The organism is Amycolatopsis japonica (assembly GCF_000732925.1).
Classification (GTDB): Bacteria; Actinomycetota; Actinomycetes; order Mycobacteriales; family Pseudonocardiaceae; genus Amycolatopsis; species Amycolatopsis japonica.
This window is the reverse complement of sequence record NZ_CP008953.1, coordinates 2,373,423-2,428,071: the sequence shown is the minus strand read 5'-3', so window position 1 is coordinate 2,428,071 and position 54,649 is coordinate 2,373,423. Positions and strand designations below refer to the sequence as shown.

Annotated in this window: 62 protein-coding genes and 1 pseudogene (2 of these 63 only partly in view); 29 read left to right on the top strand and 34 right to left on the bottom strand. The window is 68.9% G+C overall.

Annotated features, from left to right (window positions below):
• The 4 genes from AJAP_RS11875 to AJAP_RS11860 form a co-directional block, all read right to left on the bottom strand.
• Positions 1 to 306: the beginning of a LuxR C-terminal-related transcriptional regulator gene (locus tag AJAP_RS11875; RefSeq protein ID WP_051972411.1), read on the bottom strand. Its footprint begins 2,445 nt before the window's first position; the window shows 306 of its 2,751 coding nt (coding positions 1–306); its start codon is at positions 304 to 306; its stop codon lies off the left edge, out of view.
• Positions 307 to 323: 17 nt separating this feature from the next.
• Positions 324 to 746 (bottom strand): hypothetical protein, encoded by a 423-nt coding sequence (locus AJAP_RS11870; RefSeq protein WP_038510688.1) that lies wholly within the window; start codon positions 744 to 746, stop codon positions 324 to 326.
• Between the two features lie 123 nt (positions 747 to 869).
• A complete protein-coding gene (locus AJAP_RS11865; RefSeq protein WP_038510685.1) occupies positions 870 to 1,868 on the bottom strand; it encodes a ferritin-like domain-containing protein in 999 nt (332 codons plus the stop codon).
• A gap of 319 nt (positions 1,869 to 2,187) precedes the next feature.
• Positions 2,188 to 2,862 carry a fasciclin domain-containing protein gene (locus tag AJAP_RS11860; protein ID WP_038510682.1) on the bottom strand — a complete coding sequence of 225 codons (675 nt, stop codon included), beginning with the start codon at positions 2,860 to 2,862 and terminating at the stop codon, positions 2,188 to 2,190.
• 431 nt (positions 2,863 to 3,293) lie between these two features.
• Between AJAP_RS11860 and AJAP_RS11855 the strand changes: the two genes are divergently transcribed.
• Positions 3,294 to 3,731, top strand: a complete 438-nt coding sequence (locus AJAP_RS11855; RefSeq protein ID WP_038510679.1) for a hypothetical protein — start codon at positions 3,294 to 3,296, stop codon at positions 3,729 to 3,731.
• A 72-nt stretch (positions 3,732 to 3,803) separates the two neighbouring features.
• Here the strand turns inward: AJAP_RS11855 and AJAP_RS11850 are convergent, their stop codons facing one another.
• From AJAP_RS11850 to AJAP_RS11835, 5 genes are all read right to left on the bottom strand, one after another.
• Positions 3,804 to 4,973, bottom strand: a complete 1,170-nt coding sequence (locus tag AJAP_RS11850; RefSeq protein WP_038510676.1) for an NADH:flavin oxidoreductase — start codon at positions 4,971 to 4,973, stop codon at positions 3,804 to 3,806.
• Positions 4,970 to 5,542, bottom strand: a complete 573-nt coding sequence (locus AJAP_RS11845; protein ID WP_038522869.1) for a TetR/AcrR family transcriptional regulator — start codon at positions 5,540 to 5,542, stop codon at positions 4,970 to 4,972. Before AJAP_RS11845 ends, AJAP_RS11850 begins: the two co-directional genes overlap by 4 nt.
• Before the next feature lie 787 nt (positions 5,543 to 6,329).
• A complete protein-coding gene (locus tag AJAP_RS44760) occupies positions 6,330 to 6,479 on the bottom strand; it encodes a hypothetical protein (RefSeq protein ID WP_158509795.1) in 150 nt (49 codons plus the stop codon).
• A 38-nt stretch (positions 6,480 to 6,517) separates the two neighbouring features.
• Complete coding sequence (locus AJAP_RS11840) at positions 6,518 to 7,606, bottom strand: winged helix DNA-binding domain-containing protein (RefSeq protein ID WP_038510674.1); 1,089 nt, start codon at positions 7,604 to 7,606, stop codon at positions 6,518 to 6,520.
• A gap of 1 nt (position 7,607) precedes the next feature.
• Positions 7,608 to 8,786: an epoxide hydrolase family protein gene (locus tag AJAP_RS11835; protein WP_038510671.1), complete on the bottom strand. Its 1,179-nt coding sequence runs from the start codon at positions 8,784 to 8,786 to the stop codon at positions 7,608 to 7,610.
• Positions 8,787 to 8,849: 63 nt separating this feature from the next.
• Between AJAP_RS11835 and AJAP_RS11830 the strand changes: the two genes are divergently transcribed.
• Positions 8,850 to 9,809, top strand: a complete 960-nt coding sequence (locus AJAP_RS11830) for a helix-turn-helix transcriptional regulator (protein WP_038522866.1) — start codon at positions 8,850 to 8,852, stop codon at positions 9,807 to 9,809.
• 201 nt (positions 9,810 to 10,010) lie between these two features.
• On the opposite strand, the pseudogene AJAP_RS42935 reads toward AJAP_RS11830, so the two are convergent.
• The 3 genes and pseudogenes from AJAP_RS42935 to AJAP_RS42930 form a co-directional block, all read right to left on the bottom strand.
• A pseudogene (locus AJAP_RS42935) lies at positions 10,011 to 10,213 on the bottom strand (cold-shock protein).
• A gap of 198 nt (positions 10,214 to 10,411) precedes the next feature.
• A complete protein-coding gene (locus tag AJAP_RS11825; protein ID WP_038510670.1) occupies positions 10,412 to 10,879 on the bottom strand; it encodes a hypothetical protein in 468 nt (155 codons plus the stop codon).
• A 487-nt stretch (positions 10,880 to 11,366) separates the two neighbouring features.
• The gene (locus AJAP_RS42930; RefSeq protein WP_158509794.1) at positions 11,367 to 12,254 is read right to left on the bottom strand and encodes a DUF1963 domain-containing protein; all 888 of its coding nucleotides are present in this window, start codon (positions 12,252 to 12,254) and stop codon (positions 11,367 to 11,369) included.
• Positions 12,255 to 12,811: 557 nt separating this feature from the next.
• On the opposite strand from AJAP_RS42930, the gene AJAP_RS11815 reads away from it, so the two are divergent.
• Positions 12,812 to 13,822: a hypothetical protein gene (locus AJAP_RS11815; protein WP_038510664.1), complete on the top strand. Its 1,011-nt coding sequence runs from the start codon at positions 12,812 to 12,814 to the stop codon at positions 13,820 to 13,822.
• A gap of 82 nt (positions 13,823 to 13,904) precedes the next feature.
• Here the strand turns inward: AJAP_RS11815 and AJAP_RS11810 are convergent, their stop codons facing one another.
• The gene (locus AJAP_RS11810; protein ID WP_228694913.1) at positions 13,905 to 14,192 is read right to left on the bottom strand and encodes a GNAT family N-acetyltransferase; all 288 of its coding nucleotides are present in this window, start codon (positions 14,190 to 14,192) and stop codon (positions 13,905 to 13,907) included.
• A gap of 220 nt (positions 14,193 to 14,412) precedes the next feature.
• Entirely contained in the window at positions 14,413 to 15,627 is a 1,215-nt protein-coding gene (locus AJAP_RS11805) for a PP2C family protein-serine/threonine phosphatase (protein WP_038510659.1), read from the bottom strand.
• A 142-nt stretch (positions 15,628 to 15,769) separates the two neighbouring features.
• Between AJAP_RS11805 and AJAP_RS11800 the strand changes: the two genes are divergently transcribed.
• The 9 genes from AJAP_RS11800 to AJAP_RS11760 all read left to right on the top strand — a co-directional run bounded on the left by AJAP_RS11800 (position 15,770) and on the right by AJAP_RS11760 (position 23,668).
• Entirely contained in the window at positions 15,770 to 16,219 is a 450-nt protein-coding gene (locus tag AJAP_RS11800) for a MarR family transcriptional regulator (protein WP_228694912.1), read from the top strand.
• 103 nt (positions 16,220 to 16,322) lie between these two features.
• The gene (locus AJAP_RS11795) at positions 16,323 to 17,186 is read left to right on the top strand and encodes an STAS domain-containing protein (protein WP_038510657.1); all 864 of its coding nucleotides are present in this window, start codon (positions 16,323 to 16,325) and stop codon (positions 17,184 to 17,186) included.
• Positions 17,183 to 17,581, top strand: a complete 399-nt coding sequence (locus AJAP_RS11790) for an STAS domain-containing protein (RefSeq protein WP_038510654.1) — start codon at positions 17,183 to 17,185, stop codon at positions 17,579 to 17,581. The genes AJAP_RS11795 and AJAP_RS11790 overlap by 4 nt, the downstream gene beginning before the upstream one ends.
• Positions 17,571 to 18,002, top strand: coding sequence for an anti-sigma regulatory factor (locus AJAP_RS11785; RefSeq protein ID WP_038510651.1), 432 nt, complete (start codon positions 17,571 to 17,573; stop codon positions 18,000 to 18,002). The genes AJAP_RS11790 and AJAP_RS11785 overlap by 11 nt, the downstream gene beginning before the upstream one ends.
• On the top strand, positions 17,999 to 18,997 hold the full coding sequence (locus AJAP_RS11780; RefSeq protein ID WP_038510648.1) for an ATP-binding protein: 999 nt from the start codon (positions 17,999 to 18,001) through the stop codon (positions 18,995 to 18,997). Before AJAP_RS11785 ends, AJAP_RS11780 begins: the two co-directional genes overlap by 4 nt.
• Positions 18,994 to 20,178, top strand: a complete 1,185-nt coding sequence (locus AJAP_RS11775) for a PP2C family protein-serine/threonine phosphatase (RefSeq protein WP_038510647.1) — start codon at positions 18,994 to 18,996, stop codon at positions 20,176 to 20,178. Before AJAP_RS11780 ends, AJAP_RS11775 begins: the two co-directional genes overlap by 4 nt.
• 127 nt (positions 20,179 to 20,305) lie before the next feature.
• Positions 20,306 to 20,773 carry an ATP-binding protein gene (locus tag AJAP_RS43595; RefSeq protein WP_051972410.1) on the top strand — a complete coding sequence of 156 codons (468 nt, stop codon included), beginning with the start codon at positions 20,306 to 20,308 and terminating at the stop codon, positions 20,771 to 20,773.
• A 77-nt stretch (positions 20,774 to 20,850) separates the two neighbouring features.
• Complete coding sequence (locus AJAP_RS42925; protein WP_158509793.1) at positions 20,851 to 21,234, top strand: STAS domain-containing protein; 384 nt, start codon at positions 20,851 to 20,853, stop codon at positions 21,232 to 21,234.
• 442 nt (positions 21,235 to 21,676) lie between these two features.
• Positions 21,677 to 23,668 (top strand): discoidin domain-containing protein, encoded by a 1,992-nt coding sequence (locus AJAP_RS11760; protein WP_038510644.1) that lies wholly within the window; start codon positions 21,677 to 21,679, stop codon positions 23,666 to 23,668.
• A 42-nt stretch (positions 23,669 to 23,710) separates the two neighbouring features.
• Here the strand turns inward: AJAP_RS11760 and AJAP_RS11755 are convergent, their stop codons facing one another.
• Genes AJAP_RS11755 through AJAP_RS11735 form a run of 5 tightly spaced genes read right to left on the bottom strand, consistent with a single transcriptional unit; the run spans position 23,711 to position 29,557 of the window.
• Positions 23,711 to 24,631 (bottom strand): methylenetetrahydrofolate reductase, encoded by a 921-nt coding sequence (locus tag AJAP_RS11755; protein ID WP_038510641.1) that lies wholly within the window; start codon positions 24,629 to 24,631, stop codon positions 23,711 to 23,713.
• 31 nt (positions 24,632 to 24,662) lie between these two features.
• Complete coding sequence (locus AJAP_RS11750; protein ID WP_038510638.1) at positions 24,663 to 25,880, bottom strand: alkaline phosphatase; 1,218 nt, start codon at positions 25,878 to 25,880, stop codon at positions 24,663 to 24,665.
• A 50-nt stretch (positions 25,881 to 25,930) separates the two neighbouring features.
• Entirely contained in the window at positions 25,931 to 26,584 is a 654-nt protein-coding gene (locus AJAP_RS11745; protein WP_038510635.1) for a response regulator, read from the bottom strand.
• A complete protein-coding gene (locus AJAP_RS11740) occupies positions 26,581 to 28,095 on the bottom strand; it encodes a sensor histidine kinase (protein WP_051972408.1) in 1,515 nt (504 codons plus the stop codon). The genes AJAP_RS11745 and AJAP_RS11740 overlap by 4 nt, the downstream gene beginning before the upstream one ends.
• Positions 28,096 to 28,111: 16 nt before the next feature.
• Positions 28,112 to 29,557: an alpha/beta hydrolase gene (locus AJAP_RS11735; RefSeq protein ID WP_038510632.1), complete on the bottom strand. Its 1,446-nt coding sequence runs from the start codon at positions 29,555 to 29,557 to the stop codon at positions 28,112 to 28,114.
• 245 nt (positions 29,558 to 29,802) lie between these two features.
• Between AJAP_RS11735 and AJAP_RS11730 the strand changes: the two genes are divergently transcribed.
• The 6 genes from AJAP_RS11730 to AJAP_RS11705 are packed head-to-tail and all read left to right on the top strand — an operon-like array spanning position 29,803 to position 32,975.
• Positions 29,803 to 30,267, top strand: coding sequence for an Asp23/Gls24 family envelope stress response protein (locus AJAP_RS11730; protein ID WP_038510629.1), 465 nt, complete (start codon positions 29,803 to 29,805; stop codon positions 30,265 to 30,267).
• Between the two features lie 41 nt (positions 30,268 to 30,308).
• Entirely contained in the window at positions 30,309 to 30,485 is a 177-nt protein-coding gene (locus AJAP_RS44350) for a hypothetical protein (protein ID WP_016335849.1), read from the top strand.
• A 5-nt stretch (positions 30,486 to 30,490) separates the two neighbouring features.
• A complete protein-coding gene (locus tag AJAP_RS11720; RefSeq protein ID WP_038510626.1) occupies positions 30,491 to 30,877 on the top strand; it encodes an Asp23/Gls24 family envelope stress response protein in 387 nt (128 codons plus the stop codon).
• Positions 30,874 to 31,401: a DUF6286 domain-containing protein gene (locus tag AJAP_RS11715; RefSeq protein ID WP_038510624.1), complete on the top strand. Its 528-nt coding sequence runs from the start codon at positions 30,874 to 30,876 to the stop codon at positions 31,399 to 31,401. The genes AJAP_RS11720 and AJAP_RS11715 overlap by 4 nt, the downstream gene beginning before the upstream one ends.
• Entirely contained in the window at positions 31,398 to 31,964 is a 567-nt protein-coding gene (locus AJAP_RS11710) for a hypothetical protein (RefSeq protein ID WP_038510621.1), read from the top strand. Before AJAP_RS11715 ends, AJAP_RS11710 begins: the two co-directional genes overlap by 4 nt.
• Before the next feature lie 60 nt (positions 31,965 to 32,024).
• The gene (locus AJAP_RS11705; protein WP_038510618.1) at positions 32,025 to 32,975 is read left to right on the top strand and encodes an SDR family NAD(P)-dependent oxidoreductase; all 951 of its coding nucleotides are present in this window, start codon (positions 32,025 to 32,027) and stop codon (positions 32,973 to 32,975) included.
• Here the strand turns inward: AJAP_RS11705 and AJAP_RS11700 are convergent.
• From AJAP_RS11700 to AJAP_RS11690, 3 genes are all read right to left on the bottom strand, one after another.
• The gene (locus tag AJAP_RS11700; protein ID WP_038510616.1) at positions 32,956 to 33,663 is read right to left on the bottom strand and encodes an anti-sigma factor; all 708 of its coding nucleotides are present in this window, start codon (positions 33,661 to 33,663) and stop codon (positions 32,956 to 32,958) included. The two genes, AJAP_RS11705 and AJAP_RS11700, sit on opposite strands and share 20 nt — an antisense overlap.
• The gene (gene sigK, locus AJAP_RS11695; protein ID WP_038510613.1) at positions 33,660 to 34,256 is read right to left on the bottom strand and encodes an ECF RNA polymerase sigma factor SigK; all 597 of its coding nucleotides are present in this window, start codon (positions 34,254 to 34,256) and stop codon (positions 33,660 to 33,662) included. The genes AJAP_RS11700 and sigK overlap by 4 nt, the downstream gene beginning before the upstream one ends.
• A gap of 96 nt (positions 34,257 to 34,352) precedes the next feature.
• Positions 34,353 to 34,820 carry a MarR family winged helix-turn-helix transcriptional regulator gene (locus AJAP_RS11690; protein WP_038510610.1) on the bottom strand — a complete coding sequence of 156 codons (468 nt, stop codon included), beginning with the start codon at positions 34,818 to 34,820 and terminating at the stop codon, positions 34,353 to 34,355.
• An 86-nt stretch (positions 34,821 to 34,906) separates the two neighbouring features.
• Between AJAP_RS11690 and AJAP_RS11685 the strand changes: the two genes are divergently transcribed.
• On the top strand, positions 34,907 to 36,013 hold the full coding sequence (locus tag AJAP_RS11685) for a cytochrome P450 family protein (protein ID WP_038510607.1): 1,107 nt from the start codon (positions 34,907 to 34,909) through the stop codon (positions 36,011 to 36,013).
• Between the two features lie 44 nt (positions 36,014 to 36,057).
• Here the strand turns inward: AJAP_RS11685 and AJAP_RS11680 are convergent, their stop codons facing one another.
• The 3 genes from AJAP_RS11680 to AJAP_RS11670 all read right to left on the bottom strand — a co-directional run bounded on the left by AJAP_RS11680 (position 36,058) and on the right by AJAP_RS11670 (position 37,733).
• The gene (locus AJAP_RS11680) at positions 36,058 to 36,264 is read right to left on the bottom strand and encodes a CsbD family protein (RefSeq protein ID WP_016335858.1); all 207 of its coding nucleotides are present in this window, start codon (positions 36,262 to 36,264) and stop codon (positions 36,058 to 36,060) included.
• Positions 36,265 to 36,348: 84 nt separating this feature from the next.
• Complete coding sequence (locus AJAP_RS11675) at positions 36,349 to 37,233, bottom strand: alpha/beta fold hydrolase (protein ID WP_038510603.1); 885 nt, start codon at positions 37,231 to 37,233, stop codon at positions 36,349 to 36,351.
• The gene (locus AJAP_RS11670) at positions 37,233 to 37,733 is read right to left on the bottom strand and encodes a hypothetical protein (protein WP_037344996.1); all 501 of its coding nucleotides are present in this window, start codon (positions 37,731 to 37,733) and stop codon (positions 37,233 to 37,235) included. Before AJAP_RS11670 ends, AJAP_RS11675 begins: the two co-directional genes overlap by 1 nt.
• Positions 37,734 to 37,872: 139 nt before the next feature.
• Here AJAP_RS11670 and AJAP_RS11665 point away from each other — a divergent pair, with 139 nt between their 5' ends.
• Positions 37,873 to 38,484, top strand: coding sequence for a LysE family translocator (locus AJAP_RS11665; protein ID WP_038522853.1), 612 nt, complete (start codon positions 37,873 to 37,875; stop codon positions 38,482 to 38,484).
• Positions 38,485 to 38,495: 11 nt separating this feature from the next.
• Positions 38,496 to 39,143: a B3/B4 domain-containing protein gene (locus AJAP_RS11660; RefSeq protein WP_038510600.1), complete on the top strand. Its 648-nt coding sequence runs from the start codon at positions 38,496 to 38,498 to the stop codon at positions 39,141 to 39,143.
• Here AJAP_RS11660 and ku read toward each other — a convergent pair.
• Both ku and AJAP_RS11650 read right to left on the bottom strand, forming a co-directional pair.
• Entirely contained in the window at positions 39,130 to 40,059 is a 930-nt protein-coding gene (gene ku, locus AJAP_RS11655) for a non-homologous end joining protein Ku (RefSeq protein WP_038510597.1), read from the bottom strand. The two genes, AJAP_RS11660 and ku, sit on opposite strands and share 14 nt — an antisense overlap.
• Before the next feature lie 58 nt (positions 40,060 to 40,117).
• Positions 40,118 to 40,396, bottom strand: coding sequence for a YggT family protein (locus AJAP_RS11650; RefSeq protein WP_038510595.1), 279 nt, complete (start codon positions 40,394 to 40,396; stop codon positions 40,118 to 40,120).
• A gap of 430 nt (positions 40,397 to 40,826) precedes the next feature.
• Between AJAP_RS11650 and AJAP_RS11645 the strand changes: the two genes are divergently transcribed.
• The 3 genes from AJAP_RS11645 to AJAP_RS11640 all read left to right on the top strand — a co-directional run bounded on the left by AJAP_RS11645 (position 40,827) and on the right by AJAP_RS11640 (position 45,071).
• Complete coding sequence (locus AJAP_RS11645; protein WP_038510592.1) at positions 40,827 to 43,739, top strand: AfsR/SARP family transcriptional regulator; 2,913 nt, start codon at positions 40,827 to 40,829, stop codon at positions 43,737 to 43,739.
• Between the two features lie 81 nt (positions 43,740 to 43,820).
• Entirely contained in the window at positions 43,821 to 43,943 is a 123-nt protein-coding gene (locus tag AJAP_RS45055; protein ID WP_255432121.1) for a hypothetical protein, read from the top strand.
• Positions 43,944 to 44,207: 264 nt separating this feature from the next.
• Complete coding sequence (locus AJAP_RS11640; protein WP_228694911.1) at positions 44,208 to 45,071, top strand: SagB/ThcOx family dehydrogenase; 864 nt, start codon at positions 44,208 to 44,210, stop codon at positions 45,069 to 45,071.
• 199 nt (positions 45,072 to 45,270) lie between these two features.
• Here AJAP_RS11640 and AJAP_RS11635 read toward each other — a convergent pair whose 3' ends face one another.
• Positions 45,271 to 46,485, bottom strand: coding sequence for an HNH endonuclease signature motif containing protein (locus AJAP_RS11635; protein ID WP_038522850.1), 1,215 nt, complete (start codon positions 46,483 to 46,485; stop codon positions 45,271 to 45,273).
• 81 nt (positions 46,486 to 46,566) lie between these two features.
• Positions 46,567 to 47,262 carry a methyltransferase domain-containing protein gene (locus tag AJAP_RS11630; protein ID WP_051972407.1) on the bottom strand — a complete coding sequence of 232 codons (696 nt, stop codon included), beginning with the start codon at positions 47,260 to 47,262 and terminating at the stop codon, positions 46,567 to 46,569.
• A gap of 28 nt (positions 47,263 to 47,290) precedes the next feature.
• Here AJAP_RS11630 and AJAP_RS11625 point away from each other — a divergent pair, with 28 nt between their 5' ends.
• Positions 47,291 to 47,671, top strand: a complete 381-nt coding sequence (locus AJAP_RS11625) for a helix-turn-helix domain-containing protein (RefSeq protein ID WP_038510583.1) — start codon at positions 47,291 to 47,293, stop codon at positions 47,669 to 47,671.
• A 24-nt stretch (positions 47,672 to 47,695) separates the two neighbouring features.
• On the opposite strand, the gene AJAP_RS11620 is transcribed toward AJAP_RS11625, so the two are convergent.
• From AJAP_RS11620 to AJAP_RS11610, 3 genes are read right to left on the bottom strand one after another with little or no spacing between them, the layout of a single operon-like run.
• Positions 47,696 to 48,283 (bottom strand): DUF305 domain-containing protein, encoded by a 588-nt coding sequence (locus AJAP_RS11620; RefSeq protein WP_038510580.1) that lies wholly within the window; start codon positions 48,281 to 48,283, stop codon positions 47,696 to 47,698.
• A gap of 48 nt (positions 48,284 to 48,331) precedes the next feature.
• On the bottom strand, positions 48,332 to 48,703 hold the full coding sequence (locus AJAP_RS11615) for a DUF6153 family protein (RefSeq protein ID WP_038510577.1): 372 nt from the start codon (positions 48,701 to 48,703) through the stop codon (positions 48,332 to 48,334).
• Positions 48,704 to 48,722: 19 nt separating this feature from the next.
• Positions 48,723 to 49,094 carry an ArsR/SmtB family transcription factor gene (locus tag AJAP_RS11610; protein WP_037344985.1) on the bottom strand — a complete coding sequence of 124 codons (372 nt, stop codon included), beginning with the start codon at positions 49,092 to 49,094 and terminating at the stop codon, positions 48,723 to 48,725.
• A gap of 75 nt (positions 49,095 to 49,169) precedes the next feature.
• Between AJAP_RS11610 and AJAP_RS11605 the strand changes: the two genes are divergently transcribed.
• Together AJAP_RS11605 and AJAP_RS11600 are read left to right on the top strand one after the other, a co-directional pair.
• Positions 49,170 to 50,156 (top strand): cation diffusion facilitator family transporter, encoded by a 987-nt coding sequence (locus AJAP_RS11605; RefSeq protein WP_038510574.1) that lies wholly within the window; start codon positions 49,170 to 49,172, stop codon positions 50,154 to 50,156.
• Complete coding sequence (locus AJAP_RS11600) at positions 50,153 to 51,199, top strand: winged helix DNA-binding domain-containing protein (RefSeq protein WP_038510571.1); 1,047 nt, start codon at positions 50,153 to 50,155, stop codon at positions 51,197 to 51,199. The genes AJAP_RS11605 and AJAP_RS11600 overlap by 4 nt, the downstream gene beginning before the upstream one ends.
• On the opposite strand, the gene AJAP_RS11595 is transcribed toward AJAP_RS11600, so the two are convergent.
• A complete protein-coding gene (locus AJAP_RS11595; RefSeq protein WP_038510568.1) occupies positions 51,192 to 52,349 on the bottom strand; it encodes an epoxide hydrolase family protein in 1,158 nt (385 codons plus the stop codon). The two genes, AJAP_RS11600 and AJAP_RS11595, sit on opposite strands and share 8 nt — an antisense overlap.
• Before the next feature lie 60 nt (positions 52,350 to 52,409).
• Between AJAP_RS11595 and AJAP_RS11590 the strand changes: the two genes are divergently transcribed.
• Positions 52,410 to 52,820 carry an NUDIX hydrolase gene (locus AJAP_RS11590; RefSeq protein WP_038510566.1) on the top strand — a complete coding sequence of 137 codons (411 nt, stop codon included), beginning with the start codon at positions 52,410 to 52,412 and terminating at the stop codon, positions 52,818 to 52,820.
• Here AJAP_RS11590 and AJAP_RS11585 read toward each other — a convergent pair.
• Positions 52,798 to 54,003, bottom strand: a complete 1,206-nt coding sequence (locus AJAP_RS11585; RefSeq protein ID WP_038510563.1) for an MFS transporter — start codon at positions 54,001 to 54,003, stop codon at positions 52,798 to 52,800. The two genes, AJAP_RS11590 and AJAP_RS11585, sit on opposite strands and share 23 nt — an antisense overlap.
• An 81-nt stretch (positions 54,004 to 54,084) precedes the next feature.
• On the opposite strand from AJAP_RS11585, the gene pdxR reads away from it, so the two are divergent.
• Positions 54,085 to 54,649, top strand: the start of a protein-coding gene (pdxR, locus tag AJAP_RS11580) for a MocR-like pyridoxine biosynthesis transcription factor PdxR (protein ID WP_038510561.1). Its footprint extends 857 nt past the window's final position; the window shows 565 of its 1,422 coding nt (coding positions 1–565); its start codon is at positions 54,085 to 54,087; its stop codon lies beyond the right edge, outside the window.

Genomic DNA, 54,649 nt, shown 5'->3' with positions numbered 1-54,649 from the left:
GGACCCGAGTGGATCCGGCAGTACGGGTCTCAGCTCCGGAAGCAGTGGGTGAAGAACCCCGGCGAGGGGCGACAGACGGTCGGCCATCCCCGTCCATTCGCCCGCTGCGGTTCCCAGCGCGTCGAGCACCGGCGCCAGCGGCACGGGATCGCGCTCTCGCGCGCAGCGGGCCTCGAGCACCGTCCGGTTCCGGCCTTCGGATCGTGCGACCCGATCGAGGAGGCTCGTCCGCCCGGAGCCAGGCTCACCTTCGACCACGATGAACGCCGACGGCTTGGCGATCTCCTGCTCCAGCGCTTTCTCCACCGCGGGTGCCCCTTACGTCAGTGTGACCGGCCCAGCTCGACGAGCGAGTCGAACAACGACTCGACCGCGCGGCACACCGCGTGCGGAGGCGTGTCGTGCGGGCCGATGACCTCGGCGAGCCGCTCCCAGGCGAACGTGCCCAGCACACGGGCCAGCACCGCCCTGACCGCCGCCGGCTCTCCGGGCACGGGGTGCAGGGCATCCGCTCCCCCGCTGAGATCCGCACCGGGATCCAGCGCGTCGACGCATCGCGACACCACCTCCCGGGTCAGCCGGACCACCACCGCGAGCGCCGGCCCTCGCAGGTAAGGCGCGATGTCGGCGGCCGCGCTCATCCGGACCAGAATGGCGGCCACGATGCTGTCGCGAACCACGGATGCGGACGAGACGACGGCCGTCACATTCTTCCCTTCGACGCCGTACCTGAGCCTCCCCAGCATCTCCGTGGACGGTGGCCGTGACCAGCCCGCACGCGATAAGTGAGGGTACGTAGAGAATGCGCCGCGCCGTTCAGGCGGAGGGCCGGCGCGCGGTCGCACCGGCCCTCCGGGGAAGTCGGCGGATCAGCCGTTGGCGGCGCTGGTGTTGACGTCTCCGTTGACGCCCTTCGGGAAGAAGCCGCCGGAGGTGGTCGCCTTCGGTGTCAGGTAGACGATGTTGAGCACCTGGCCGGGCGACCGGCTGAACGCGATGCCGTTGCCGTCGGTGGGCACGATGTTCGCGCGGCCGTTCTTGTCGACGACACCCTGGTCGAGGTCGGTCGTGCCGTCGAGGCTGTCGCGTGCGTTGGAAAGTTTGACGCTGGCTTCGCGGAGGTCGCGGCCGAGCAGCCCGAGTCCGAGAATGCCGCCGGAGTGCTGGTAGAGCGCCGTGCGGACGTTGGCCGCGTGGTAGGCCTCGACGGCGAGGATCCCGGCGGCGGCTTCGAGGTAGGTCTTGTTGGTGATCAACGGCGCGGCACCCTTGTAAGCCGTGACGCCGACGTCTTCGAACAAATAGGCCGCGAGAAGAAAGTTCTCCTCGCATGCGAACGCGTCGAAGCTCTGGCCTTTCCTGACCAGGCCGGCGGCCTGGGCGGCGGCGGTGAAGCTGGACCGCAGATCGATGGCCGGGCGGCTGACCGCCGCGGAACCGAGCGCGGCCCGAAGGAACTCCACATGGGCCTTCTCGTCGGAGGCGATCTCCTGGGCGTACTGCTTGGCCGCTTTGGTCTTGAATTTCACCGCCCGTCCACCCGTGACGCCGCCGCGGGTGCCGGTCCCGGTGGTCGAAGAATCGGCGAGCCCTTTACCCGTGACGGCGTGCAGGTAGAACTCTGCTTCGAGGTATTCGAGGTTCAGCGCGAAGTTCAGGACCGCGGCGTCACTGACCTCGCCCTGCGCGGCGGCCGCGGCCGGCTTGGCCGCGGCGGCGGATGCCGTCGCACCGGACAATCCTCCTATCGCGCCGGTACCGACCACGCCGAGTCCCGCCACCCCCGCCGCACGCAGGAAACGACGGCGATCTTGTTCGTTCTCCGCACTGCGGTTGATCATCGATGCGGCATAACGCTTGCCAAACACGAGCGATCTCCTTCCCGCCCGTGTCCTGCCACGCACGACATCGGGCGTACCCCGCCGGTCGGGCGAGGTTGTTTTCGCGGACGCAGTGCTTTCGTGCCCGGGACCCGGCCAGCTTGGCCCGTCATACGATGGAATGACACCGGTTTCCGGCGCCCCCGGCGACGGAGGCCCGATTTCCGCCGCGAAGGTGAGCCACGAGCGCCAGAACAGGCGCTGTGGGCAGAAGTGTGGCCGCCGTGACCGGAGGGGTCGTTTCAGCCACGGCGGCCACGGCGACCGGGCCACCCGCAAGGAAGCACAACGTGGCCCGGACGAATCCCTAGTTCCTGTCGGTGCCCGGGGTCAGAACCTTGTCGATGACGAAGACGGTGGCGTTCTTGGTGGGGATGTTGCCGCACAGGATCTTCGCGCCGTTGACGGTCATGTTCTCGCCGGTACCCTCGATCTTCACGGGCCCGCCCGCGGTGTTGAGGGTTTCGACCGAACCGGCGGTGGCGAGCCCCTTGGCGTCGTAACGCTTGCCGACGACGTGGTACTGCAGGATCGGAGCCAGCTGGTCCGGCTTGCCGGCCAGCTCGGTGAACTTGGCCTCGCCCAAGGCTTCGAAGGCCGGGTCCGCCGGGGCGAACACGGTGATGGCCTGCTGGCTGTTGAGCGTGTCCACCAGGTTGGTGGCCTTCACCGCGGCGACCAGCTTGGTCAGCAGCGGGTTGGTCGAGGCGGCGCTGGCGACCGGCTGCGGGCCCATCGAGTCCAGCGAACCCGGCGCACTGCCCTGCGGCAGCTGCGAACAGGCCGGGCCGAACACATCGGCGTTCGTGGTCACCCCGTCCGGCGAACCTGTCGAACCGGAACTCGACATCGGAGCCGAACCGGACGGGGCCATCGAGCTGGTGCTGCCGCCGGAGGAGGCGGTGTCGTCCCCGCCGCAGGCGGACAAGGCCAGGGCGGCGACCGCCGTCAAACCGACACCTGCGACACGAAGCTTGCTCACGAAGTCACTCCAGCTGCTCTGTGGACAAACCGGTCCTCGGCACGGGCCGGCTTCTTGCGGGGTATTCGGCACCGGCCGCCGAAGGGATAGGTGCCCACCGCAACACGTTCGGGTGATCGGCCTGCGCTGACCACCGGCGTCCGCCACCCGCTGAAGTCACCGGCCAGGACGAACAGGGCGGCCGGACAACCCAGGTCATCTCAATGAAAGCTCTGAATGAGCTACTGATTGTTCGCTTCCGAGTGAAACGTGATCTCCCCATCCATTCCGCGCCGATCGGGTTATAGATAACCGCTTCTCCGGAAATTCCATCGATCGGCAGACTGGTCAGTGTCTTCCCCATCGCCAAGACTGGGGCACATGAACAAGGAAAATCGTAATGTCTCCCGCGCATATGTCGTGCACAGCCGCTCCGGAGGCCATCGGAGGCGATGATCCCGGCGTCCTTTGATCCCATCTTCACCCTGGTCGTCGAGCCGGCGACGATCACGGCGCACGCCATCGATCTGGCGGATCGTCTCCGCACCCTGATCGAGCCGTATCCATATGACGAGCCTTACGAGGAACCCGACGAGATACCAGTCAGGGCGCTGTGGGAATTCCTTGAATCTTCGGCTTTGTCGTCACTATCGCGGCAGCTCTACTCGGCCGCGCGGCTGGCCGTCCTCGCCGCTCCGAATTCCTTCGCGGGAGACCCTCTGGTCGTCGCCTGGCAGCGAGGGAGCGGAGTATGCGTCGTCAATCTCAGCGCGCGGTTCGTCACCGTGCGATCCGCGTGGGGCGCGGTGCGCGAGTTCTCTGTTCCGGCGGTGGCGTCCGGAGAAGCGACTCTTCTCCAGCCCTACAGCACCGTCTGGCTGACGCGCTGACACTCTTCGCCTGGGCTACTCGCGGTCAGTCGCCGGTCCGGGCGTCGTTCACGTCGGCGACGATCACCCGCTTCATCCGGATTCCGGGCCTGCCTCCAGCACACAACGCGTGCCGCGGTAGATCGTCGGCATGCATTTGTTGCAGTGGACGCACAAGGATCTGGCGCCGTCCCGGAGCCGCAGCGGCAGATCCGGTTCTCGCAGCAGCGCCCGCGCCATCGCGACGAACGCGAAACCGTCCGCCATCGCCCGCTCCATCGTCTCCAGCCGCGTGATCCCACCGAGCAGGATCAGCGGCAGGTCCACCGCCGCGCGGAACTGGCGCGCCCGATCGAGCAGATAGGCCTCCTGAAACGGATAGCGACGCAGGAAAGCGCCGCCGGCGGCTCGGACGCCCCACCGCATCGGCCTCGGGAACCGTGCGGCGAACTCCCGGATCGGCGCGTCCCCGGTGAACAGGTACATCGGGTTCAGCAGCGAACTACCCGCCGTCAGTTCCAGCGCGTCGAGTGATCCGTCCTCCTCGAGCCACCGCGCGACCTGCAGGCTCTCGTCGAGCCAGAACCCGCCCGGCACCCCGTCGTCCATATTGAGCTTCGCCGTCACCCCGATCCGGTCGCCGACCGCGTCGCGGACGGCCCGCGCGATCTCCAGCGCGAGCCGGGCACGATTCTCCAACGGCCCGCCGTAGGAGTCCCGCCTGCGATTCAACCGCGGACTGAGGAACGAGCTGACCAGGTAGTTGTGTCCGAAGTGGATCTCGACGGCGTCGAAGCCCGCCTCGATCGCCAACCGCGCGGCCGTGGCGTGCGCGTCCACGATCCGATCAAGATCTTCCGAGGTGGCCGCCCGGGTCATCCGCATGCCCTGTGGGTTCGGGAACCGCCCCGGCGCCAGCGCGGGCGAGCGGTTCGACGCCGCGTTCGCGACCGGGCCCGCATGCCCGATCTGCGCACTGACCGCCGCGCCCTCGGCGTGCACCGCCTCGGTGAGCCGTCGCAACCCGGGCAACGCCTCCTCCCGCATCCAGATCTGGTGCCGGTCCGTCCGGCCCTCCGGGGAGACCGCGCAGTAGGCGACGGTCGTCATTCCCACGCCACCGCGGGCCACCGTGCGATGGAACTCGATCAGCCGGTCGGTGACCACGGCGTCCGGCGTGACCCCTTCGAAGGTCGCGGCCTTGATGATCCGATTGCGCAGCCGTACCGGCCCCAGCCGCGCGGGCGCGAACACATCGGTCATGACTCCGCCAATCCCGCCGTGACGAAGGCGCGCAGGGTCCCGACCGGCACTTCAGCCGGCATCCCGTCGCCGAAGAACTGCAACACCAGCCCGAAAGCGAGCAGCCAACGCTGCGCCGCCTCCGTCTTCGACAGCTCCGGCCGTGCTTCCCGAAGCAGCTCGATCCAGGGCCTCAGCCCGAACCATCGCGAGGTCCACACCGGCTCCTTCCGCTCCAGCACGACCATGGCCAGCAACCGCAACCGCAGCCGCCCGACCGGATCCGCCGCCAGCTCGACGAAGGGGTTCACGACGAGATCGACCAGCTCGGGCACCGTGGGCACCCAGCCTGCCCGCCCGCGTTCGGCGAGCTCGTCCAGCCGCCGCTGCCACACCGGTGCGAGCCGCGTCTCCAGCAGAGCGGCGATCAGCGCGTCCTTCGATCCGAAGTGGTAATGCACCGCGGCCGGGTTCATCCCCGCCGCGCTGTTGATCGCACGGGCCGACACGGCGTCGTAGCCGGATTCCAGGAGCAGCCGCTCGGCAACGGTCAGCAACCGCTCGCGGGTGGTGTCGTCGATACGAGGCACCTTCGCAGCACACCACAGTTCCATCACTGTTTCAATCGCTGATTGACGACACTCTCCTCTATGGACTTCCCTTCACCACCATCGTGCGGTCCTGGCACTCGGACCTGACCGCCGCGCGAGCGCGCGCCGAGGATCGCGGGCGTCTCCCACGACAGCTCGCTTCGAGGTGACGCGGCTCACCGTGCAGCTGAACGGTCTCGGTGGCGTCGTGACGATCGGGGTTAATACCGCCGGCAGATCAAGTGACCGCGATAGCGGAAGCTGGAGAAAGGATCACAGACGCCATTTCTGCTCCCGAAATAGCGAAAAGCGCCGATCGAAATGATCGACGCTTTAGCCGTACGTACCCCCGACGAGGTACGAGCAGCTTCCACCCAAGCTGACAGACCTCCTGAACTGCGACTTTCCGCCACCGTCGAGGTCCCACGAGTCGGCCGTCGCCCTCGGCGCCGCCTACGCCTCCTACATCCACGGACGCCAATTCGCGCTCCGATTCGGCGCGGGGCGAACCGGTCAGGAACCGCGTTCGGGATGCTGGCTTCGTGTCCATGGCAGCGACCGAGGCGAAGCCCAGCACCAGGTCGACACTTCGGCCTGCACGGCGGCACCGCGCGGCTCGCCGTTCACGGCGACGACACGGCAGGCTAAGCAGGGCTTTACGACTCCCTGTCGCCGTGGCTGAACATCGGGAGCGGCGTTATTCCCGGGGTCGGGCCGGCAGCCATCAAGGACAGCTGCCCTTGGTGGTTGCGGACTCGCTCGGCGAAAACGGGACATCCGGCATCGATCAGCGGGCCGGCCAGATCGGCGCGCCCGCCGGCCCGGCCCGGCCGTCGACGAGGACGAAGAACTCGTCGGGCGTGTACACCTCGTAGGGCAGGGAATCGGGGTCCTGCCCGGTCAGGGAGAAACCGTTGTCGCACTGTGGCGTCACCATGATCAGTCTCAAACTCTTGGCATTTCCTCGTCTGTGGGCTATTCGCTGAACCGGACGTCGTGAACGGCGTCGGGAGCGGCGAACTCCAGTAGCCGTAGAGCTTCGGCTTCGATGGCTTCTCGGTCGGTAGAGGAGATCGAGCGCAGCGGTACGACGGTGAGCGCACCTGTGCGGTCCTTCGTCCAGGTCGCGGCCACCGTGCCGTCGACGAGCACGGTGGCCGCGACCGCCGCGCCCTGGCAGACCTGACGCCGGATCGGCTCGGTCATCACCCGCGTGCGGTCGGCGTGGGCGAGCAGGGTCGCGTCGAACTCCGCGAGGAGCCGAACGGGCGCGGGCACGTCCGGCGATGGGATCTCGTGGTCCGGCAGGTCGAACAGCTCGCGCCCCGCTTCGTCGGTGTATGTCCGCAGTTCCGGCCGCAGCTGCTCGAAGACCTCACGCAGTCCACTCACCCCGGACCAGGTCCGGGCGTCGGCGACGGTGGCCGGCCCGAACGCGGCGAGGTAGCGCCGGATCAGCTCGCGCACGTCGTCGGCGGTGGCGGTTTCGGGTACACCGGGAAAGACGGCGAACGGGGTTGCGCCGCGTTTGCCCCACGTTCCGCTCGGGGCGGGGTGCACCAGCGCGAGCAGGTACTGCACGGTCCAGCCGAGTGCCTGCGCGTCGGCGCCCGGCCGGGTTCGCGCGAGCGCCCGCCCCAGCTCGGGCCGGGTGAGGACGCCGCCGTCGAGCAGCTCGGCCGCGTCGGCGACCAGCTCGACGAGGTCGACGCCGGTAGTGCGGCCGCCGAAGGCGTTGCGCTGCACCCGCCGCAGCAGCGGCGCCAGCACCGGCCGGACAAGCCGGAAATCGGCCGCCGACATCAGGTGCTGGGTGGCCCGCATCATCGTGGACCGCACAAGGACACCGCGCTCGATGGCGCCGGTGAGATCCTGGATCGCGAATCGTTCGAGCCGGTTCCAGAGCGCGAAATACGCGAGGTCCGGGTCCTGCGCGTTCAGCCCGAAGAGATGCTCGGTCGCCTCGGACACCCCGAGATCGACACGGCCGAGGAGAAGTTGCCTGCTGAGAAGGGCGCGGTTGAGCGCCCGCGGGCTCAGCACCACGGTCCCGCGGGCGCCCATGTCAGCGCACCTTCCGGAAGAACACCCGGACGTCGTCGACCAGCGCGACGGGAGCCTCCATGGCGAGGAAGTGCCCGCCGTGGCCGAGTTCGGTCCAGTGCACGACGTGGTGATCGCGCTCGGCCCAGCGACGGACGGTCACGTCGTGCTCGGACACGAGCACACCGGTGGGCACCGTCGGCGCCGCAGCGCCGCTCCAGTCACCGGATCCCCAGTCACCGGATTCACCGCCGCTCCAGTCGTTCGCCGAGATCTCCTCGTAGTAGATCTGAGCGGCCGAACCGGCGGTGCCGGTGAACCAGTACAGCGAGACCGTGGCGAGCACGCGATCGCGATCCACGCATTCCTCGGGCAGCGCGTCTTCGGGCATCGTCAGCTCCTTGAACTTCTCCACGATCCACGCGAGCTGACCGGCGGGCGAATCGTGCAGGCCGTAGGCCACCGTCTGCGGACGCTTGGAGTTGCACTGCAGGTAGCCGTCATTGAAGTCCTGCATCGACTCCCAGCGGCGCTGGTCGGCCTCGGGGAGATCGTCCAGTTCGCCCTCGACGCCGATCGGGAACGTGATCATCGCGTTGAGGTGCACGCCGAGCACGTGCCCCGGATCCTGCTTGCCGATCTCCGGCGCGACCCACGAACCCGTGTCGTAGCCGTGCACGCCGTACCGCTCGTAGCCGAGTGCGGCCATCAGCCGGGCGAACAGGCCCGCCATCTTCGCGGCGCTCATCCCCGGCCCGGCCAGCGGCGTGGAGAACCCGAACCCCGGCAAGGACGGGATCACCAGGTGGAAGGCATCAGCCGGGTCTCCCCCATGCGCCCGCGGGTCCGAAAGCGGCCCGATCACGTCGAGGAAGTCGGTCACCCCGCCCGGCCACCCGTGCAGCAGGACCAGCGGCGTGGCGTCCCGCTCCGGCGAGCGCACGTGGAGGAAGTGCAGGCGCTGACCGTCGATGGTGGTGACGTACTGCGGATGCGCGTTGAGCGCGGCCTCCTGCGCCCGCCAGTCGAAACCGGTGCGCCAGTACTCGGCGAGTCCGGCGAGATAACCGACGGGCACACCCCGGCTCCAGCCGACGTCCGGCAGTTCGCTCGGCCAACGGGTGGCGGCCAGACGCGTGGCGAGATCGTCGAGGTCCGCCTGCGGGATGTCGATCGAGAAAGGGTGGATGTCCTGTGTCATGAGGACCACGCTAGAACCCGGTTAGGACAACTTCGGTCCTAACCGAACGGCAGAATGAAAACCATGCTGGAAACCTCCGCACGACTGCTGAAGCTCCTGTCGCTGCTGCAGACCCACCGCGACTGGCCGGGTACCGACCTGGCCGAACGCCTCGGCGTCACCACGCGGACCGTGCGACGGGACGTCGAACGCCTGCGGGAACTCGGCTACCCGGTGCACGCGCTCCAAGGCACACCCGGCTATCGGCTCGGCGCGGGCGCGTCCCTGCCACCGCTGCTGCTCGACGACGACGAAGCCGTCGCGGTGGCCGTCGGACTGCGCACCGCCACGAGCAGCTCGGTCACCGGTATCGAGGAGACGGCGTTGCGCGCGCTCACCAAACTGGAGCAGGTACTGCCGTCACGGCTTCGGCATCGGGTGAACACACTCCAGACCGCGACCGTGCGCGCCGGGGTGGCGCCCGGCCCGCAGATCTCTGCGGACACGCTGATGACCATCGCGAACGCGTGCCGCCGCCACGAACGCCTGCGCTTCGACTACCTCAGCCCGCGCGGCGGCGCCTCCCGGCGGCATGCCGAGCCCTACCGCCTGGTCCACTTCGGCAGGCACTGGTACCTCGTCGCCTTCGACGTCGACCGCGACGACTGGCGCACCTTCCGCGTCGATCGCCTCACCCCGCGGCCGCCCGCCGGCGCCCGGTTCACACCCCGCGAGCCGCCGTTCGACGACGTCGCGGCCTACCTGGCGCAGCAGCTCTCCGCGCGCGCCTGGCCGTGCCAGGCGACGGTCGAACTGCACGAATCGGCCGACGCTGTGGCCGACCGGGTGTGGCCGGGGATGGGCGCCGTCGAGGCCGTCGACGAGCACCGCTGTCTCCTGCACCTCGGCGCTCCGACGACGTCCGACCTGGTGTGGATGATCACCTCGGTGCAGACCGACTTCACCTTGGTCAGCGGACCGCTGGAACTCGAAGGCGCGCTCCGACAGCAGGCGCAACGGTGTCTGCGCGCGATCGAGGCTTGACCTGGCAGCAGGTAAAGAGTTTCCCGCCGAGGGCGCGCACCAGCGGTGACGACGAGCGGTTCCAGACCCACCCTGACACCGCCCGTGCCGACGGCTCCAATCAGCGCGAAATCTTCGCAGCAGCCGAGAAATAGACTCGGCGCTCCGTCTGCGGCGCCCCGCCGGCCCTCGCCGGAGTCTGGCCAGGACCGTCGGGGAGAGTCAGATCGCGGTGACGCGCCGGGCCTGCAGGCCCTTCTGGCCCTGACCGATCTCGAACTCCACGCGCTGCCCCTCGCCCAGAGACTTGAAGCCGCTTCCCTGGTCTCCGAGTAGTGAACGAACACATCCGGGCCGCCGCCGTCCTGCTCGATGAAGCCAAAGTCCTTCTCGCTGTTGAACGACGTCACGCTGCCCTGAGCCATACTTTTCCACCCGCTCTTCACCGTTCCTCACAGCTTTGACGATGCCCGGATCTCGACAGCCATCTCGAGCACCGGCCCACTCGTGCACCTGTCCGAGCCGTCGGCGCGATCGCCGCCACGTGAGTCATTGCCCGGTGGTCCTGGTCCACCGCTAGGCGGAGTGCAGGGCGGCGATGAGTGCCTCGCAACGACAAGGCCTTATCGGGGCGGGTTGAGTTCCTCGGGGCCGTCACCCTCGGCGATGTCCGACGCTAGGTCTCTCAGCTTCCGGTTTCTCCGGCGTGCGTGCATCAGAACACCCGCCTTCGCGTTCTGAGTGCGTACGGGAATCGCCGTGACCGCGGTGACACCGGCCTCGCCGGCATACCGGTCGAACCGTGGCCACCGCGGATATCCGGAGCCGCATCTGACCGGCCCGAGCGATTCCCGGCTGTGCATGCTGTCCCAGCACGGCCCCTCGGCCATCGTCAGCTGCGTCTCCAGCAGAACACGGCACAACTCGGTCGACGCGAGCGTACGGCCTGCCCGTCCCCGCTCGTCCATCTGGGCGATAGCGACGGCCTGGACGGTCCGCAGATCGCGAACATGAACGGCGAGACCACCGAGTAGATCCTTCTCGACGAACGCGCGAGCCAGCTCGCTCAGCGCGTCAAGATCAGGATCCATCCAACGAGACCTAAGCGCACCCACAAGGATTCCCTCCGAGTTCCGACGTAGTGGTCCCCCAACGCTAAGAGACCGTCCGCGCCGGACACAGGACCGAGCCGCGCGAAACACATGACCACATCGCTCAAGGAGCATTCCCCAGCCGAGAGCCCCGCCGGAGAAATCCGGGATTCTCCGAACATGCCGCCGGCTTCATCCACCCATCGGCAATCGCGGATGTTCACGTGACTACGACCGGACCAAATATCCAAGGCCAGGCGCGCACTGCGGATTGCCAAGCACTGGATCCACACCAAGTTCCGGTGGGGCCTGAGCGTGCAGTCGAGGGAAAAGGACGTGCTACGCACGATGCTCGGCCGGTGACCGGACTGAGCGACGCCTCAAGGTTGAGCCTGGCAGGCCCGCGGTCAGATTCGCGGGGCCTGCCACGGTGCGTGCCGCGCCACCTGGCCGGAGATCGCCGTTCGTTGTGGCCTCGGCGGTGCGCTCACGTGGCGTCCCAGTAGTAGCGCACCGCCGACAGCTCGCCTCGGGCTACGGCAGCGGGGTCGCCGAACAGATGCGCGATGCCGTGGTCGCCCCATCCAGTGTCGTACACATCCTCGTCGATCGTGATCAAGACCTGACCAGCAGGCTCACCGCTCGAGGGATAAGCGCGCCGTCCGCGTGGGTCTTCCTGTGTGAAGCCGGCACTGCCTCCCAGCGAACTACCGTGGACGAAGTCGTCACCGAACGAGCCGTGACCGCCGAGGACATGGAAGTTCCATCCGTTATGCAAAAGATCCACTGCGTGGTCACTGCGTTCCCCGCCCAGCACGGCCAGTTCGCGGACCAGCCTCGCGAGATCCCCTTCCTCGGCAAGGTCGAACTCGGCCAGCTGCGGAAGCGCCCAGCCGACTGTGAATTTCACGCCACGCGCCTCGACAGGCCTAAAGGGGGCGTGCACGCCGGGATCCTGGCTCACCATGTGCCATGGTGTCGGCGACGACGGCGACGCCACCGAGCGCGCAGCAGTGTCTGGATACCAACGAACCTCGAACCCTTGCGTCCCTTTCATCTCCCCGTGCGTGAGACCGAAACTCGGGCTGTCGGCACCGACGAACCATTGGAACAACCCTGTCGACGGGAAGCCAGGCAACGGACCGACATCGGCGAAGTTGATCTGAACGACACAGAACATCGGTACGTCATTGTATTGCGGCCACGGCGCGCCTTCGGGCAGATAAGGATGACCAGCCAGATAGGACGCCACAGCCGACACAGGCCGGCCTCCATCCAGCCGCAGATCAGCGGCAGGAAGGGAAACCCGGTGGAGAAGCGGCCGTAACTCGTCGATCACTTGCCGACGTCGTGTCTCGTCGACGAACCCTTTCACACAGCCGACGATACAACGACGGCACCAGCGATCACGGCCACCGGCACCACGGAATCATCCTCAATACCCGAGGCAAGCGCTGGGGGCACTGACAACCTCACCGTGACGCTAAACTGGACGCGATGATTCCAGCCCGCGAATGAACGCCGAGTGAACACCGTCCAGTCGCGAGGCTTATGTCGTCTCTTCAACCTCGGTTGTTGCCACACCCATCCACAAGTCGGCGCCATACCGTGGGTGTCACCGGTAACACCTCGGCAGATCTCATGATCCACTATCTCGCGAGCACGCCTGGAGCCCGACACCTCAAGCAGCTCATCGCGTTCGTGTTCGCTCCCAACCAGCGAGGGGCAACCCCGCATGAGTCACCAAGAACTCATCGCCATCGGCGGCACGCACCTCCGCTGCCACCCGGAACCGCCCGTTCAGCCACCAGCTCTGCAGACTGGTCACGGCCGTCCCGGCAGCCACAGGACGCCGATCGCCGGGCACAGCCTTGGGAGAACGGATGACAAGCCAGGTCGACCTACTGCGACAACTGATGGAAGCATGTGTGAATGCTTGACGAGATCGACTGGGGATCGCTCAGACACGCCTACGGCCCCGCCACAGACACTCCTACGCACCTGGCAGCGCTCACTTCCACGAACCCCGACGCACGGAATGCCGCGCTCGACCACCTGGACACTGCCGTGCTCCACCAAGGATTCCCCGAGTCTGCTACAGCGCCAGCCACTCGCTTCATCGTTCATCTTCTCGCACGAGAAGAAGTCGCACCAGAAGTCCGTGACGCGCTCCTTGAGTTCCTCGGCTGGGTTGCCGAAGCAGCCGCGGAAGCTACAAAGGCCGAGCATTTCGCTGAGTTCGCCGCGCCGCTACAGCAGGTAGTCAAGGACGCCTACCCTGTGGTGGTCAGCTTCCTGGACAACGCCGACCAATCCCAGCGGAAGAGGGTCGCGCAAGCGGCGGTTTCGCACGTCAAGACGTCTGCATTGGCCGATCAGCGGACCGTACTCGCCGCACGCCTTCGCACCTGGGCCGCTGATCCATCCGAGCAGCGTGCCTACTGGGTGCGGCAGCTGGGCGATCTCGGCGACCACATCGAGCAGTATCTCGCAGACCCTGACACCGATGTGCGCGTCTGCGCTGCACTGGCTCCAAACCTCGCAGAAAGCGCCACGGCCACGAACATCATCACCGCCGCACTGGCCGACGCGGCCGACCGCGGAATCGCCGAGCCTGACCTCTACACGCTCAGCGAACTCATCGACGCCGTCGTCGCCCGAGTCGATGACTTCGAACGCATCGCGGCACCAGCCCAGGCGATCATCCGGCAAGCCGACTGGACCGGATTCGACACCACATGGGGTCCATTGCTCCTGGCCGCCTTCAACACTCCATACGACGAACAAACCAAGCTGTCGTCAGCACAACGCGACACCCTTACGGCAATGGTCGCCAACCCCAAGATCTGGAACTACCAGATCGGCAACTCGTTGCTGGTATTCCGCCGAGCAGGGCTTCCGTTCGACCGAGAAGCCTGCGACCGGATCACCGAGCAGCTCTAGAAACCAGCCACCCGCCAACTCAGACGCCGAACACGACGCCCGGTGCTGACCACGCGCTAGGCCAGCCCGGCACCGCGCCAGGTCACCACCACTTCGTCCACCGCGACTCCGCGGGCACCACTTTCGCCTCGCCCTGATGCGTACACGGATGCGGGCTCGCCGGGCCGACCGCTCCGACCCGGGCCCAGAACGCGACAACGACCGGATCGCGCCCAATGGGCAACATCGACCAGCCGAACTCGGCGCCCCGCTTCACGGCGGCGTTCACCAGCACACGCCCCGCACCACGACGTCGATGCTTCTCCTCGACCTCGACATGGACGAGGATCGCGCGCCGGTCGACAGGACACAGCGGATAGCCGCACCTCACCAAAGACCGTGCTGCCCAAGCGAAGCTGGATGCCGGACGCACCAGGAACATCGAGCGCGGAGCTCGATCTCGCCTTCGCAAGACGCGCTGACGTCCGGCCTCGCGCTCGGATTCCGCGCGCTCGTCGGTGCCTGCCGGCTCATGATCTTTTGCACAAGTTCGTGAGACCGGCGATGCCACCAAGACTGCTTGCACAGGCGGCGAGGCCCAGCCACAAGAATCAAACCGATGTTTCACCGGTGGCCGCGGAGGCGATGTCGGATTCCCCGTCGGCGCTGGGGTTCGAGCCGAACCAGTCGAGGCAGACGACCATGGCGTCGTCGGCGGCCAGCCCGCCGTGACGCCGGTCGTGCAGTTCGGCGAGAACGGCGCTCGGAACATGCGCCGCGGGCAGGTCCGCGGTCGTGAGGATGGCCTGGCTCAGTTCGCGATCCCCGTAGAGTTCTCCGTGGGGTCCGGCCGCGTTGTACACGCCGTCGCTGACGAAGACGAACCGGTCGCCCGGCAGGGCCTGCAGGATTTCGGCGGTGTAAAGGGTGTCTTCGAAGGTGCCGAGAGGAAGCTGTTCGTCGAAGTGGACACGTTCCGCTTTGCCATCGCGTAGCCGCCAGAGGCGCGGCGAGCCCGCGTCGACCGCGGTGATCTCACCGGTCGCGAGGTCGAATTCCAGCAGGAGCGTGGCGACGTGTTCTTGGCCGCGATGCTGTGCGTAGATGGCCTGGTCGGCGAGTTCCGCCTGAGCGTCGAGGGGAATCCCTGCGCGGCGGGCGTTGCGCAGCGCGTTGACGGCGAGGTTGGTCAGCAAGGCGGCGCTGCTGCCTTCACCCATGCCGTTGACCAGTGTGACCGCCAAGGTGCGGGCGGAGGCCGACCAGTCGAAGCAGTCGCCGTAGATGGCGTAGGCGGGTTCCAGCTGACCGCCGAGTGCGAATTCGGGCCGGCTGCACGCGCGGCCCGGGAGCAGCTGCCACTGCATCTCCGCGGCGAGTGTCAGCCGGGACGAGCGGCGGGCCTGCACGTACAGATCGGTGTCACGGTCGGCGACGAAGACCTCGTGCCCGAGCGCCTCGGCGAACCGGCCGAGTTCGGCCCATACCGGCGGTTCCGGCTCTTCGGGCAGTGTGACGGCCAGGACGCCGAGCCGGTCGCCGCGGACGGTGACCGGGAGGTTGGCGCGGATACCGTCTTCGCCGGGTTCGAATGTCGCCGACTGGCTGGTGAAGGCCTCGCCCGCCGCGGTGCCGGCGACCGGCATCGGCTCGGTCGTGTACGGCAGGACGGTCACTCGGCGCAGTTCGGTGAGGCTGTAATCGGCCATCAGCAGTTCGACGTCGCCTGCGCCGAAGTGTTCGCTCAACGCCGCGCGCAGCCCGTCGAGCAGCGCATGAGGCTGGACGCCCCGCAGGACACGCTCGACTGCCAAGGATCTGTCCACCGGGTTGCCTTCCGCTCGCCCGAAACCCGGCCCTCGGATCGAGCACGCGGGAATGAGTCCGCACCGCTCCGTCGGACCGGTCGCAGGACGTGCCGCGGTGAGCTGAGCTGACAGTTCAGCATAAGGATGCGAGAGTGGGTCTGTGAATCGGTCCTCCGAGCCGCCCGGCACCGAGACGGTGGCGGCGGCCGTGACCGAGACGGCCGAGCTGCTCGAGATCATGTTCGAGCGGGCTCGCGAGGCGTCACCGCGTCCGCTGTCGACGTCCCAGGTACGCGCGGTCGTGGCGCTCGATCACCACGACGGCCTGAACCTGCGCGCCCTCGCCGACGTCCTCGGCTCCACCCCGCCGCTGGTGAGTCGCCTGTGCGACCGGCTCGAGGCCGTCGGGTTCCTCGAACGGCTCCCCAGTTCGGCCAGCCGCCGCGAAATCACGCTGCGGCTCAGCGACCGTGGCCGCGCGTATCTGCAGGACCTGCGGGCCCGGCGACGGGAAAGCCTGCAGGCCGTACTGGCGAAACTCACCCCCGAAACCAGAGCGGCGCTCGCCACCGGCCTCCGGGAATTCCGTGAGGCCGCGGCAGGCGACTAGATCCGGGTATGGCGCAACCGGTTCTCTCCAGTAGGCTAACTATTGTCATATGACAACGGTTGCTGGATATCGGACGGCGACCCGGAGCCCCTGGGAGGCCTCAGTGCTGAGGACGGACGACTCCGCCGTCCGAGACCTGCTGTCACGGATCTTCGGTGAAGACCAAGACGAGCTGGTCGACGAGTGGGTCCGATGGCAGCTGGCCGACTCGTCGGCCCGGCTCGACGAGACCGCGCTGCGGCGCGAGGCGACCGAACTACTGGGAGCACTCCGTGAAGCACTCGCCATCGGGACGCCGCTGAGCCAGATCATCGAGCGCGACCAGGCGGTCCGCTCCGCCCTGCGCGGGCTTTCCGAACGGCGCGCTCGTGCGGGTACCGCGCCGGCCCTCACGGCCACGGCGATCCTCGCGCTGAAGCACACGACCATGGCCGCGGTCGAACGCCGGAGCGGGGACCCGGCGCTGCGCTATGAGGTGTCACTGCTGGTCAACCAGCTCTTGGACGCCGCGAGCCTGCTCACCTTCTCGGTGTACGTCGAAGGGCGCGAGGAGATCATCCGCCGCCAGCATCAGCAGATGCTGGAGCTGTCCACCCCGGTGGTGCGCCTGTGGCGGCAAGTGCTGGCCGTCCCCCTGATCGGCACCCTCGACAGCGCCCGCACCCAGGTCGTGATGAACAGCCTGCTGGAGGCGATCCAAACCCACGAAGCCCGCGTGGCGATCATCGACATCACCGGCGTGTCCACAGTGGACACCGCAGTGGCGCAGCATCTGCTTCAGACGGTCAGTGCGGTACGGCTCATGGGCGCCGAATGCCTGATCAGCGGTGTCCGTCCGTCTATCGCGCAGACCGTCACCCAGCTCGGCATCGATCTCTCCCACATCGTGACCCGCGGCTCGCTGGCCGACGCCCTCGCCGCCGCGCTGGAGCTGCTCGGCGACCGCACCGCCGCGGTGACGGGATGACGGCCGACGCGGGCCTGCCGATCCTGCGGCTCGGCGACATCCTGATCAGCGGGCTGCTGTCCGACCTGGACGACACCACCGCGTTGCGGTTCACCGACGAACTCACCACCCGGATCTCCGACGAAAGCATCCGCGGGGTCATCCTCGACATCTCCCGGCTGGAGATCATCGATTCCTTCGTCGCCCGAGTGCTGATGCAGCTGGCCGCCACCGGACGGCTGCTCGGGGCCCGGATGATCGTCGCCGGCATGCGCCCCGCGGTCGCGATCACCCTGTCCGAACTCGGCCTGCGCCTCACCGGCGTCCAGACCGCGCTCAACGCCGAACAGGCCATGGAACTGCTGGGGTGGCGCCGCCCCGCCGAGGCCGCCGAAGAGGCGCCTCATGCTTCCTGACGAGCTCACCGGTTCCGGGCACGACATCCCCGCGCGCGAACACGCGGTCCGCGCCGAGGAGGACCTTCTCACCGCCCGCCACGCCGTGCGGGCCTGCGCGGTCGCGGTGGGCTTCTCCATCGTCGACCAGACGAAAATCGTCACCGCGGCCAGTGAGCTGGTCCGCAACGCCTACATCCATGGTGGCGGGGGCTCGATGACGATCACCGTCGTACGAAATGGCCGGGTCGGCCTGAAGCTGACCGTGCGCGACGAAGGCCCCGGAATCGCCGACGTCGAGCAGGCCATGGCCGACGGGTTCAGCACCGGCGCCGGTCTCGGGCACGGCCTCGGCGGAACCAGGCGCCTCGTCGACGAGTTCACCATCGACGCCGCTCCCGGACGCGGTACCACGGTCACGATCGTGCGCTGGAAGCCATGACCATCACCGTCGCGGACCTCACCCGCCAGATCCGCATCGACCACATCAGCGCGGTCTACACGGCAGCGCGCGTCGCCCGGGAGGTCGCCGCGGAAACGGGACTGCCCGAGGTACTGACCGAGCGCGCGGCCGTCATCGCCTCCGAACTGGCGGGCAACATCGACAAGCACGCCACCGACGGCACGGTCTTCATCCACCGCTCCCTCGCCGGGGACGGCGTGGACATCTACGCCGCGGACTCCGGACCGGGCATGGCCGATCTGGACCACTGGCGCATCGACGGCCACAGCACGACCGCGACGCTCGGCACGGGCCTCGGCGCCGTCGGCAGGCTGGCCGCCGAGTTCCGGATCCGGTCGGCGGCAGGCTCTGGCACCACCGCGGCGGCACGAACGCTGATCACCGGCACGAACGCCACGGCTGTCGCTCATGTCCGCCTGGCGCGCGAAGGCGAAGACCGGTGCGGCGACGGCCTGGCGCTAGCCGATCTGCCCGGCGCCCGGACCATCGCCGTCGTGGACGGCCTCGGCCACGGCCCCGCCGCCGGCGACGCGGCGGTGGCCGCGATCGACGTCTTCCGCCGCAACCCGGGCCGCCCGCTCCGCGACCACCTCACCGCCATGCACCGGTCGCTGCGGCAGACCCGCGGCGCGGCCGTCGCGCTCGCCCGGATCTCCGGCGGCCTGCTCGAATTCTGCGGCGTCGGGAACATCGGCGGCATGGTGCTGACGCCGGGACAGAGCCGGCCGCTGCTCAGCATGCCCGGCATCGTCGGTTTCACCCTGCCGGACGCCCACGTCGGGACCGTGGACCTCCCCGAACACCACGTCCTCGTCCTGCACACCGACGGAATCGGCACCGGCTGGCGCGGCGCCGCACCCCTCGGCCCGCTCCCGGTCCCGGCACTCCTCGCCGCCGACCTCGCCCACCGGCACCGCGACCCCCACGACGACGCCACCCTGATCGCGGTCGGCTCCGGAACGGGCACGCCATGACGCGCTCCCCCATCGCCCGGCTACGCCATCGCCTTCGCGAAGCCTGCGCCGCCGCGGGGGTCACCACCGACGACCGCGCCAAGCTGGTCCTCGCGGTGACCCTGCTCGCCGAGCGAGCGGAGCACCCGCCCGAGCTGTCGACCCACGCGGGCAACGGCAGGCTGGCCGTCACCCTCCGGTTGCCCGGTCTGGTCGGCCAGGACCACCGCAACGCCCTGCCTCTGCTGCCCGACGCCGGCGACAGCGCGGTCCTCACCTGGCACCTCCCCGCCGTCCACGACGCGGCGACGGTTCCCGTCGACGACGAACTGGCCACCCGCGAGGAAATGCTCGCGCTCATCGCCCGAGCCGACACCCTCACCCAGGAGCAGCGCGAACTCAAACACGAACTCGCCGAAACCAACAGCGGCGTGCTCGCCATGTACGTCGAACTCGAGGAACGGGACGAACGACTCCGGCAGGCCCACGCGGTGATCTTCCGCGAACTCGAAGACGCGCTGCGCCCGCCGCCACCACACGTGGACGCTTTCGACCTGGCCGTGCACTACGCGCCCAGCGAACCGGATTCCCCGACCGGCGGCGATCTCTACGACTGGTTCGTGCTGCCCGACGGGACCGTGCACATCACCCTCGTCGACGCCGTCGGCCACGGCGTCACCTCGACCCGGCACGCACTGACCGTCACCCACGCCATCCGCACGCTGGCGCTGGAAGGCCATCCCCTCCACGACCTGATCGCCCGCGCCGCCGGCACTTTGGCGACCATCGAGCCCGGCCTGATGGCGACCGTGCTGCTCGCCCGGCTCGACCCGGTGACCGGCGACGTCACCGTCGCCAACGGCAGCCATCCGCGCCCGGTCCTCGTCACCGCCGCGGGCGACACCGAGCTCCTGGTGCCTTCCATCGTCGGGAGAGGTATCGGATTTCCCGACCCTGGCAACGGAAGCCTGGTCGGCCGCACCCTCGCCGCGGGCGACCTGCTCCTCCTGTACACCGACGGCTTGACCGAAAGCCGCAAGAACCATCAGGAAGGCGAAGGCCGGCTGCTGGCCGCGGCACGCCGCCACGCCGGAGAATCCACGGCGACCATCCCCGGTGCTCTCGCCACCGAGATGCACGACATCGTCCTGCACGCAGACGACACCGTCGTCATCGCGATCAGACGCAAGCCGGCACCGTAACTCCTGAGCCGAGCCCGCGGATGAAGGTGACGCGCCGCCCCTTGGAGTTTGCCTTTGCTCGCCTCGGGGTACTGGATTCAGTGCGCGATGTTTCCGATCAGAAGTCTAGAACGAGGCGGTGGGACGGATGTCGACGCAGCCGGGGACAACTGAGCGCAACGAGCCGAATCCGGGCGACGTGACCTTCGATCTGGACACGACCGCGACCAGGGACGTCCGCCATGGCGTCCGGCAGATGCTGTGCCGCTACCGGGGACTCGCCGTGGACGATGCGGTTCTGGTGGCGGACGAACTGATCAGCAACGCCCACCGGCACGGTGACGCGCCCCGCGTCTGCCGTCTCGGACTCACGCATCAGGGCCGGTACGTGCGGATCGAGGTCGACGACGCCTCGCCGCGTCAGCCGCAGAGGCGGACCCCGGACGGTTCCGGCGGGCGTGGCTTGCTGCTGATCGACCGGCTCTCCTCCACCTGGGGCGTGCAGAACTTCGCCGACCACAAAACCGTGTGGGTCGAACTCGCGTTGCAGCGCGGGGGAAACAGCGGTCACGCGCCGCACTTGTCGACGGCACGCACCTGGCACGGCGAGGACTAGCCGTGCGCCGCGGAACGGGCGAAATCCGGACCGGCGTCGCATCTCGTGGCATCGCCGGTCCGGTACCGTCGATCCTCGTGAGTCACCCGTCCCAGGCCGAACCGCCACCACCCGACTTGGACATCGTCCGCCGCGTCGTGAGCGGGGGCGTCGTGGTCGCGGTGACCGGTGAGGTCGACACCGAGGCCGCGCCGGCACTGCGCACGGCGGTCATGTCCGCGATCGACGACACCGCCGGTACCTGTGTTCTGGATCTGGCCACAGTGGACTTCCTCGACTCCGCCGGCCTTGCCACGCTGATCACCACCGACGCGTACGCGAAAGAACAAGGAAAATCACTTCGCATCGCCGTGGACTCCAACAGCCCCGTGATCCGGCCCATCGAAATCACCGGACTCGACATCGTGCTGAGGCTCTACCACACCGTCGACGAAGCCCTCCAAGCCTCGAACCGACGCTGACCGTCCACTTCGGACCTTCAGATCAGGTGGCCCGGGCTCGGAGTCAACGCGATCAGCATCATCTCGGGTGAGCGGGACGGGAAGGCGGACGAACTCTGGGGTTTCCGGAGTGGGCTTGGGGGCTCGTTGCCGGGAAATGGCGACGGGGCTCGCGTGGCCGACTTCGCGACGTGACCGCTTTGGACGGCTGCCGGAAACGGCGAGACGCCACGACACCTCACCAGTTCCGCACCCCAGGCGCATACCCCGCAGGCTTGTCCCCGACCTTCACCCCAGGCGACACCACCCCAATTCCGGTACTCGGCCTGCTCGCCCCGACGATCGCGGCCGCGACACCCGGCTGGGTCGCGGCGCGAGAAAACATGAACTTGACTCACATTGTGTCTGCCGTCACCATCATCCCGATGGACTCCCACCGTGGGGCGCGCACAGGAGGTTCTCGATGAGACGGCTTCGCAGGGTCCTGTCACTCGCGATGGCCGCGCTGGCCGCCATCGCGCTCGTCGTCGGCGTCACGCCGACGTCGTCGGCAGCGTCGAACTGGTGGGAGCCGCCGAACCGGCCCAGTCCGGACAGCGAGATCGGCGCGACCGGCGCCCCGTTCACCGGCGCTCAAGGCGGGGAGGTCCGCGGCTTCGTCGACGGCCACAACCACATACTCGCCAACGAGGGCTTCGGCGGCAGGCTGATCTGCGGCAAACCGTTCTCGCCCGCGGGCGTCGCCGACGCGCTGAAGGACTGCCCCGAGCACTACCCCGACGGCAGGGGCGCCACCTTCGAGAATCTCACGGCCGATCCGGACGGGCACCACGACCCGGTCGGCTGGCCGTCCTTCAAGGAATGGCCGACCCACAAGTCGCTGACGCATCAGCAGAACTACTACGCCTGGATCGAGCGGGCGTGGCGCGGCGGGCTGCGCATCATGGTCAACGACCTGGTCTCCAACGGCGTCCTGTGCGCCTTGCCGATCATGCCCAAGGACCGCGGCTGCGACGAGATGGACGCCATCCGGCTCCAAGCACGCAAGTCCTGGGAGATGCAGGACTACATCGACGGCATCTACGGCGGCCCCGGCAAGGGCTTCTTCCGGATCGTCACCAGCCCGGAGCAGGCCCGCCAGGTGGTGATGGACGGCAAGCTGGCGATCATCCTCGGGGTGGAGACCTCGGAACCCTTCGGCTGCAAGATGATCATGGACGTCGCGCAGTGCTCCGCCGCGCAGATCGACGCCGGGATCAACGAGCTGTACTCGCTCGGCGTGCGCAGCATGTTCCTGTGCCACAAGTTCGACAACGGCCTGTGCGGCGTGCGCTTCGACTCGGGAACCACCGGCCAGATCCTCCAGGCCGGTCAGTTCTCCTGCTGCGCCACCACGTGGACGACCGAGGTGTGCCCGGGTCCGCAGCAGGACAACCCGATCGCGGGCGGCGACCCGGCCAAGCGCTGCAACACCCGAGGGCTCACCCGCCTCGGCGAACACGCCCTGCGCCGCATGATGGAACGGAACATGATGGTCGAGCTCGACCATATGAGCGTCAAGGCGGCCGCGCGCACCCTGGACATCCTCGAAGCGGAGAACTACCCGGGCGTGCTGTCCACACACAGCTGGATGGACGCGGGCTGGTCCGAGCGGGTGTACAAACTGGGCGGATTCATCACCGGCTACGACAACGGCTCGGAGAGCTTCGTCAACGAGTGGCGGCGCAACAAGGCCCTGCGCGACCAGTACAAGGTCGGCTACGGCTTCGGTGCCGACATGAACGGTGTCGGCGGCTGGCCCGCGCCGCGCACCGGCGCGAGCAACCCGGTGGTCTACCCGTATCGCACCTTCGACGGCGCCACGACGATGGACCGGCAGAAGACCGGCGAACGGGTCTGGGACGTCAACGTCGACGGCGCCGCGCACTACGGCCTGATCCCGGACTGGATCGAGGACGTCCGCATGGTCGGCGGGCAGGCTGTCATCGACGACCTCGCGAAAGGAGCGGAGTCGTACCTGAAGACCTGGGAAGCCACCACCGCGCATCGTCTCGGCACCGACCTCGCCCACGCGAAGCCGGCCACGGCCAGTTCGACGGAGTGGAATCCGTTCGTGAACCTGTCACCATCGCGCGCCGTCGACGGCGACCGTTCCACCCGGTGGTCCAGCTCCTGGAACGACGGGCAGTGGTACTACGTCGATCTCGGCTCCGAGCGGAATGTCGGCCGGGTGACCATCGACTGGGAGGCGGCATACGCGTCCGAGTACCGCATCGAGGCATGGAGTGAGGCAAGCGGCACCTGGCAGACGGCCTGGTCGACCACCGCCGGAGACGGCGGCATCGACACCGCACGGTTCGAGCCGGTCACCACGCGCTGGGTGCGCTTCGTCGGCGTCAAGCGAGCCACCCGCTACTGCTTCTCCTTCTGGGAGTTCGGCGTCTTCGCCTCGTAGCGTTCCCGATGCTGACCAGGGGCACTCGCAGGACCTCGGGCCTCAGCCCTTGATCTCCGTCCGGAGTTGTTCGGCCAGCCGCACGGACGCCTCGATCTCTTCCCGCCTGATCGACACGCTTTCGACGTTGATACCGAACGGAACACCAAGGCCGCGGCAGTAGGCCATCAGTTCGGTAGCCGCGGCGAGGGCCAGCTGGTAGGACGCTTCGAGGGTGTCGGCCGCGTGTTTGAGGTCGTTCTCCATCCACCGTGGCACGTCGACGCCCAGCCACTGCAGGAAGTCGAGTGTCTTCAACGATCCGCAGACCGAGAAGGTGAAGACGACCGGCACGGGTGTTCGTCCGCGCGCGACGCATTCGTAGTGGTAATCGGAGACGAGGTTCTTCGCCGCGTTGACGTCGTAAACCACCTGGGTCACGAAGAATCGGCAACCGGCGTCCTGCTTCGCCAGCAGTCGCAGATGTTCGTCGTCCCGGCGGCTGTGCCGTTCCGGAATCGCGACGCCGCCGAGCGGCAAACCGGGGTTGACGTCGCGCCGCAGTGCCTGGGCATCGGCGAGTGAGGTCATGGTGTCGATCTTGCTGGACGAGGCGCCGACGAGAACCGTCATCACGCGCGCCGGGTCCTGGGCCGCCAACCATGTCCGCAGCTCCGACGGCGCGTATTTCCCGACCGCTCGGTAGACGATGACCGGGGTCTGCCAGCTCGTGAAGTTGTCCGCGAGATAGTTCGCGGGGTCGAGGGTCGGCGAGAACGGGAACGGGCGCTGCGCAGGGTTCCTGGCCGCTTCGTCGTCGATGTCGTAGAGGATCAGGCCGTCGAGATCCAGCGGGCGCAAGCGAGCCATGGTGGCGTCGGCGATCTCTTGAACGCGTTCGCGAGCGGTCGCCAAACGCGGTGGCGTCAGGGCGAACAGCAAGAATTCACCCGCGGCGCGGTCGATGCGGCGCACAAGGTCCATGGGAAAACCGTAACCGAAGCGCACATCGTGGTCAGAGGCCGCTCGCCAGCCGCATCACCCAGTAGACGTCGGTGTTTTCGACGGTGCCACCCAGACGGGCGGAGCCGGGGCCTTCGGCGGTGACCGGGGTGTCGGCGCCGGTGTGGTCGTGCGTCGTCCAGTCCACAGTGAACCGAAGCTTCGAACCCGGTACGTCGAAAGGACCGTCCTGGTCAGGGTCGGTGTCGGACGCGTCGTAGTTCTCGATGCTCAACCCGCCCGTTTCGTGGTCGCCACCGATGATCACCAGCGTGTCGGGGTGCGTGCGGACGAACCGCAGGACCTCGGCGACGGTGGCGTCGAGCGACCGGCCCGCGTCGATCACGCCGTGCGCGTTGTTCTCGTGCGACATGCCGTCGGTCCCCTCTTCCTCCAGGAACAGGAAGAAGCCGCGCGGATTCTTCGAGAGGGTGTCCAGCGCCTTGCGCGCCATCTGCTGGAGCGGCACCCGCGGCGCGTACTTCCCGACGCCGTCGGGGCCGTAGTCGACCATGTCCTCGTTCGCGAACAGGCCGAGGATCCGGTTCGCCCGCGTGGTCCGCAGTTCGTCGCCGTCGCGCACGTAGGTGTAGCCGGTCCGCTGCGCGCGTTCGACCAGGTTGCCGTAGGGACTGCGGCTCTCCTCCCCCGGCTTGTCCGGCCAGAGCCCGGGGTTCCCCTGGGGATACCACCAGTCCTCACCGCCGCCGAGCAGGACATCCGGACGGCTGTTCTCGATGTACTGCTTCGCGATGTCGCTCTGCGAGTCCCGGCTGGGCACGTGCGCCGCGAACGCCGCCGGCGACGCGCCCGTCACCTGCGCGGTGGTGACCAGGCCGGTCGACTTCCCCGCTCGCTTCGCCCGTTCGAGAATCGTCTCCAGCGGGCGCCCATGACCGTCCACCCCGACCGCGCCGTTGCGTGTCTTGTGCCCGGTCGCGAGGGCGGTGGCCGCCGCGGCGGAGTCGGTGACGATCTCGTCGGGATCGTCCGAAGCCGTCCGCACGAGCCCGGTGGCCGTGAGCCCGTCCATCGCGAGCCTGCCGTTCTTGCCCTTGAGCGCCAGCCGGAGCAGGTCCCGCTGACCGAGGCCGAGGCCGTCGCCCTGGATGTAGATGATGTTGCGCGCCGACCGCGCGCCGGACCCCGCCGTCGTCGTGTCCGCGACGGCGGCCGAGCCACCGCACAGGACCACCAGAACCGTCGCCGCCGCAAGACCACGTCCGCGCACATCGCCTCCAGTTAGTTAGGAACCTTTCCTAACAGAGATCGGAGGCTCGTTCAACCACGCAGAATGCCCGCATCGTGCGCGAGGATCGCGGCCTGGACGCGGTTCGCGCAGCCCAGCTTGGCGAGAATGCGGCTGACGTGGATCTTCACCGTGCCGTTCGACAGCCGCAGCTCCCCCGCGATCTCCGCGTTGCCCAGGCCGCGCCCCACCCGAACCAGGACGTCGAGTTCCCTCGCGGTCAGCGCCTCGATCCGCCGCCTGGCCCGTGCGGCGTTGTCGGCGTCCGCCGCGTCGGCGTCGCGGAACCGGTCGATGACCTGCTTCGCGATCCGGGGCGACAGCACCGCCTCGCCGGCGGCCGCGGACCGCACGGCCTGGATGAGCTGCGCCGGATCGGTGTCCTTGAGGAGAAACCCGGCCGCTCCCGCGCGCAGGGCGCGGGCCACGTAGGCCTCGTCCCCGAACGTGGTGAGCATGATGACCCGCACCTCACGCGCGATCTCCTCGACCGCGGCGAGCCCGTCCGTCCCGGGCATCCGGATGTCCATCAGCGCGACGTCCACGGGTATCCGCCGGACGACGTCGATCGCCTCCGCGCCGTCCGAGGCCTCGGCCACGACCTCGATGTCGCTCGCCTGCTTCAGCAGGAGCCGCGCGCCCGCACGGAGCAGCGGTTCGTCGTCGGCGAGCAGGACCCGGATCATGGCGTCTCCTCCGGTACAGGGACCTCGAACCAGGTCTTCTCCACCAACCCCCGGTCGCCGAAGCAGAACCGGAAGATCGCGGCGGTTTCCGCGTCGGGCGGATCCGCGGCCGCGACGTACACGCAGTAGCTGTCACCGGGTATCGACGGCTCGTGGCCCTCCGCGGCGGCGTGCGCGGCGGGTTCGTTCGGGCCGAACCACGCCTCGACCTCCTCCGGCGTCATCCCGATCTTCACGCTGGCCAGCGGATCCTCGTGGTCGGCGGGGGTGAGCGGCGGCACGAAGGCGAGCGTGGTCAGCAGCAACGCGGCGACGGCGGCCAGACCGGTCGTCAGCAGCAGACCGGACTGGATGCGGCCCGGCCGCTCTTCGCCCGTCTCTTCCGCGAGTGGCGCGCTCGCCCGTTTCGGCAGGCCGGCCGTGACGGCGAAGCCGCCTTCCGGAACCGGCCCGGCGGTGAACGTCCCGCCGAGGAGACGGACCCGTTCGCGCAGGCCGCCCAGCCCGCGCCCGGTGCCGGGCAGCCGTTCCGCCGCCACCTGCTCGGCGCCGTTGCGCACCACGACCTTCACCAGGTCGGGGCCGTGGTCGACGACGACGGTCACCGACGCCCCGGCGGCGTATTTGTGCACGTTGGTCAGCGCCTCGCGCACCAAGCGGTGCACGGCCCGGCGGACCGGTGGGCGGACGCCGCCGAGGTCGGAGCCTCGCCAGTCGAACGCCACTTCGAGGCCGGCATCGCGCGACGACGACACCAGGCCCTCGATATCGGCCTTCGTACCGGCGGCGTCGGTGGCTTCGGCGGGTTCGGCCGGTTCCCCGCCCGGCCGCAGGATGCCGAGCGACTCCCGCAGTTCTTCGAGCGCGAGTTTGGCCGTCGACCGGACATGTCCGGCCGCCTGCCGCAACTCGGGATCCTTGCCCTCGGCGGCGACCTCCAGCGCGCCGGAGAACATCGTGATGAGGCTGAGCCGGTGCCCGAGCTGGTCGTGCATCTCCTCGGCGAGCCGCGACCGTTCCTCCAGGCGGGCGCGGTCGCGCAGCGCCACCACCAGCCTCGCCTGCTGCGCCTGCATCGCCCCGGCCAACGCGGGCAGGACGAGACACGAGACCGTCGAAACGGCGATCACCACGAGGACGTACTGCCAGCGGAACGCGGGCTGGGTGAGCAGCACGACCGCGGCAGGCAGCAGCGCGGTGAGACCGAACAGCGGCCACCGCCGCCCCCGGGCCCCCGCCGTATGCGCGACGACCGCGAGCGCGACGCCGGTCGCGGGGAACAGCCCGAACAGCACGGTCGCGGCGAGCAGCGCGGCCACCGTGAACCGGCGGCGCAGCAGCACCAGCACGACGGCGCAGGCGATCACGGCGGTCAGCACCGGCACCGACGGCGAGAACACCTCCGGCCAGCCCCACGCGGGCAGCAGATCGGCGAGGAAGACGGTCACGCCCGCGACGAATCCGGCCAGGAGTACCTCGGCGAGCACCGCGCCGAGCCGCCGGTCGAGCATCTTCACGCTCCCAGCATCACACGGGACCGCCGGTACAGCGGGCCGGGGCGGCGGGAATCGTCGAATCGACCAGATACCGGCTCACCGCATCGTCCACACAGGACGATCCGCCGCCGAAGACGGCGTGCCCGACGTCCTCATTGGACAGAAGCACCGCGGATTTGAGGCTTTCCGGCAGCCGCCGCGCCCAGCCATAGGGTGTCGCGGCGTCCTTCGTGGTCCCGACGAGCAGGATGGGCGGCGCGCCGTCCGCCCGGATCGTCCTGGACGGAGCGGCACCGGTGGGCAGGAAGGCGCAGCCGAGCGCTTCCGTACCGGACGAGAGCCGGGAAACACGGCGAAGCTCTCGCGCGGCGTCCTCGTACGCCGCCAGATCGGTGGGATGGGTCCGGTCCAGGCAGTTGACGACGGTGAGCGCGTCGGTCGTGTCGGTCGAGGTCTCCGGCTCGTCGGCGGGCTCGTCCGACGAGCCGTCCGAGGGAGCGTCGGCGCCGAGGATGATTTCCGACAGCTCCGCCCAGTCCGCCGGAAAGGTGAGTTTCGCGGAGATCTCCGAACGAAGAGCGCTCCCTTCACCCGCTTTGTCCGCTTTGGCCAGCACTCGGTCCACGGTGGCGAGGATTTCGGTCGCGTCCTGGCCGGGGCACGGTTTGCCGGTCCTCGTGGCACATTGCTTCGCGTAGGTCAGCAGGGTGTCTTCCACGCCCTTCGCCTGCTCGACGGTGTCGGCCCGCCAATCGAGATAGGTGTTGTCGACGCCGTCGAGCACCATGGCGCGGACCTTCTTCGGGAACCGGTCGGCGTACAGCTGGCCGATCCGCGTGCCGTAGGAGTAGCCGAGGTAGGTCAGTTTCTCCTGGCCGGTGACCACCCGCAGGACGTCGAGGTCGCTGACGACGTCGTCGGTGCCCAGGTGCCGCAGCACGTTCTCCCCGGTGTTCTTGAGGCACGCCTCGGCGTACTGCCGGGTGCTCGGAACCTCGGCGCCGATCAGCGGCAGGCCCTCGGGAGCCTTCGAAGCGGGCTCTCTCTCGGTGTCGCAGCGGAGCCGCGGTTCGCTGCCGCCGATCCCCCGCGGATCGAAGCCGACCAGATCGAACCTGGCCCGGACCGGGGCGGGCCAGGTGCCCGCGATGTCCTTCACCATGGCGACGCCGGACTGCCCGGGGCCGCCCGCACCGGCGACGAGCGTGCCGATCCGCTCCCCCGGCCGGGTCGCCGCGGCCTTGATCACCGGCAGCGTGAACTTCGGCCCGTCCGGCCGCCGGTAGTCCACGGGCACGGTCAGCTTCGCGCACTGCAGGGCTTCGCAGGGGCGCCAGTCCAGGGTCTGCCGGTAGAACGACGTCAGCGCCGCCTCGCGCTCCGGTTCGTCCACTTTGGTCACCGGCGCCGGAGTTCCTTGCGATGTGGTACATCCGGCGACGAGCGCGATCGACAGCATCACGCATTTCCAGCTCACTCGTAACTCCTGCCTTCGGGACACCGGACGATCCAACCCCGCGGCCCGCCGTGCGCACGACCCTCGACGGGATGAAAAGGGGCGGCGGTGTCGGCCGCGGGGACTAGGCCGAAAGACATACCCACGAGCGATGAGATCCAGACCACACGATCGGGTCGTGACGATCTTCGCGCGGCTGGGTCTATTGAGTGTGGAAGCGAAGAACTTCCACCGCAGGCAACGGAATCCGAATTGAGGAGATCGCGATGACGAACACCGCCACCACCGCCAAGCCGAACTCGAACTCCACCGCCCCGGCCGAGAACAGCGCGCTCGTCTCCACCCAGGGCGTGACCACGATCGCCGACACCGTCGTCCAGAAGGTCGCGGGCCTCGCGACCCGGGAGATCACCGGTGTCCACGCGCTGGGCGGCGGCGCCGTGCGGGCGTTCAACGCGCTGCGTGAGCGCATCCCGGGTGCCACCGCGTCCGCCGGGCAGGGCGTCTCCGTCGAGGTCGGCGAGCGCCAGGCCGCGGTCGACCTGCAGATCGTCGTCGAATACGGCGTCGCGATCGCTGATCTGGCGAAGTCGGTGCGCCGCAACGTGATCGGCGCGGTCGAGCAGATGACCGGGCTCGAGGTCGTCGAGGTCAACATCAACGTGTCCGACGTGCACATCCCGGGCGACGACGACGCCGACGAGAGCACCGAGTCCGGCCGCGTCCAGTGACCATCGGCGCCGGTCCGCGCCAGACAGCAAGGAGAACGTTCATGAACGCCACCCAACTCGGCCTGTTGACCGGTCTCGTGCTCGGCGTGGCCGGCGCGTTCGGCGGCTTCGGCGCCTTCCTCGTCGTGCTCGTGCTCGCCGCGCTCGGCCTGCTGGTCGGCAGGTTCCTCGACGGCAAGCTCGACCTTTCGGCCCTGGCGGGCCGCGACAGGGGCTGATCGCCATGACGACGATGACCGCCGCCGCGCCCGGGACGGACGGGCGCGGCGGGCTGACCGTGGCCGACGGCGCCGTCGAACGGATCGCCGCGCGGGCGATCACCGAGGTCGACGGCGCCGGCGGCGCGGCCTCCCGGGTGCTCGGGATCGCGGTCGGCGGCGAAGACCTCGACCAGGGCGCCAAGGTGAGCGCGCACGTCACCGGTTCGACGACCACTTTGGACGTCCGGCTTTCGGTGAAGTACCCGCTTTCGGTGCGCGCCACCACCGAGGCCGTGCGCGAGCATCTGATCAGCCGCGTCGGCGGGCTCTCGGGCCTGACCGTCACGCGGGTCGACATCACCGTCACCGCCCTGCATTCCGAGGAGACCGAGACGAGGAGGGTCCGATGAAACGGCGTCCACGCCGCAGCGCCCCGGCCGTGCTGGTCGCCCTCGTGGTGCTCGCCGGCTGTGTCCTGGCCGCCGTCGTCGCGGTCCAGACGATCATCGGGGAGACACCGTGGATCGGCTACGACGCCATCGCGTCCGCGCTGCACGATCTCCGATGGAGTGATCCCCTTCCGGCGATCGCCGGCGGCGTGGTCGCGCTCCTCGGTCTGCTGCTCCTCGTGAGCGCGGTCGTCCCGGGGAAGCCGACCGTGCTGCCGCTCGAAGGCGGCACGGATTCAGGCGCCTCCCGCCGCAGCTACCGATCGACCCTGCGCACCGCCGCATCCACTGTGGACGGTGTCTCGGCGGCGAAGCTCAAGGTGAAGCGGCGCGCGATCGTCTCGGTGGTGACCACCGGGCGGACGAACACCGCCGGGCTCGCCGACGCCGTCCGCGCCGCCATCGAGCACCGTCTCGCCCAGATCGGCCCCGCCGCCGTTCCCGCCGTGCGGGTCCGGGTCAAGGCCACGAGGAGCGCGTCATGACCGACCTCAACCGTCCCGCCCGGCTGAACCGCACCCTGCTGGTGCTGACCGGGCTCGTGCTGATCGCCGGTGGCGGATTCGCCGTCGGCACCCATTTCGGCCGCATCCCAGTGCTGGATCCCGGCACCACGCTCGTCCCCGGCACCGCCATGCCGCCCGCGTGGGTCTGGTACGCCGTCGCCGGGGGCGCCGTGCTCCTCGGGCTGCTGGCTCTGCGCTGGCTCATCGCGCAGCCCGTCCGCAAACCCAAATCCCACACCTGGCGCTTCGAGCAGGACACCGGCCGGACCGCGCTGGCCGCGAGCACCGCGGTGGACCCCTTCACGGCGGAGGTCGCGACCTATTCCGGCGTCCACGCGGCGCACGCCACGCTCGGCGGCACCCAGGACGCGCCGGTGCTGGCCGTGGTGCTGAGCGCCGAACAGGACGGTGATCTGGCCGCGATCCGTGAACGGATCACCGAGGAGGGCTTGCCGAGGCTGCGTCAGGCACTGGATCTCGACGAGCTTCCGATGACCATCGAGTTCCGCTTTTCCGCGAAGGCCGGGCCCCGCATCCGGTAAAAGGTTTCCGCGGCGGCCTCGCCGGGAAGTCGCGTACCACGACCGAGGAGGAGCATCCGCATGTCCACCGTGACCCGCGCCGCCGACACCGTGCTCGACCGGACCCTGCTCGGGTACGGCAACATCGGATACCTCCTGCGCCGGACCTGGTGGCCGGAGGATCCCGCGCCGGACGCGCTCGCGGGCAAGGTCGCCGTGGTGACCGGCGCGAAGGCGGGCCTGGGCAAGGCGACGGCCATCGGTCTGGCGAAGCTGGGCGCGACCGTGCGCATCGCGATCCGCGGCGACGGTGACGCCGCCCGCGCCGAGATCGAGCGCGCCGTCCCCGGTTCGCGGATCATCGCCGACCACTGCGACGTCAGCCTGATCTCCTCCGTGCGCGACTACGCCAAGAATCTCGACGGCGAGGTCGACGTCCTCGTGCACAACGCCGGGGTCATGCCCGCCGAACGCACGGAAACGGCCGAGGGCAACGAACTCATGCTGGCCACGCATGTGCTCGGCCCCCATCTGCTGACCGCGTCGCTCCGGCCGAAGCTCGCCGACGGCGCGAGGGTGATCTGGGTCAGCTCCGGCGGCATGTACGGCCAGCCGCTGCGTGCCGACGACCTGCAGTACCGCCGTGACGAGTACAAACCGGCCGCCGGCTACGCCCGCACCAAACGGATGCAGGTGGTGCTCGCCGAACTCTGGGCGGACCGGCTGGACGGTTCCGGCGTCACCGTGCACAGCGCCCATCCCGGCTGGGCCGACACGCCCGGGGTCGCGACCTCCCTGCCGACGTTCCGGAAGCTGACGGGCCCGCTCCTGCGCAACCCGGAGCAGGGCGCGGACACGTTCGTCTGGCTCGCCGCCGCCGAGGAACCCGGCCGGTACAACGGCATGTTCTGGCACGACCGCGTCCAGCGCCCGACCCACTACCTCGGCAAGACCCGGGAAACCGCCGCGCAGCGCCAGGAACTCTGGCAGGCCTGCGAGCGGCTGACCGGCGCTAAGACAGATTCACCATGACGACCGCCGGAACCGTCGGCGCGGGCGAACCTCCGGCCGGTTCCGCGGTGATACCGACCCGGTCGATCCCGCCCGGCAGCTCCGCGAGCACCGGCCGAGTCCGATGTGGACCGTCCGGCGCCAGCAGACCGGCGGAATGCACCCCGCTCGCCCCGATGAGCCACACCTGATACGCCTTGCCCGCCGCCAACGGCGGGAGTTCACCGGCCAGTACCACGATCTTGCCCTGGCTCCGCGAGGTCACGACCGTGGTCGTCCCGGATTCGGCACCCTTGACCGTCGAGGCGTCCGGCGCGGTGAGCACGGCGTTGACGGACGCCAGCTGCTGTTGCGCGGGGTCGGCTCCCGGGTCGGTGGTCGTGGTGACCAAGCCGAACACCAGCGCTCCGACGGCGGCCGCCGCGGCGCCCCAAAGGGCGACCCGGGTCTTCACGACCCCGCCGCGACGCGCGAGCGAGGGCGGCCACTGACGGGTGTGGGCGACCCGCGTGAGCGTCGCTTCCCGCAGCCTCGGCGGTGGCACGGTGGCCAGCGCCCTTCCGAGCCGCGCGGCGGTCTCCCGGAGCTCCCGGACTTCCTGGCCGCACGCGGGACAACCCCGCAGGTGCCGTTCGAACGCCGCGGCCTCCTCCGCCGGGACGGCGTCCAGGGCGTAGGCCCCGGTCAACGTGTGCAGCTCGGCGGTCATTGCCCCACCCCCAGGCAGTCGCGCAGCCGGATCAGGCCGTCGCGGATGCGGGTCTTCACCGTGCCGGGCGCGGTGTCGAGCACCTCCGCGACCTCCGGGTACGTGTAGCCGTTGTAGTAGGCCAGCACCACCGATTCGCGTTGCAGGTCGGTCAGCGCGGACAGGCACTGGCGCACCCGCTGCTGTTCCAGGTTGGTGATCGTCGACTCGGCGACCTCGTCGAAGGGGCGCCGGAAATCGAGCCTGCCCGCCCGGTCGTCCCGGTCGAGCGCGGCCTGATGCGACCGCACCCTGTCCACCGCCCGCCGGTGCGCGATGGTGAGCACCCAGGCCAGCGTGCTCCCCTTGCCCGGTTTGAACCGCGCCGCCGTCCGCCACACCTCCACCAGGACCTCTTGCGTGACCTCCTCGGCGAACGTGCCGTTGCGCACGACCCTGTTCACCACACCCCACACCGGTCCCGCCACGACGTCGTAGAGGTCGGCGAACGCCTGTTCGTCGCCGGCCGCGACCCGTTGCATCAAACTCGTCTCGGCGGGCTCCGTTCCGGTGCCGCCGCTTCCGCGCGGACTCGTCCGCACACCCTCGACCATCAAGCTGCCTCCACCTCACCCGACGCCCGGCTACGCGGTTTGCCAGGGCGTCCGGGAGGGATTCGGTGCCGAGAGCGGATCGGACTGGTCCGCCGGTCAGGAATGTTCTTCGAGCACGTTGTCCATTGTGGACTTCAGCTGCCGGAGGAAGGCCTCGAAGCGTTCTATCTCTTCCGGCGGGTATTCCGCCACGAGAGCCGCCAGCCCGGCGCTGAACGGGCCGAAGAACTCCCGCGCGGGCGCCTGGATGTCGGTACCGCTGCGCAGGGTCACCACCCGGCGGTCGCTGTTCTCCCTGGTCCGCACCACATAGCCGAGGTTCTCCAGCCGGTTCAGCAGATTCGTGGTCGCGCCGGAGGTCAGGGCGATGCGTTCGCCGAGCCGGGCCGGGGACAGCGGCGAGCCGGTGTCTTCGGCGTAGAGGATCTCCACCAGCGCGGCGGCGTCGGTGGCGTGGAGGCCGAGCCAGTCCGCGAACCGCCGGGTGAACTCGGTGTAGTTCGCCCCGAAACTCCGGAGGCCGTCCAGGAGCGACGCGCTCCGCGCCGCGACATCGTCCGCCATCGCCCCTCCTCGGTTCCGTGCTTTGACAACCTACCGGCCACAAATATACCTTCATGGTGAAGCTACTTTCTCATGAAGGAGTTCCTGTGCTCCCCGATCCGTTCGCCGCGTCGACCCGCGGCATCACCGAACCCGACCCTGTCCGTCCCGCGCTGCGAGCCGCCGGCCCCCTGGTCGAAGTGGCCGCCCCCGAGGGCGGAAGCGCGTGGATCGTCACCGAGGAGAAGCTGGCCCGCGAAGTCCTCTCCGATCCCCGCATCGCCAAGGATCCGGCGCTGGCCCCCGCGGGCTGGACGGCGCTCGAACAGACCGCCGCCGAACAGCCGTCCCTCACCACCCTGGACGGGCCCGAACACACCCGTTTGCGGCGAGCGCACGCCCCGCTGCTGAGCGCCAAACGGATCCAGGCGCAGGCGGACCGGATCCACGGGGTCGCGCGGGCTCTGCTGACCGACCTCGGCGGCGAGACCGTCGACCTCATGGACGGGTTCTCCACCCGTTTCCCGTTGACGGTGCTGCTCGACCTGCTCGGCATCCCGCTCCACCTGCTCGACGCCGCCGTGGACGCCTGCCGCCGCATGTCGGATCCCGAACCGGGTGGCCAGGGCAAGGCCATCGCCGCGATCGCGGACCTCGCCGCCGCGGGGCTGACGCCGAACCGGAACGGGCTCGCGACGGAACTACGCGACAGCCTCCCGGCCGGAACGTCCGAAAAGGACCTGCGGTATCACCTGTTCGCGTTGATCTTCGCCGGGCAGCTGACCACCGACGCCTCGATCGGCTTCCTGATCTCGCGGCTTCTGAACGGGGACAAGGCATCCGTGAACGACCTCGTCCGCGAAACGCTCAAGGACCATCCGCCCGCGCCGTTCACGCTGTGGCGGTTCACCACCGTGGAGCTCGACCTAGCCGGGATCCGGCTCCCCGCCGGGGCGCCGGTGCTCGTCGACATCCAGGGCATCAACACGGACCCGGCGAAGAAACCGGGCCCGGACCTGACTTTCGGCGCGGGACCGCATTTCTGCGTCGGCGCCCAGCTCGCGCAGCTCGAATTGCGGGCGGTGGCGACGGTGCTGCGCACGGACTTCCCCGAAGCCCGGCTCGCAGTACCGTACGGCGAACTCCGGCAGACGTTCCTCGGTGGCATCCAGGGCACGCGGCTCACGAGCCTGCCGGTACGGCTGCGCGGCTGAACCGGGCCGGGGCGCGAAACCGCCGCCCCGGCCCGAAAGGACCGCTACTTCTTGAAGGTGTCGCGGATCTTGTCCGCCGCGTCGCCGACGGCGTCCTTCACGTTTTCGACGGCGCCCTTGAGACCGGCCTTCGCCTGATCCGCCTGACCTTCCGCGCGCAGTTCGTCGTTGCCGGTGGCGTCGCCGGCGGCCTCCTTGGCCTTACCGCCGAACTCTTCGGCCTTGTTGCTGATCTTGTCGCCCAAAGACATCGTTCCTCCTCCGGATCGTGCGCCTTACCTCCGAAGGACAAGCGAAGATCAGGATTCGTCACGCACACGGACGGGTGATCGCCCTCACCCGAGCAGAGAGGTCACCGCGGTGGCGAACGCTTCAGGGGCTTCCTGTGGGACGTTGTGGCCCACACCCGGCAGAACCCGATGCGCGTACGGCCCGGTGAAGTACTCGCGGTCGCCCTCCGCACTGGGCCCGCCGACGCCGTCGTCCCCGCTTTCCAGCACGACCGACGACACCGTGATGGCGGGCTCCCGCGCGATCAGGTCTTCGAGCGCCTGATACCGCGGATCACCCTCCGCCAGCCCGAACCGGTGCCGGTACGAGTGGATGACGACGTCGACGAAATCCGGATTGTGGAGGCTCCGCGCGCTCGCCGGGAACGCCGCGTCGGCGCCGGTCCACGTCGGCGACCAGGTGCGCCACAACAACGCGCACAGCTCGTCTCGGTTCTCCGTCAACCCTCGGCGGCCGCGCTCGGAATGGAAGTAGTACTGGTACCAGTACGTGCGTTCCCATTCCGGCGGCGCCGGTTCTCCGGCGTAAGCGAGATTCTGGACGTTGTAGCCGTCCACCGACACCAGTCCGCGCACACGCTCGGGCCGGAGCGCGGCCACGATGCACGCCGCGCGGCCGCCCCAGTCGTATCCGGCGACGACGGCGTTCTCCAGCCCCAGCACGTCCATGAAGTCGAGCAGATCCTGCGCGAGCGCGGCCTGCTGCCCGGAGCGGGGCGTGGCGTCGTCGAGGAACCGCGTCCCCCCGAACCCGCGGAGATACGGGACGTACACCGAGGCACCGCCCGCCGCGAGGACCGCGGCGACCTCGTCGTAAGCGCGGACGTCGTACGGGAACCCGTGCAGCAGGACCACCGGCGGCCCGCCCGCCTCGCCGGCCTGTTCGTATTCGATCTCCAGGACCGGCGTCGTGACGCGCTTCGTCGCCATCAGCCGGACCAGCCGCTCAACCTCGTCAAAAGCCGTTCCAGGACTTCGGGATCGGCGCCGACGGGCTCACCGGAGACGGGTTCGTCCACCAGCGTGCGCCGGTCGCCTCGCCTCGGCAGCCGGACCTGTCCGGCCGACAGGCCGCCGGGCAGCGGCAGTTCACACCAGACGGTCACCCCGCCGGTCGCGCTCGGCGCCACGCCGGTCCGCTCGCCCGGCGCGGGCGTCGGCACCGGAAGCCCGTCCAGTTCGTGGTCGACCTCGATGACCAGCACGTCCGACCGCAGACGCAGTCTCAGCGTGAGGAACGGCGGCTCCTTCGGATCGGCCGCGTCGACCAGCGTGCCCACCAGTCTGGCGGCGGCGGTCTTCGCCTGATCGAGCAACGGCCGCAAGGACCAATCCGACAAGATGAGACGGACGAAGAGCTCGGAACACAACACGGCGTTCGGTTGTGCCACCAGCCGGAGGTCGTCCACCTGGGAAGTGCGCGCGCTCAAACCAAGGCCTTCCTCGTCGACGTGCGAGCGTGCATCATGCCACTCCATCCGGTGAACCCGTCGATCAACCCTTTGGTCCAGTGGAGTGGCACGGGTTTGGCTCTGTCCACGAGGCCAAACAGCGCGCACAGTGGTCGGCGTGAGCATCGCCTTCCTGATCACCACGCTGGTCGTGGTCGCCACGCCCGGCACCGGCGTGGTCTACACCCTTTCCGCCGGGCTGGCCAGGGGAAGACGCGCGAGCGTCCTCGCCGCGACCGCCTGCACCCTCGGCATCATCCCGCACATGATCGCCGCGATCACCGGTCTCGCGGCGCTGCTGCACGCCAGCGCGGTGGCGTTCGAGATCCTGAAGTACCTCGGCGTGGCGTACCTGCTCTACATGGCGTGGTCGACGCTGAAGGACCGGGAAGCCATCGTCGTGGAGGGCGATCCCGAGCCCACGTCGGCGCTGCGGACGATCACCTCCGGTGTGCTGATCAACGTCCTGAACCCGAAGCTGACACTGTTCTTCTTCGCGTTCCTGCCCCAGTTCGTCCCGGCGGGCGAGCCCGGTTCGCTCCCCCGGATGCTGCTGCTGAGCGGGGTGTTCATGCTGGCGACGTTCGTGGTGTTCAGCGTGTACGGCGTCCTCGCCGCCGGCGTGCGGCACCACGTTCTGTCCCGGCCGCGCGTGCTCGCCTGGCTCCGGCGGATCTTCGCCGGTTCCTTCGCCGCGCTCGGCGCCAAACTCGCGTTCACCACCCAGTAGACAGGTCCAGCATGCGACTCCAGCACCACCCGGACATCCGGTCCGCCCACCCCGGCCTCGCCGTCGGCACACTCCAAGCCACCGGGATCACCCCGGACCTGCCGGTCGATCTCGAGAAATTCGTCGCGCGGGCGACGCGGCGGCTCGCCGACGGCCCGGAATCGGAGTTCCCCGAGATCCAGGCGTGGCGGCGGGCGTTCGCCAAGATGGGCCTGAAGCCGACGCAGTACCGCTGCGCGTCGGAGTCCTTGCTGCGCAGGCTGCGGAAGGAAGGCACGCTCCCCCGCATCCATCCGGTGATCGACCTGTGCAACGCGGTGTCGGTCGCCTACGCCATCCCGGTCGCGGTGCTCGACATCGCGAAGATCAGCGGCTCGCTGGAAGTCCGTCACGCGCGCGGCGACGAGAAGTACGTGACCTTCGCCGGCACGGTCGAACAGCCGAACGCCGGTGAGGTGATCTTCGCCGACGAGGACGGTCAGGCTCACGCGCGGCGATGGACGAACCGGCAGAGCGGGCACTCCGCGGTCTCCGCGACGACGTCCGACGTGCTGATCGTCTCCGAAGGGCTGCACGCGACGGCGGCGGAGGACGTCCGGCTGCTGATCGAGGCGATCGCGGGCGAACTCTCGGCGGCAGGCATCGTCACGAGGCTTTGAGCGCCTTCTCCAGGCTCGCGCGGGTCATCTTCGACCGGCCCTTGATGTCCCGCTCCCTGGCCAGCTTGTCCAGGTCGGCCTTCGACAGCGAGGAGAGGTCCTTCTTCGCTGCCGGCTTCTTCGCCCCGGACTTCTTCTTGGCCTTTCCGCTCTCCACGCTCTTCGAAAGCGCCTCGAACAGGTCGACGACCTTCGTCGGCTCCCCGGGTTCGGTGGCCGGTGTGATGGTGTCGCCCTTCTTCTTGGCCTTGATCAGCTCCCGGACACGGTCGGTGTAGGTGTCGCGGTACTCCTCGGGCCGCCAGTCGTCGCTCATCGCGTCGATCAGGTTGACGGCCATGTCGAGTTCCTTGCCGCGCGCCTTCGCCTTGCCGGGGAGGTCCGGCAGTTGCTCGGCGGGATCCCGCAGGTCGGCCGCGAAATGGAGGGTGTTGAGCACCATCACGCCGTCACCGGAGCGCACCAGCGCCAGGTATTCGCGGCCACGCATGACGAATTTGGCGATCCCCGCCTTGCCCGACGAGTCCATCGCCTCGAGCAGCAGCGCGTACGGACGCTCGAACTCGTCCTTCGCGGGCGCGAGCCAATAGGTCTTGTCGAAGAACATCGGGTCGATGGCGTCCAGCTCGACGAAGCTCTCGATGTCGAGCGACTTCGACCGGCCCGGCGCGATCTCGTCCAGCTCCTCCGGCTCGACGACGACATACTCGCCGCTGTCGAGCTCGTAACCCTTGACGATGTCTTCGTAGCCGACTTCCTTGCCGGTGCGCTCGTTCACCCGCCGGTACCGGATGCGGTCTTCGGTGCCGCGCTGGAACTGGCGGAAGTGCACCGTATGGTCCTCGACCGCGCTGTACAGGCGGACCGGGACGGTCACCAGACCGAGCGAAAGCGAACCGCTCCAGACCGGGCGCATGGGCACACTCCTCTCCTCCACCGACCTGGTACCCGTGATCGCGGAGGATCACACCTGGTCAGAGACTGAAGGCGAGGGACTGCAGGAGCACCACCCCGAGGAACACGAGGGTGAAGGCGAGATCGAACGCCACCCCACCGGCCCGCACCGGGCGGACCACACGACGGACCGGTGCCAGCGCGGGCTCGGTCAGCCGATGAGCGAAGTCGCGGACCCGGAACGCCCAGGCGGGCAGCCGGGTGGCGAGATTGACGGCCCAGTCCAGCACCATCCGGACGATGAGCACGATCAGGAACAGGGTGAGCAGGACACCTGCGATATCACCAAGAGCACTCATGACGGCACACTCCTCTTCAGACCAGTGTGCCGTGCTCGGCTGGGAACGACCTGTGACGCGGAGAAGGGGCTACCAGGGCGGTTGGCCACCCCCAGTACGAAGGCCAACCGCCGCGGAGCCCCTACACGCGGTTCGGCGCGCTGCCCCGTCGCGCCGAGCCGCAGCTGTACCTTCAGCTTTCCAAGGGCCTGCATCGGAATTACATCGGCTCTCCACCGCCGGACATCCGCGCAGTTCAGGGGCCGCGGGGCGTAGAATCGGGAAGGTTTCAGGGCAGGCCCGCGCACGCCCGTTAGGCCGAATGCAGTACGGCGCGCCCCGCGCCGACCTGGCTGGAGGCCGAAGCGGTGGGCTAGGGTGCCGATCAGCCGGCGAACGGACTGGAGGTAGTGCGTGAGCACGCTCACGGCCTCGGACGACATAGTCGCATATGACCGCTGATCGTTTACCCGATTCGGCGGGATCGCCTCGAACCACTGTCCAGAGTTCCCAGCTCGGCTTCTCCGTTCTCGGTCCGCTCGAAGCCGAAGTCGACGGTGTCCCCGTCCGGCTGGGTGGACGCCGCGAACAGCGTCTTCTCGCCGCTCTGCTGATCAACGCGGGCCGGCTGGTCCCGGTTTCGTACCTGGTCGGCACGATGTGGCCCGAAAATCCGCCGAAGACCGCGGTCCGCCAGGTCAGCAACGCGATCGCGCGGCTCCGGCACGACCTCGGGGTGGCCCGGTCCGCCGTGGTCACCACCGGCTCGGCGTACCGCGTCGTCATCAGCAGCGCCTCGCTCGACTCGGTCCGCTTCGAAGCCGACTACAACCAGGGCGCCGAACTCCTCGCGGCCGGGCTGATCTCCCAGGCGGCCGCCAAACTGGCCGACGCGCTCGCGCTCTGGCGCGGCCCGGCGTTCGACGGCCTCGAAGGCGACGCCATCGAGCAGACGGCGCGACGCCTCGACGAAGAACGTCTCGCCGCCAGTGAGCTCCTCATCGGCGCCAGGCTCCGGCTCGGCGAGACCGAGGCGGCGGCTCGCGAGGCCTTCGACCTCGCCGCCTGGCATCCCACCCGCGAGACCCTGCAATGTCTCACCATGCTGGCGCTCTACCGGGCAGGCCGCGGCGCCGACGCGCTCCGGACGTTCGATCGGACCAGGACCGCGCTCGCCGAGGAGCTCGGCGTCGACCCCAGCGCCGAGCTGAGCGCGCTCCACCAGCAGATCCTGCGCGCCGACGCCGAGCTGATGGAGGACGGCGCCCTCGTCCGGTACGGCGTCGGCGGGCTCCGGGCCGGGATGGACACCGGCGGGCGACGCGAGGACGCGGACGCGCAGAAGGCGCTCTTCCCCCGGCCCGCGCAGCTTCCCGCGGACCTCCCCGCGTTCGGCGGCCGCGCCACCGAACTGCGGACCGTCCTCGAAATCGGCCAGGACGACTCCTCGGCGGGGCCGCGGCTGATCGCGATCGACGGCATGCCCGGTGTCGGGAAGACCGCGCTGGCCGTCCACGCCGCGCACCGGCTCGCCCCGCTGTTCCCGGACGGTCAGTTGTTCGTGAACCTCGAAGGGTTCTCGCCCGCCGGAGACCCCGTCGATCCGGGGACCGCGCTCGAGGCGCTGCTGCGGTCGCTCGGCATCCAGGGTTCGGACATCCCCGCCGGGACCGAGCAGCGCGCGGCGCTGTTCCGCAGCTGCCTCGCCGGCAAACGGGTGCTCCTGGTGCTGGACAACGCCATCGGGGCGACGCAGGTGAGCCCGCTGCTGCCCGGCGCGGCGAGCTGCTGTGTGCTGATCACCAGCCGGACCCGGCTCGTGGACCTCGACGGCGCCGAACTGCTCTCGCTGGAACCGTTCAGCCGGGCCGACGCGGTGGATCTGCTCGGCCGGATCGTCGGGCCCTCCCGGTTGAAGCGGGAGTCCCCGGACGCGGCCGATCAGGTCGCGAGCCTGTGCGGCGATCTCCCGCTCGCGCTGGCCGTCACGGCGAGCAGGCTGCGCGCGCGGGCGTCGTGGACGCTCGACTTCGTCGCCAGGCAGCTGCGCGACGAGCGGAACCGGTTCGGCGAGCTCACCGCCGGCGAACGCGACGTCGCGGGCGCGTTCCGAGTGTCCTATCTGAACTTGACCGAGACCGAACGGCGGGTGTTCCGCCGGTTGAGCCATCATCCCGGTGCGGCGTTCGATCTGCACTCGACGGCGGCCTTGGCCGAGGTCGACCTCGCCGAGGCCCGACGGCTCGCCGAACGCCTCGTCGACGTGAACCTCCTGCGTCAGCCGTCGATGGACCGCTACGAGATGCACGACCTCCTCCGCAGCTACGGTCGCGAACTCCTGCTCGCCGAGGAGCCCGAGTACCAGCGCGAGGCGATGATGCGGCGGCTGTTCGACTACTACCGCAGCACCGTCGCGGCCGCGATGGACTTCATCGACCCGGATTCCGAGGAGGAACCGGGCGGCCTCGAAGTGCCGAAGAGCGAGTTCGGACAGTCCTTCGCCGACTACGACCAGGCCGCGCACTGGATGGACGCGCAATGGCAGAACGTGCTGCCGGTGGCCGTCGCGATGAACAACCATCAGCAGTACTCGGACCTCGTGCCCTTCTGCTCGGCGGTGTGGCGCTACTTCGACAACCGCGGCTACTACCGGCAGGCCAGGGAGCTGGAGACCCTCGCCCTGTCCGCCGCGCGGGTCACCGGGAACGTCGTCCTCGAGTACCAGGCCCTGCACATGTACGCGCTGACCCTGTGGCGGCTCAACGAGTTCACCGAGGCGAACCGGCTGTTCAACGAGGTGTTCGAACTGGCCGCGACCACCGGCGACATCCGGATGCAGTGCCGGGCCAGGGGCAACTCGGGGGTCACCCACTGGCTCAAGGGCGAGTCGGACGAGGCGATCGAACACCTCGGCTGGGTCCGGGAGACCGCCCACACGCACGGCAGCGTGCTCATCGAAGCCCGCGCCAGGCACCGGATCGGGCTGATCCACACCGAGAACAGGCGCTATCCCGAAGCCGCCGAGGAACTCGACCAGGCACTGCGACTGGCGCAGGAGAACGAATCGCCCGATCTCGAGGCGGAATGCTTTCTCGCCCTCGGTATCAATTCGCGCGGACTCGGTGACGGCGCGCTCGCGGTCAGTCAGTTGACGACCGCGGTGGAAGTGCTGGAATCGACCGGGAATCGCAGCATGCTGCCCATCGCCCACAAGGAGATGGCGTTCGCGTTCGACATTCTCGGTGAGCGACTGAATGCGGACCGTCATCGCCGGTTCGCATTGCGCCTCTACACCGATCTCGGCATTTCGGAGTCGCCCGAGGTTCGCGAACTCAAACAGCGCCTGAACGATTACTCGGCGTAATTAGCCGTTCTGCTCCGGTACTCTGTTGGCGTAGGTATATTCGCTTGACCGGAGTAACCGTTCACGGAGAGGATCAACGGCATGCACGATGAGGACGACGACGAGTTCTTGTACGAGCTCGAAGCGGAGTACAAGGCACAGAGCACCTGGGGCGGGTTCGAGCCGCCGCCGCACGGCGGGCCTCCTTTCCGCTCGCGACGCTGAATCACCTGACGTATTCGGAAAGTATTTACTGGGGACTGGGGCACAAGACATTCGATGCTGGTCAGGGTTTCCTCATGCGGAACGCTCTATTGGTCCGATGGTGACGTCGTCTGGGACGATCACCTCGGACATCGCCAGCTGAAACTCGCCGATGGAACCGAACGCGTCCTGCGATGGTTCAGTTCTTGGCGAGAACCGGAATCGGTCCGCGATGCGGATGAGAATCCCGAGATCGGGGAAAGGCTCGTCCGTATCGCGCGAGCGATGATCCGGTACGAAGTACTGGTGGTCAAAGGTTCTCACCGGCAACAACGCGAAGAAGAGATCCTTCGGGATTGGGGCCCTTGGGGAACGTCCGCGCGGGCGTTTCACTTCGGCACGCGTTCGTTGCGCGAGACCGAGTTCACCACCAGCGAAACGACGGCGAAAACCTTGCTGGAGAAGGCGAAGGTCAGCCCTCCGCCTTCTCCGGTGAGGCCAACGGGTGAACACCACACGATCGCGTTGCCCGAACCGTCACCGGAACCACTGAACACCATCGGGCTGGGCGAGGCGCTGAGCCGGCGCAGAAGCGTCCGCGAGTTCGGTGAAGAACCCTTGCGGCTGCGCGATTTGAGCGCGCTTCTCACCGCGGCGAGGCCGACGAGGCCGGAAACGCATCCCGACATCCCCGCCACCGGGAACGTCTTCAAGACGAGCCCGTCGGGCGGGGCGCGGCACCCGACGGAGGTGTACGTCTACGCGAGGAACGTCGAGGGCCTGGCCCCGGGCGTCTACCACTACAACGGCTTCCGGCACGGCCTCACGCCGCTGGACGGCAAGATCGACGACGACCAGCTGATCGCGCTCGCCGGCGACCAGCAGTGGACCGGGAACGCCGGCGCGCTGCTGATCTACACGAGCGTCATCGAGCGGAACCAGTGGAAGTACCCGGTGAGCCGCACGTATCGCGTGCTGCTGATGGACGTCGGCCACCTCAGCCAAACCGTGTACCTGCTGGCGACCGCGCTGGGCCTGAACGTCACGTTCACCGCCGCGCTTCGCGACGAACTGGTCGAGGACCTCCTCGGGTGTGATCCGGCGAACGAGCTGGTGCTCGGTATGTCGGTGGTGGGTAATCGCTTGTGATGGCAGGTGGTTGGTTTCGGCGGTGAGGCGTGGCCGGATTTCGGCGACGGCGAGCCGTAGTGGCTTCCTAGGTAGAGGCAGCTTCGGCCCAGTGCGCTGTGATGGCGGTCCTCGATCGACCCGTGGCCGTATTTCGGCGACGAAGCCAGAACGTCGCGTTCTTCCGAGGGGCGCGCCGTTGCCGTTTTCCGGCGACGGCTCAGAACGGTGGCGCCTCGTCACGGGGTTCGTGCAGCGGCGGAGGCGAGCTGTCGTAACTCCGCCCTGTAGGCGTCGTGATCGTCAGGGTCCCATCAGAACCCAGCCGATAGTTCCAGCCGGGCTCGTCCTTCAACCGATGATCACGGCGGCATAGATCGATCAGTTCGGTATCCGCGGTGTGGCCACCGTGTTGCCAGGGCAGCGAATGATCGAGGTCGCAGGCCTGGGCCACACGATGACACCCGGGTCTTCGGCACTCACGATCCCGCACCCGAACGAATTCGTCGAGACCGGCGGTGGGTCGATACCGGTCGCGGCCGAGGTCGAGAACCTGCCCCGAGAGCGGGTCCGTGATGATCCGCCGCAACACCGTATTCGACCCACCAGCGATCTCCCGCGCCAACGACGCCGGAATATGCCCATGCCCGGCCATCTCCGCGGGATCATCGTTCAACCCGAGGTAGGTGTTCAAGTCCATGTAGAGGAACACCTCCGACCGTTCACTCTTCCCACCCTGACCGCCCAACAGAAGATCAAGGGCGACATCCGCACGCAGCTGATCCAGGGTGCGGGTCTCCCCACCGGCCCGCAGCGCCCGAGCCTCACGGTCGATCCGCGCATAGGCGGCAGCCACCTTCTCCACCGGCCCGTCTTCGACCTCGATGGACGCCACCCCGGTCTCACCCTGCCGGATCGATAGACGACGTCCGCCGCGGTTCCGTTCGGCACGACGAGCCGCCCCAGCACGGTCGGCCATCATCGCCGCATGGTTCGCCGCTTTCCGGATCTGATCGGAGTTCCGGCCCGGCAACCGATCCTCCAGCACCGCGTCCACCGCGCGGGCGTCGTCGTCCGAGAGCCAAGCGGTGGCTGTCGCGACTTTCATCGCTCCGTAGCCACCGACCTTCCCGGCATCCAGGAGTCCCAGTGTGCGTGGCAGGCGGGTGGTCAGCGCCTGAGCGGCGGACACCAGCCCGGCGGCATGTCCGTCCACAACGGACAGAGCGAACGCGACCTCCTGCACCACACTCGACGCACCGTCACGGTGACGGCTCAGTCGTCCCAACGCGCGGAACCGGACCGCCTCCAGCCGTGCGATGCCCTCCGACGCCGCGACGGCAGCTTCTACGGCATCGTTGTCCCCCAACGAATCCAGCGAAGCATTAACCTCCCGCAAAACATCCGACGAGGTGATTTCCTTCAAACGCGCCACAGTGGCGTTGAGTGTGTCCACACGCAGAACGTACAACCGACCACCGACAGTTTCCGGCGCCAAGAGCGTCGGCAACACCCGCTAAGCGATCCCCGAAGCCAAAAACTGCGGCACAGCAACACCATCGACCTGTTCAGCTAGCCAAAGATCCCCCTCCGCAACGGAAATCGCCCCCACTCGGACAGCAACCTCCACCAGCCCACGAAGGAACGGCTCCCCACTGAGAAACCCGACGACACCCTCCACCTCGACGTCACGAAAACCGCATCCGTCGAGCAGCCGCCGAAACCCGCGCGCGATCCGGGGCGCGGCGACCTCCGAAGCCCGAGCACGCACGATCTCCCGCGTCAATGCCGGATAGGAGGAGTCGATCATCAGCCCTTCCCAGTCGGGCCCGGACAAGACGATCCGTCCACCTGGGACCAGGACCCGCCGCGCCTCCGCGAGAGCGAGCTCCGGCTCCGCCAGTTCATGGAACACCTTGTCCGCCCGGTAGCCCGCGAACCCGCCGTCCACCGGCAGCGCGTAGGCGTCGCCGAGCAGGAAATCCCCTTCAGGCCACCGTCGGTGGGCCTCGTCGATCATCTCGGCCGAAAGGTCGGCGCCGACAGCGCGGAAACCCCGCGCCGACAACTCCGAGACGGCCAGTCCGGCACCGCAACCGACGTCGATCACCGCGGCGCCGGGTTCGAGCCGGAGCAGGTCATAGGTCCGGGCCCGCAGTTCGGCGGCTCCCGGCAGGGCATCGGCGGCGTCAAGCCGCTGCAACATGGACATACCCCGGATCGTCCGCCTTAATGGCGACATGAAGTCAAGCACCTTGAGCGTCGGTGAGGTCGCGGAGCGCTTCGGCCTGGCGACGCACGTCCTGCGGCATTGGGAATCCGTAGGCCTCCTCAAGCCCGCGCGTGCGGGCGATCGGCGGCGGTACGACGACAACGACGTCTACCGGATCGCGATCATCCTGCGCGCGAAGGAGGCGGGACTGAGCCTTGACGGCATCCGTGAGATGTTCCAGAAACCCCGCGAGCGCGAAGCGATCCTCAAGGAGCACAAGCGAGAACTCGAGCGGCGTATCGCGGCCGCACAGGCCTCGCTCGCGATCGTCGACTGCGCTCTCGGGTGCGAGCACGACGACTTCACCCAGTGCGCGCACTTCCGGGAGGCGGTGGCACGGGCCGGTTGATCCGGGCCCGTGCCACCGTCCCACTCAGCCGAGCAGCGCGCGCATCTCGGTGATCTCGGTCTGCTGACCGTCGATCACCTTCTGCGCCAAGGCCTTCACTTCGGCGTTACTACCCTGCTGCAGCGCGGTCTTCGCCATTTCGAGCGCGCCTTCGTGATGTTTGACCATCATCTCCAGCCACTGCTTGTCGAAGGCGGCGTCCTTGGCCTTGCCGAGTTTCGCGAGATCGTCCTCGGTCATCATGCCGGCCGCGGAGCCGTGCCCGGAGTGCTCACCCGACGGCGCCACTCCCCAGCCCTTCAACAATCCGTTCAGCTGCTGGATCTCCGGATCCTGCGCCTCCTGGATCCGGGCGGCGAGGTCGACGACCTTCGCGTTGCGAGTGCGGCCGTCGACGAGTTTCGCCATCGCGAGCGCCTGTTCGTGATGCGGGATCATCCCTTGCGCGAACGTGACGTCGGCCTGGTTGTGGCCGGCCTGCTGAGGGTCCGGCGCCTTCACCGTGGACATGTCGTGCCCGGTGGAAGCGGTGTCGGAACTGGCGCATCCGGTGAGCACGGCGAAGGAGGCCAGAGCGGCGAGCGCCGCTCCGACCAGTTTCCTGCTGGTCATGGTTTCTTCCTCGAATCGGTTTCGGGTAGGGCGGGACGAACCCGCCTGTCACACCCGCAACACGCAAAGGAAGGACAACTTCTCCGGTACCGGTCTCCAGCGCGGCGGATCACGGCCGGAGGCCGAACCGGCCGCCCGCCGCGACTTCCACGTCGTCACCGTCCGTCCATTGCGGACGAGCAGCCAGGTGACGATCAGCAGTACTCCCGCGGCGAGCACCGCGAGGCACAGATGCAGTCCATTGTGTCCACCGTCGTCGTGCGAAGGCGTGTCCGCGCAACACGGATCCGCCATCGCGACGACGGAATGCCCCGTGCCGTGGCCGGACTCGGCGACGACGTGGTGCATGCCGACGAGCCCCAGCGCCACGACGCACAGCAGCAGCCACCGCAGGGTCGCCGGGCACGAGGACTGGGTCACGGCTCCACCGTAGCCGGATTCAGTGCGCCGCCGGACGGTGGGGTTTCGCCGCCGAATGCAGTGCCGGGATGTCGCGATCGATGTGGTCGGCGTGGAACAGCGCCTGCGCGAGCAGGCCGCGGACGTGATCGTTGGCCGCCGAGTAGTAGACGAACGTCCCCTCACGCCGCCCCTTCACCAGGCCCGCGAGCCGCAGTTTCGCGAGGTGCTGGCTGACCGCCGTCGGCGCCGCGCCCGCCAGCTCCGCGAGACAGGCGACCGAGGACTCGCCCTGCAGAAGCGCCCAGAGGACCTTCACCCTCGTCGGATCCGCGAGCAGCCGGAACGTCTCCGCGGCCAGGTGGACCTGCTCCTCGGTGGGCATCTCGAAATCCGGAACCGACTCGTGCATGCCAGGAGGATAGCCGCTATCCTTCTGCCTGCGTACCTGCATGACTGCGCAGGTAGCATGACAGTGAGGTGGAAGATGCCAGGGCATGGACACAGTCATGGCCACCGGACGGCGAAGAGCCGTCTCCGGCACCTCCTGACTCCCCACAGCCACGACAGCGCCGACCGTGTCGACAGCGCGTTGGAGACCAGCAAACGCGGCGTCCGGACGCTGATCTGGTCGTTCGCCGCCCTGTTCGTCACCGCCGTCGCCCAACTCGTGCTCGTGCTGATCACCGGCTCCGTCGCCCTGCTCGGCGACACGATCCACAACTTCGCCGACGCGCTCACCGCGCTTCCGCTCGGCATCGCCTTCCTGCTCGGCCGCCGCGCCGCCACCCGCCGCTACACCTATGGGCTCGGCCGCGCCGAAGACCTGGCCGGCGTGCTCGTCGTCCTGCTCATCGCCGCCTCGGCCTTCCTCGCCGGGTACGAATCCGTCCAGCGGCTGCTCGATCCGCGTCCGGTCCAGCATCTGTGGGTGGTCGCGGCGGCGGGTGTCATCGGCTTCGCGGGCAACGAACTCGTGGCCAGGTACCGGATCACCGTCGGCCGCGAGATCGGGTCTGCCGCACTGGTCGCGGACGGCCTGCACGCCCGCACCGACGGGTTCACGTCGCTCGCGGTCGTGCTCGGCGCCGCCGGTGTCGCGTTCGGCTTCCCGATGGCCGACCCGATCATCGGTCTCGCCATCACCGTCGCGATCCTGTTCGTCCTGCGCGACGCGGCCAAGGAGGTCTTCCGCCGCCTGATGGACGCCGTCGACCCGGCCGACGTCGATCGCGCCGAACGCGCGGCCGCCGAGGTCCCCGGCGTGCTCGGCACACGGGACCTGCGGATGCGCTGGATCGGGCACAGCCTGCGCGCGGAACTCGCGGTGTCGGTCGAGGCCGGGCTGACCGTCACCGAGGCGCACCGCCTCGCCCATCGTGTCGAGGCAAGGCTGCGCGAGGTCCTCCCGCGGCTCGCGGAAGCGGTCGTACACACCGAACCGGTGAACGCCCATGAGATCGTCAACGGGTGACGCCGTCCGACAACGACATCCGCGCCGTCCGTGCCCGCGCGCAACTGCTGACCGTTCCGGCGACGGACGTGCTCGCCGTCACCGGATCCGTCGCCGCCGTCCAGGCACAGTCGACGCCCGCCGCGCGGCTCGCGTTCCGGGCCCGTAGCCGTGGCCTGACCTCGCAGGACGTCGACGCGTCCCGTGAGGTGACGCGCACCTGGCTGATGCGCAAGACGCTCCACTTGGTGCCGACGGCGGACCTCCGCTGGCTGAACCGGCTGTTCGGTCCGCGGAACGTCCAGGCGGGGCAGGGTCGCCGCCGTCAGCTGGGTCTCACCGACGAACTCTGCGAACGCGCGCTCGAGAAGCTTCAGGATCTCTTGCCCGGCAAGGCACTCACCCGGCAAGAGATCCTCGACGGCTTGGCCGCCGACGGCATCGTGCTCGACGCGAAGTCCCAGGCCCCGGCCCATCTTCTGGCGTACGCGGCCAATCGCGGGCTGCTGTGCCGAGGCCACGACGCCGGAGCGGAGGCGACGTACGTGCTCCTCGACGAATGGGCCCCAGAAGGCCACGATCCGGCGGAACCGCATACGGAACTCGCCCACCGGTACCTGACCGCGTACGGCATCGCGACCGTCGAAGACTTCGTCGCTTGGTCCGGGCTCCCACTCGGCCTCTGCCGCAAGGCTCTCGCGGCGCTGGACCTCGTTTCCGTCCGCGGCGGCCACGCCCTTGCGCGGACCGAGCTGTCCGCTCCCCCATGCCCTCCGCGTCTGCTCGGCGCCTTCGACACGTACCTGCTGGGCTACCGCGACCGCGCTCTGCTCCTCGACCCGGCCGAGGCGAAACGCGTCAACGCCGGCGGCGGGATGATCGCGCCGACCGTACTGGTCGACGGCCGGATCGCCGGAACCTGGCACACCAAGCGGACCGCGAAGCAGACGAAGGTCGTCGTGGAGCCCTTCGCCGTGCTATCGCGATCCGCCATCACCGGCCTGGAGTCCGAAGTGGACGATTACAGCCGGTTTCTCGGCGAGGCGGCCGTCCTCGTCATTTGAGGGACCGGAAGAACTCCCGCACGTCCGAGACCAGGATCTCGGGCTCCTCCAGCGCCGCGAAATGCCCGCCGCGATCGACGTCGGTCCACCGCACGATCGTGTGGGCGTGCTCGGAGTACCGCCGGATCCCGACGTCGTGCGCGAAGATCAGCGCCGCCGTCGGCACGCCGGAGTTCTTCTCGACGGCTCCCCAGGTTTCTGCCTGCGCGTAGCCGACGTACGCGGACGAAGCCGCCGTTCCGGTCAGCCAGGTGAACATGACGTTGGTCAGCAGCCGGTCCCTGCCGATGATCTCCTCCGGCAGCGTGGGGCGCGGATGCGTCCACTCGCGGAATTTGTCCATGATCCAGGCCAGCTGCGCGACCGGGGAGTCGACGAGCCCGTAGCCGAGGGTCTGCGGCCGCGTCGACTGGATCGCGATGTACCCGAACTCCTCCCGCATGAATGCCCTGATCCGGTCGATGCGATCGCGTTCGATGTCGGTCAGCGAAGCGAGTTCCTCGTCCGACAACGACATCGGGGGCATCGGCGTCAGCCCGCCGTTGACGTGCACGCCGATCACCTTGTCCGGCGCGAACCTCGCCACTTCCGGCGACACCGAGGCGCCGAGGTCGCCGCCCTGCACGCCGTAGCGTTCGTAGCCGAGCCGGCGCATCAGTTCCGCCCATGCCCGGCCGATCCGCGGCATGGTCCACCCTGAATCCGAGACAGGGCCCGAAAAGCCGAAGCCCGGAAGCGACGGGATCACGAGGTGGAACGCGTCCGCCGGGTCGCCGCCGTACGCCTTCGGGTCCGTGAGCGGCCCGATGACGTCGAGGAACTCCACCACCGAACCCGGCCAGCCGTGCGTGAGGATCAGCGGCGTCGCGCCGGCTTCGGGCGAGCGGACGTGCAGGAAGTGGATCCGCTGCCCGTCGATGACCGTGGTGAACTGCGGATGGCGGTTGATCTCGCGTTCGGCGGCGCGCCAGTCGTAGCCGTCGCGCCAGTATTCGGCGAGTCCGCGCAGCCAGGTCACCGGCACTCCGGTGTCCCAGCCGTCGCCGGGGAGCGGCGCGGGCCAGCGCGTGCCGTCGAGCTTCGCGTGCAGCTCGTCCAGCTGCTCCTGGGGGACGTCGAGGCGGAAGGGACGGAGCTCGGTGTTTTCCATAAAGCCCACGTTACGAGCCATTGAGGACAGGTTCGGTCCTCGATCGGGAAGGTATTCCGAGTGCGGGAAGATTCGCTCGTGACGGACAAGTACTTGGCATACGGCAGGCTCATCCGCGACGGGAAGATCCTGTTCATCCGGCGGCAGCCGTCGTCGTTCCTGGGCGGCCGCTGGGAACTGCCGGGCGGGACCGTCGAGCCCGGCGAGCGACCGGCCGAGACCGTGGTCCGCGAGTTCGCCGAGGAGACCGGGCTGACCGTCCACGTCACCGGCGAACGCGGCACCCACAGCTGGGACGACGTCGCGGGCAGGCCGATGCGGATCCACGCCGCGGTGTACGCGCTCGCCGAGGAGGTTCCGGGCGAAGTCGTGCTCGATCCCGAGGAACACGACGCCTTCGTCTGGTGTGACCGGGAAGAAGCCGCGGAGCTCGATCTCGCGGAGCACTTCAGGCGGGCACTGGAGGACTGACTTCGAGGGCGGCCTCCGGCCTGGTCCGCTCCGCCCAGCGGACGGCGGGCGCGGTGAGCGTCCCCGCCAGCAGGAACAAGCCGCCCAGCACGATCCAGCCGACCGTCCCGCCGACCAGGATCAGACCGGTCAGCAGTACCGGGCCGAGCATCCGGGCGATGGCCGTCCCCGCACCGAAAAGTCCTTGGTACTGCCCCTGTTTGCCGTCGGGCGCGAGACCGAAGCCGATCTCCCAGGAGCCCGCCGCCTGCGCCATCTCCCCCACCACCTGCAACGCGGCCCCCGCGAGCAGCACGAGCGCCGCCGCCCACGCGGAGTCGCCCATCGCGGAGAACGAGAAGATCAGGCAGGAGACGAAAAGCAGCAGTCCCGCGTGGCGGACGTAGCGGGAGGCGCCGCGCAGGCCGGTCACGCCGCGCGCCACCCGCACCTGGAACACCACCACGCTCGCCGTGTTGAGCACCAACATCGCCGAGACCAGCCAGCTCGGCGCCGCGGTCCGGGTCGAGATCCACAGCGGGAGGACCAGGCTGAACAACGGCATGTAGAGCAGCATGATCATGTTGAGCAGCGCCAGAAGCGCATACGGGCGGTCGCGGAGTACGGCCACGGACGGCTCGCCCGCCCGCATCGGCACCGGAGCCACCGAAGGCACCTTGCGGAGCACGAGCGCCGCGGCGGCGAAGGCCAGCGCGTCGACGACGAACACCGTCAGGAACGCTTCCCGCGTCCCGATCGCCAGCGCGATCCCGCCGAGCGCCGCGCCGATCGCGATCCCCGCGTTGGACATCGCCTGCAGCCGGGCGCGGAACGTCGTGCGCCCGGCGGGGTCGATCAGGCCGGCGAGCAGCGCCTGCCGTGCCGCGCCGAGACCGCATTGGAAACAGGCGTAGACGCAGGCCGCGATCACGAACGCGAAGACCGAGTCCACGAAGAGGAACGCCGTGACCGACGCTGCGGTGCCCAGCGCCAGCAGGACGGCCGTGCCCTTCGGCCCGCGGCGGTCGGCCAGTTGCCCCAGCGCGACCCCGGCCGCCGAGCCGACCGCCCAGCCCACGGTGAGGCCGAGCCCCACCTGCGCGGGCGAAAGCCCGACGATCAGCGTGAAGTACAGGGCCGAGCTGACGTAGTAGGCGCCGTCGCCGACGGAGCTGATCAGCTGGGCCGAGGTCAGTCGCTTCATAGGCCCAAACTAGGCACTGGATTGGCCACATCCCAGCGCCAATATCAGCCAATCGCGTTGGGCCAATATAGGCTCGGGCGCGTGCCGTTCCACATCAGCCTCGACGGCCACACCGACCTGGCCGCCCGGATCTACCGCCAGCTCCGTGACGGCATCCTCGACGGACGCCTGCGCGCCGGGGAACGCCTGCCCCCGACCCGGGAACTGGCCCGCGAGCTCGACGTCTCGCGCAATACCGTCGCGGTCGCCTACGAACGGCTCACCGCCGAAGGCTTCCTCGACAGCCACGTCGGACGCGGGACCTTCGTCAGCCCCGGCTTCGTGGCGCGTTCGAAGCGCGCCGCGCCCGCGGGCACCGGGGTGCGGCCCGTCGCGCGGTGGAGTTCGCTGCCGGACCCTCCCGGCGATGACCGGCCCGCGTTCGACTTCCGGGTCGGCACTCCGGATCCGGCCCTGTTCCCGTTGCGGACCTGGCGACGGCTGGTCAGCCAGGCGCTCCGGCCGTCGCTGCTTCCGCCATCGGGGTACGCCGATCCCGCCGGGCTCGAAGCGTTGCGAGTGGCGATCGCCCGGCACATCGGCGCCGCCAGATCCGTGCGAGCCGGCGTCGAGGACGTCCTGGTCACCCAAGGCGCGCAACAGGCAC

Coding starts and splice junctions, on each gene's coding strand:
- AJAP_RS11785 (WP_038510651.1), top strand. CDS start 17,571: ATGCTTCCTGACGAGCTCACCGGTTCCGGGCACGACATCCCCGCGCGC.
- AJAP_RS43595 (WP_051972410.1), top strand. CDS start 20,306: ATGTCGACGCAGCCGGGGACAACTGAGCGCAACGAGCCGAATCCGGGC.
- AJAP_RS11870 (WP_038510688.1), bottom strand. CDS start 746: ATGCTGGGGAGGCTCAGGTACGGCGTCGAAGGGAAGAATGTGACGGCC.
- AJAP_RS11630 (WP_051972407.1), bottom strand. CDS start 47,262: ATGTCCATGTTGCAGCGGCTTGACGCCGCCGATGCCCTGCCGGGAGCC.
- AJAP_RS11850 (WP_038510676.1), bottom strand. CDS start 4,973: ATGACCGATGTGTTCGCGCCCGCGCGGCTGGGGCCGGTACGGCTGCGC.
- AJAP_RS11730 (WP_038510629.1), top strand. CDS start 29,803: ATGACGAACACCGCCACCACCGCCAAGCCGAACTCGAACTCCACCGCC.
- AJAP_RS11620 (WP_038510580.1), bottom strand. CDS start 48,283: ATGACCAGCAGGAAACTGGTCGGAGCGGCGCTCGCCGCTCTGGCCTCC.
- AJAP_RS11710 (WP_038510621.1), top strand. CDS start 31,398: ATGACCGACCTCAACCGTCCCGCCCGGCTGAACCGCACCCTGCTGGTG.
- AJAP_RS11755 (WP_038510641.1), bottom strand. CDS start 24,631: ATGGACCTTGTGCGCCGCATCGACCGCGCCGCGGGTGAATTCTTGCTG.
- AJAP_RS11825 (WP_038510670.1), bottom strand. CDS start 10,879: ATGGATCCTGATCTTGACGCGCTGAGCGAGCTGGCTCGCGCGTTCGTC.
- AJAP_RS11720 (WP_038510626.1), top strand. CDS start 30,491: ATGACGACGATGACCGCCGCCGCGCCCGGGACGGACGGGCGCGGCGGG.
- AJAP_RS44760 (WP_158509795.1), bottom strand. CDS start 6,479: ATGGTGACGCCACAGTGCGACAACGGTTTCTCCCTGACCGGGCAGGAC.
- AJAP_RS11790 (WP_038510654.1), top strand. CDS start 17,183: ATGACGGCCGACGCGGGCCTGCCGATCCTGCGGCTCGGCGACATCCTG.
- AJAP_RS11610 (WP_037344985.1), bottom strand. CDS start 49,094: ATGCACGAGTCGGTTCCGGATTTCGAGATGCCCACCGAGGAGCAGGTC.
- AJAP_RS11625 (WP_038510583.1), top strand. CDS start 47,291: ATGAAGTCAAGCACCTTGAGCGTCGGTGAGGTCGCGGAGCGCTTCGGC.
- AJAP_RS11740 (WP_051972408.1), bottom strand. CDS start 28,095: ATGCTCGACCGGCGGCTCGGCGCGGTGCTCGCCGAGGTACTCCTGGCC.
- AJAP_RS11700 (WP_038510616.1), bottom strand. CDS start 33,663: ATGACCGCCGAGCTGCACACGTTGACCGGGGCCTACGCCCTGGACGCC.
- AJAP_RS11855 (WP_038510679.1), top strand. CDS start 3,294: ATGATCCCGGCGTCCTTTGATCCCATCTTCACCCTGGTCGTCGAGCCG.
- AJAP_RS11835 (WP_038510671.1), bottom strand. CDS start 8,786: ATGACACAGGACATCCACCCTTTCTCGATCGACATCCCGCAGGCGGAC.
- AJAP_RS11645 (WP_038510592.1), top strand. CDS start 40,827: ATGACCGCTGATCGTTTACCCGATTCGGCGGGATCGCCTCGAACCACT.
- AJAP_RS11705 (WP_038510618.1), top strand. CDS start 32,025: ATGTCCACCGTGACCCGCGCCGCCGACACCGTGCTCGACCGGACCCTG.
- AJAP_RS11690 (WP_038510610.1), bottom strand. CDS start 34,820: ATGGCGGACGATGTCGCGGCGCGGAGCGCGTCGCTCCTGGACGGCCTC.
- AJAP_RS11675 (WP_038510603.1), bottom strand. CDS start 37,233: ATGGCGACGAAGCGCGTCACGACGCCGGTCCTGGAGATCGAATACGAA.
- AJAP_RS11830 (WP_038522866.1), top strand. CDS start 8,850: ATGCTGGAAACCTCCGCACGACTGCTGAAGCTCCTGTCGCTGCTGCAG.
- AJAP_RS11815 (WP_038510664.1), top strand. CDS start 12,812: ATGCTTGACGAGATCGACTGGGGATCGCTCAGACACGCCTACGGCCCC.
- AJAP_RS11650 (WP_038510595.1), bottom strand. CDS start 40,396: ATGAGTGCTCTTGGTGATATCGCAGGTGTCCTGCTCACCCTGTTCCTG.
- AJAP_RS11775 (WP_038510647.1), top strand. CDS start 18,994: ATGACGCGCTCCCCCATCGCCCGGCTACGCCATCGCCTTCGCGAAGCC.
- sigK (WP_038510613.1), bottom strand. CDS start 34,256: ATGGTCGAGGGTGTGCGGACGAGTCCGCGCGGAAGCGGCGGCACCGGA.
- AJAP_RS45055 (WP_255432121.1), top strand. CDS start 43,821: ATGCACGATGAGGACGACGACGAGTTCTTGTACGAGCTCGAAGCGGAG.
- AJAP_RS11640 (WP_228694911.1), top strand. CDS start 44,208: ATGATCCGGTACGAAGTACTGGTGGTCAAAGGTTCTCACCGGCAACAA.
- AJAP_RS11585 (WP_038510563.1), bottom strand. CDS start 54,003: ATGAAGCGACTGACCTCGGCCCAGCTGATCAGCTCCGTCGGCGACGGC.
- AJAP_RS11745 (WP_038510635.1), bottom strand. CDS start 26,584: ATGATCCGGGTCCTGCTCGCCGACGACGAACCGCTGCTCCGTGCGGGC.
- AJAP_RS11780 (WP_038510648.1), top strand. CDS start 17,999: ATGACCATCACCGTCGCGGACCTCACCCGCCAGATCCGCATCGACCAC.
- AJAP_RS11840 (WP_038510674.1), bottom strand. CDS start 7,606: ATGGGCGCCCGCGGGACCGTGGTGCTGAGCCCGCGGGCGCTCAACCGC.
- AJAP_RS11715 (WP_038510624.1), top strand. CDS start 30,874: ATGAAACGGCGTCCACGCCGCAGCGCCCCGGCCGTGCTGGTCGCCCTC.
- AJAP_RS44350 (WP_016335849.1), top strand. CDS start 30,309: ATGAACGCCACCCAACTCGGCCTGTTGACCGGTCTCGTGCTCGGCGTG.
- AJAP_RS11680 (WP_016335858.1), bottom strand. CDS start 36,264: ATGTCTTTGGGCGACAAGATCAGCAACAAGGCCGAAGAGTTCGGCGGT.
- ku (WP_038510597.1), bottom strand. CDS start 40,059: ATGCGCCCGGTCTGGAGCGGTTCGCTTTCGCTCGGTCTGGTGACCGTC.
- AJAP_RS11760 (WP_038510644.1), top strand. CDS start 21,677: ATGAGACGGCTTCGCAGGGTCCTGTCACTCGCGATGGCCGCGCTGGCC.
- AJAP_RS11605 (WP_038510574.1), top strand. CDS start 49,170: ATGCCAGGGCATGGACACAGTCATGGCCACCGGACGGCGAAGAGCCGT.
- AJAP_RS11660 (WP_038510600.1), top strand. CDS start 38,496: ATGCGACTCCAGCACCACCCGGACATCCGGTCCGCCCACCCCGGCCTC.
- AJAP_RS11595 (WP_038510568.1), bottom strand. CDS start 52,349: ATGGAAAACACCGAGCTCCGTCCCTTCCGCCTCGACGTCCCCCAGGAG.